The 55,241-nt window shown below is 54.2% G+C and carries 55 protein-coding genes and 1 pseudogene (2 of these 56 only partly in view); 24 read left to right on the top strand and 32 right to left on the bottom strand.

The annotated features are described in order from the left end of the window. A protein-coding gene (locus tag ACR0DU_RS06055; protein WP_480873053.1) for a hypothetical protein crosses the window boundary here: on the top strand, window positions 1-141 show its final stretch. 1,512 nt of this gene lie to the left of the window's left edge; only the last 141 of its 1,653 coding nucleotides appear in the window; its start codon lies beyond the left edge, outside the window; the stop codon is at window positions 139-141. Between the two features lie 353 nt (window positions 142-494). On the opposite strand, the gene ACR0DU_RS06060 is transcribed toward ACR0DU_RS06055, so the two are convergent. From ACR0DU_RS06060 to ACR0DU_RS06070, 3 genes and pseudogenes are all read right to left on the bottom strand, one after another. Beyond that, a complete protein-coding gene (locus ACR0DU_RS06060) occupies window positions 495-1,322 on the bottom strand; it encodes a class I SAM-dependent methyltransferase (protein ID WP_480873055.1) in 828 nt (275 codons plus the stop codon). A gap of 189 nt (window positions 1,323-1,511) precedes the next feature. After that, window positions 1,512-2,170 (bottom strand): annotated as a pseudogene (locus tag ACR0DU_RS06065) (tyrosine-type recombinase/integrase). Between the two features lie 71 nt (window positions 2,171-2,241). Beyond that, entirely contained in the window at window positions 2,242-2,490 is a 249-nt protein-coding gene (locus ACR0DU_RS06070) for a hypothetical protein (RefSeq protein WP_480873057.1), read from the bottom strand. A 360-nt stretch (window positions 2,491-2,850) separates the two neighbouring features. Here ACR0DU_RS06070 and ACR0DU_RS06075 point away from each other — a divergent pair, with 360 nt between their 5' ends. Next, window positions 2,851-3,384, top strand: coding sequence for a hypothetical protein (locus ACR0DU_RS06075; RefSeq protein WP_480873059.1), 534 nt, complete (start codon window positions 2,851-2,853; stop codon window positions 3,382-3,384). Window positions 3,385-3,627: 243 nt separating this feature from the next. Further along, a complete protein-coding gene (locus ACR0DU_RS06080; RefSeq protein ID WP_480873060.1) occupies window positions 3,628-3,870 on the top strand; it encodes a glycine zipper 2TM domain-containing protein in 243 nt (80 codons plus the stop codon). A 280-nt stretch (window positions 3,871-4,150) separates the two neighbouring features. On the opposite strand, the gene ACR0DU_RS06085 is transcribed toward ACR0DU_RS06080, so the two are convergent. The 3 genes from ACR0DU_RS06085 to ACR0DU_RS06095 form a co-directional block, all read right to left on the bottom strand. After that, entirely contained in the window at window positions 4,151-4,621 is a 471-nt protein-coding gene (locus tag ACR0DU_RS06085; RefSeq protein WP_480873062.1) for a hypothetical protein, read from the bottom strand. A 331-nt stretch (window positions 4,622-4,952) separates the two neighbouring features. Next, window positions 4,953-5,390 (bottom strand): hypothetical protein, encoded by a 438-nt coding sequence (locus ACR0DU_RS06090; RefSeq protein ID WP_480873063.1) that lies wholly within the window; start codon window positions 5,388-5,390, stop codon window positions 4,953-4,955. A 386-nt stretch (window positions 5,391-5,776) separates the two neighbouring features. Next, window positions 5,777-6,148, bottom strand: a complete 372-nt coding sequence (locus tag ACR0DU_RS06095; RefSeq protein ID WP_480873065.1) for a hypothetical protein — start codon at window positions 6,146-6,148, stop codon at window positions 5,777-5,779. Window positions 6,149-6,392: 244 nt separating this feature from the next. Between ACR0DU_RS06095 and ACR0DU_RS06100 the strand changes: the two genes are divergently transcribed. Beyond that, window positions 6,393-6,563, top strand: coding sequence for a hypothetical protein (locus tag ACR0DU_RS06100; RefSeq protein ID WP_480873067.1), 171 nt, complete (start codon window positions 6,393-6,395; stop codon window positions 6,561-6,563). Window positions 6,564-7,491: 928 nt separating this feature from the next. Here ACR0DU_RS06100 and ACR0DU_RS06105 read toward each other — a convergent pair. Continuing rightward, entirely contained in the window at window positions 7,492-7,632 is a 141-nt protein-coding gene (locus ACR0DU_RS06105) for a hypothetical protein (protein ID WP_480873069.1), read from the bottom strand. A gap of 304 nt (window positions 7,633-7,936) precedes the next feature. Between ACR0DU_RS06105 and ACR0DU_RS06110 the strand changes: the two genes are divergently transcribed. Beyond that, a complete protein-coding gene (locus ACR0DU_RS06110) occupies window positions 7,937-8,098 on the top strand; it encodes a hypothetical protein (protein ID WP_010438253.1) in 162 nt (53 codons plus the stop codon). A gap of 313 nt (window positions 8,099-8,411) precedes the next feature. Here ACR0DU_RS06110 and ACR0DU_RS06115 read toward each other — a convergent pair whose 3' ends face one another. The 3 genes from ACR0DU_RS06115 to ACR0DU_RS06125 are packed head-to-tail and all read right to left on the bottom strand — an operon-like array spanning window position 8,412 to window position 11,597. Continuing rightward, window positions 8,412-9,152: an MbnP family protein gene (locus tag ACR0DU_RS06115; RefSeq protein WP_480873070.1), complete on the bottom strand. Its 741-nt coding sequence runs from the start codon at window positions 9,150-9,152 to the stop codon at window positions 8,412-8,414. Beyond that, window positions 9,149-10,333, bottom strand: coding sequence for a cytochrome-c peroxidase (locus tag ACR0DU_RS06120; RefSeq protein WP_480873072.1), 1,185 nt, complete (start codon window positions 10,331-10,333; stop codon window positions 9,149-9,151). Before ACR0DU_RS06120 ends, ACR0DU_RS06115 begins: the two co-directional genes overlap by 4 nt. Further along, window positions 10,290-11,597, bottom strand: a complete 1,308-nt coding sequence (locus ACR0DU_RS06125) for a hypothetical protein (RefSeq protein WP_319545631.1) — start codon at window positions 11,595-11,597, stop codon at window positions 10,290-10,292. Before ACR0DU_RS06125 ends, ACR0DU_RS06120 begins: the two co-directional genes overlap by 44 nt. Window positions 11,598-12,426: 829 nt before the next feature. On the opposite strand from ACR0DU_RS06125, the gene ACR0DU_RS06130 reads away from it, so the two are divergent. Together ACR0DU_RS06130 and ACR0DU_RS06135 are read left to right on the top strand one after the other, a co-directional pair. Continuing rightward, window positions 12,427-12,858 (top strand): hypothetical protein, encoded by a 432-nt coding sequence (locus ACR0DU_RS06130; RefSeq protein WP_480873073.1) that lies wholly within the window; start codon window positions 12,427-12,429, stop codon window positions 12,856-12,858. A gap of 71 nt (window positions 12,859-12,929) precedes the next feature. Beyond that, window positions 12,930-13,304, top strand: coding sequence for a CAP domain-containing protein (locus ACR0DU_RS06135; protein WP_480873074.1), 375 nt, complete (start codon window positions 12,930-12,932; stop codon window positions 13,302-13,304). Between the two features lie 580 nt (window positions 13,305-13,884). Here the strand turns inward: ACR0DU_RS06135 and ACR0DU_RS06140 are convergent. The 4 genes from ACR0DU_RS06140 to ACR0DU_RS06155 all read right to left on the bottom strand — a co-directional run bounded on the left by ACR0DU_RS06140 (window position 13,885) and on the right by ACR0DU_RS06155 (window position 17,170). Further along, window positions 13,885-14,907: an adenylate/guanylate cyclase domain-containing protein gene (locus ACR0DU_RS06140; RefSeq protein WP_170774543.1), complete on the bottom strand. Its 1,023-nt coding sequence runs from the start codon at window positions 14,905-14,907 to the stop codon at window positions 13,885-13,887. Between the two features lie 3 nt (window positions 14,908-14,910). Next, on the bottom strand, window positions 14,911-15,270 hold the full coding sequence (locus ACR0DU_RS06145) for a group I truncated hemoglobin (protein ID WP_010438274.1): 360 nt from the start codon (window positions 15,268-15,270) through the stop codon (window positions 14,911-14,913). Window positions 15,271-15,422: 152 nt separating this feature from the next. After that, window positions 15,423-16,253, bottom strand: coding sequence for a class I SAM-dependent methyltransferase (locus ACR0DU_RS06150; RefSeq protein WP_480873076.1), 831 nt, complete (start codon window positions 16,251-16,253; stop codon window positions 15,423-15,425). Window positions 16,254-16,330: 77 nt separating this feature from the next. After that, the gene (locus ACR0DU_RS06155) at window positions 16,331-17,170 is read right to left on the bottom strand and encodes an alpha/beta fold hydrolase (protein WP_480873078.1); all 840 of its coding nucleotides are present in this window, start codon (window positions 17,168-17,170) and stop codon (window positions 16,331-16,333) included. A gap of 259 nt (window positions 17,171-17,429) precedes the next feature. Here ACR0DU_RS06155 and ACR0DU_RS06160 point away from each other — a divergent pair, with 259 nt between their 5' ends. The 4 genes from ACR0DU_RS06160 (at window position 17,430) to ACR0DU_RS06175 (ending at window position 22,655) form a co-directional block, all read left to right on the top strand. After that, window positions 17,430-19,661, top strand: a complete 2,232-nt coding sequence (locus ACR0DU_RS06160) for an ATP-binding protein (RefSeq protein ID WP_480873080.1) — start codon at window positions 17,430-17,432, stop codon at window positions 19,659-19,661. Continuing rightward, complete coding sequence (locus ACR0DU_RS06165; protein WP_480873081.1) at window positions 19,654-20,367, top strand: response regulator; 714 nt, start codon at window positions 19,654-19,656, stop codon at window positions 20,365-20,367. The genes ACR0DU_RS06160 and ACR0DU_RS06165 overlap by 8 nt, the downstream gene beginning before the upstream one ends. Window positions 20,368-20,558: 191 nt before the next feature. After that, window positions 20,559-21,758, top strand: coding sequence for a cytochrome P450 (locus tag ACR0DU_RS06170; protein WP_480873083.1), 1,200 nt, complete (start codon window positions 20,559-20,561; stop codon window positions 21,756-21,758). Window positions 21,759-21,863: 105 nt separating this feature from the next. After that, on the top strand, window positions 21,864-22,655 hold the full coding sequence (locus ACR0DU_RS06175) for an inositol monophosphatase family protein (protein WP_480717114.1): 792 nt from the start codon (window positions 21,864-21,866) through the stop codon (window positions 22,653-22,655). Between the two features lie 4 nt (window positions 22,656-22,659). Here the strand turns inward: ACR0DU_RS06175 and ACR0DU_RS06180 are convergent, their stop codons facing one another. The 4 genes from ACR0DU_RS06180 to ACR0DU_RS06195 are packed head-to-tail and all read right to left on the bottom strand — an operon-like array spanning window position 22,660 to window position 27,539. After that, on the bottom strand, window positions 22,660-23,226 hold the full coding sequence (locus ACR0DU_RS06180; RefSeq protein ID WP_480455943.1) for a histidine phosphatase family protein: 567 nt from the start codon (window positions 23,224-23,226) through the stop codon (window positions 22,660-22,662). Continuing rightward, window positions 23,227-24,288 (bottom strand): ABC transporter ATP-binding protein, encoded by a 1,062-nt coding sequence (locus ACR0DU_RS06185; RefSeq protein WP_010438291.1) that lies wholly within the window; start codon window positions 24,286-24,288, stop codon window positions 23,227-23,229. An 11-nt stretch (window positions 24,289-24,299) separates the two neighbouring features. Next, on the bottom strand, window positions 24,300-26,513 hold the full coding sequence (locus tag ACR0DU_RS06190) for an ABC transporter permease (RefSeq protein WP_480873086.1): 2,214 nt from the start codon (window positions 26,511-26,513) through the stop codon (window positions 24,300-24,302). Next, window positions 26,514-27,539, bottom strand: a complete 1,026-nt coding sequence (locus ACR0DU_RS06195; protein WP_010438296.1) for an ABC transporter substrate-binding protein — start codon at window positions 27,537-27,539, stop codon at window positions 26,514-26,516. A gap of 287 nt (window positions 27,540-27,826) precedes the next feature. On the opposite strand from ACR0DU_RS06195, the gene ACR0DU_RS06200 reads away from it, so the two are divergent. Genes ACR0DU_RS06200 through ACR0DU_RS06225 form a run of 6 tightly spaced genes read left to right on the top strand, consistent with a single transcriptional unit; the run spans window position 27,827 to window position 33,051 of the window. Continuing rightward, window positions 27,827-28,654 (top strand): DeoR/GlpR family DNA-binding transcription regulator, encoded by an 828-nt coding sequence (locus tag ACR0DU_RS06200; RefSeq protein ID WP_480873088.1) that lies wholly within the window; start codon window positions 27,827-27,829, stop codon window positions 28,652-28,654. A gap of 40 nt (window positions 28,655-28,694) precedes the next feature. Next, the gene (gene phnD / locus ACR0DU_RS06205) at window positions 28,695-29,669 is read left to right on the top strand and encodes a phosphate/phosphite/phosphonate ABC transporter substrate-binding protein (RefSeq protein WP_170471462.1); all 975 of its coding nucleotides are present in this window, start codon (window positions 28,695-28,697) and stop codon (window positions 29,667-29,669) included. Between the two features lie 58 nt (window positions 29,670-29,727). Beyond that, entirely contained in the window at window positions 29,728-30,522 is a 795-nt protein-coding gene (gene phnC / locus ACR0DU_RS06210; RefSeq protein ID WP_010438306.1) for a phosphonate ABC transporter ATP-binding protein, read from the top strand. Continuing rightward, on the top strand, window positions 30,519-31,334 hold the full coding sequence (phnE, locus tag ACR0DU_RS06215) for a phosphonate ABC transporter, permease protein PhnE (RefSeq protein WP_010438308.1): 816 nt from the start codon (window positions 30,519-30,521) through the stop codon (window positions 31,332-31,334). Before phnC ends, phnE (ACR0DU_RS06215) begins: the two co-directional genes overlap by 4 nt. Then, a complete protein-coding gene (gene phnE, locus ACR0DU_RS06220) occupies window positions 31,334-32,149 on the top strand; it encodes a phosphonate ABC transporter, permease protein PhnE (protein WP_010438311.1) in 816 nt (271 codons plus the stop codon). The genes phnE (ACR0DU_RS06215) and phnE (ACR0DU_RS06220) overlap by 1 nt, the downstream gene beginning before the upstream one ends. Next, on the top strand, window positions 32,146-33,051 hold the full coding sequence (locus ACR0DU_RS06225; protein ID WP_480873091.1) for a TIGR01459 family HAD-type hydrolase: 906 nt from the start codon (window positions 32,146-32,148) through the stop codon (window positions 33,049-33,051). The genes phnE (ACR0DU_RS06220) and ACR0DU_RS06225 overlap by 4 nt, the downstream gene beginning before the upstream one ends. Before the next feature lie 167 nt (window positions 33,052-33,218). Here ACR0DU_RS06225 and ACR0DU_RS06230 read toward each other — a convergent pair whose 3' ends face one another. The 7 genes from ACR0DU_RS06230 to iolD form a co-directional block, all read right to left on the bottom strand. Further along, window positions 33,219-34,904 carry a tryptophan halogenase family protein gene (locus tag ACR0DU_RS06230; RefSeq protein WP_480873092.1) on the bottom strand — a complete coding sequence of 562 codons (1,686 nt, stop codon included), beginning with the start codon at window positions 34,902-34,904 and terminating at the stop codon, window positions 33,219-33,221. A 1,125-nt stretch (window positions 34,905-36,029) separates the two neighbouring features. Continuing rightward, window positions 36,030-37,019: an inositol 2-dehydrogenase gene (gene iolG, locus ACR0DU_RS06235; RefSeq protein WP_480873297.1), complete on the bottom strand. Its 990-nt coding sequence runs from the start codon at window positions 37,017-37,019 to the stop codon at window positions 36,030-36,032. A gap of 1 nt (window position 37,020) precedes the next feature. Next, complete coding sequence (locus ACR0DU_RS06240) at window positions 37,021-37,851, bottom strand: class II fructose-bisphosphate aldolase (RefSeq protein ID WP_480873094.1); 831 nt, start codon at window positions 37,849-37,851, stop codon at window positions 37,021-37,023. Continuing rightward, window positions 37,848-38,705 carry a 5-deoxy-glucuronate isomerase gene (locus ACR0DU_RS06245; protein ID WP_010438328.1) on the bottom strand — a complete coding sequence of 286 codons (858 nt, stop codon included), beginning with the start codon at window positions 38,703-38,705 and terminating at the stop codon, window positions 37,848-37,850. Before ACR0DU_RS06245 ends, ACR0DU_RS06240 begins: the two co-directional genes overlap by 4 nt. Window positions 38,706-38,717: 12 nt before the next feature. Then, window positions 38,718-39,695 (bottom strand): 5-dehydro-2-deoxygluconokinase, encoded by a 978-nt coding sequence (gene iolC, locus ACR0DU_RS06250; protein ID WP_480873096.1) that lies wholly within the window; start codon window positions 39,693-39,695, stop codon window positions 38,718-38,720. After that, window positions 39,692-40,531 carry a phytanoyl-CoA dioxygenase family protein gene (locus ACR0DU_RS06255; RefSeq protein WP_319545614.1) on the bottom strand — a complete coding sequence of 280 codons (840 nt, stop codon included), beginning with the start codon at window positions 40,529-40,531 and terminating at the stop codon, window positions 39,692-39,694. Before ACR0DU_RS06255 ends, iolC begins: the two co-directional genes overlap by 4 nt. Next, window positions 40,531-42,399, bottom strand: coding sequence for a 3D-(3,5/4)-trihydroxycyclohexane-1,2-dione acylhydrolase (decyclizing) (gene iolD / locus ACR0DU_RS06260; RefSeq protein ID WP_319545613.1), 1,869 nt, complete (start codon window positions 42,397-42,399; stop codon window positions 40,531-40,533). The genes ACR0DU_RS06255 and iolD overlap by 1 nt, the downstream gene beginning before the upstream one ends. 129 nt (window positions 42,400-42,528) lie before the next feature. Between iolD and ACR0DU_RS06265 the strand changes: the two genes are divergently transcribed. Genes ACR0DU_RS06265 through ACR0DU_RS06275 form a run of 3 tightly spaced genes read left to right on the top strand, consistent with a single transcriptional unit; the run spans window position 42,529 to window position 45,692 of the window. Then, window positions 42,529-43,632: a Gfo/Idh/MocA family protein gene (locus tag ACR0DU_RS06265; RefSeq protein ID WP_319545612.1), complete on the top strand. Its 1,104-nt coding sequence runs from the start codon at window positions 42,529-42,531 to the stop codon at window positions 43,630-43,632. 19 nt (window positions 43,633-43,651) lie between these two features. Next, window positions 43,652-44,545 carry a TIM barrel protein gene (locus tag ACR0DU_RS06270; protein ID WP_170471485.1) on the top strand — a complete coding sequence of 298 codons (894 nt, stop codon included), beginning with the start codon at window positions 43,652-43,654 and terminating at the stop codon, window positions 44,543-44,545. 13 nt (window positions 44,546-44,558) lie between these two features. Next, on the top strand, window positions 44,559-45,692 hold the full coding sequence (locus ACR0DU_RS06275; protein ID WP_480873100.1) for a Gfo/Idh/MocA family protein: 1,134 nt from the start codon (window positions 44,559-44,561) through the stop codon (window positions 45,690-45,692). Between the two features lie 2 nt (window positions 45,693-45,694). On the opposite strand, the gene ACR0DU_RS06280 is transcribed toward ACR0DU_RS06275, so the two are convergent. Continuing rightward, window positions 45,695-46,693: a LacI family DNA-binding transcriptional regulator gene (locus tag ACR0DU_RS06280; protein ID WP_010438347.1), complete on the bottom strand. Its 999-nt coding sequence runs from the start codon at window positions 46,691-46,693 to the stop codon at window positions 45,695-45,697. A 188-nt stretch (window positions 46,694-46,881) separates the two neighbouring features. Between ACR0DU_RS06280 and ACR0DU_RS06285 the strand changes: the two genes are divergently transcribed. The 3 genes from ACR0DU_RS06285 (at window position 46,882) to ACR0DU_RS06295 (ending at window position 49,833) form a co-directional block, all read left to right on the top strand. Beyond that, the gene (locus tag ACR0DU_RS06285; RefSeq protein WP_029621694.1) at window positions 46,882-47,832 is read left to right on the top strand and encodes a sugar ABC transporter substrate-binding protein; all 951 of its coding nucleotides are present in this window, start codon (window positions 46,882-46,884) and stop codon (window positions 47,830-47,832) included. Window positions 47,833-47,918: 86 nt separating this feature from the next. After that, window positions 47,919-49,043, top strand: a complete 1,125-nt coding sequence (locus tag ACR0DU_RS06290) for an ABC transporter permease (RefSeq protein WP_010438354.1) — start codon at window positions 47,919-47,921, stop codon at window positions 49,041-49,043. 1 nt (window position 49,044) lies between these two features. Next, window positions 49,045-49,833, top strand: a complete 789-nt coding sequence (locus tag ACR0DU_RS06295) for an ATP-binding cassette domain-containing protein (protein ID WP_170780227.1) — start codon at window positions 49,045-49,047, stop codon at window positions 49,831-49,833. A 36-nt stretch (window positions 49,834-49,869) separates the two neighbouring features. Here ACR0DU_RS06295 and ACR0DU_RS06300 read toward each other — a convergent pair whose 3' ends face one another. Genes ACR0DU_RS06300 through ACR0DU_RS06320 form a run of 5 tightly spaced genes read right to left on the bottom strand, consistent with a single transcriptional unit; the run spans window position 49,870 to window position 54,067 of the window. Next, window positions 49,870-50,412 (bottom strand): DUF3833 domain-containing protein, encoded by a 543-nt coding sequence (locus ACR0DU_RS06300; RefSeq protein ID WP_480873104.1) that lies wholly within the window; start codon window positions 50,410-50,412, stop codon window positions 49,870-49,872. Further along, window positions 50,409-51,026, bottom strand: coding sequence for a DUF3833 domain-containing protein (locus tag ACR0DU_RS06305; protein ID WP_170780229.1), 618 nt, complete (start codon window positions 51,024-51,026; stop codon window positions 50,409-50,411). Before ACR0DU_RS06305 ends, ACR0DU_RS06300 begins: the two co-directional genes overlap by 4 nt. Next, on the bottom strand, window positions 51,023-52,246 hold the full coding sequence (locus tag ACR0DU_RS06310) for an MFS transporter (protein WP_260023447.1): 1,224 nt from the start codon (window positions 52,244-52,246) through the stop codon (window positions 51,023-51,025). Before ACR0DU_RS06310 ends, ACR0DU_RS06305 begins: the two co-directional genes overlap by 4 nt. Next, window positions 52,246-52,782 (bottom strand): hypothetical protein, encoded by a 537-nt coding sequence (locus tag ACR0DU_RS06315; RefSeq protein ID WP_480873106.1) that lies wholly within the window; start codon window positions 52,780-52,782, stop codon window positions 52,246-52,248. The genes ACR0DU_RS06310 and ACR0DU_RS06315 overlap by 1 nt, the downstream gene beginning before the upstream one ends. Further along, complete coding sequence (locus tag ACR0DU_RS06320; protein ID WP_480873108.1) at window positions 52,739-54,067, bottom strand: NAD(P)/FAD-dependent oxidoreductase; 1,329 nt, start codon at window positions 54,065-54,067, stop codon at window positions 52,739-52,741. Before ACR0DU_RS06320 ends, ACR0DU_RS06315 begins: the two co-directional genes overlap by 44 nt. Window positions 54,068-54,250: 183 nt before the next feature. Here ACR0DU_RS06320 and ACR0DU_RS06325 point away from each other — a divergent pair, with 183 nt between their 5' ends. Continuing rightward, complete coding sequence (locus tag ACR0DU_RS06325; RefSeq protein WP_480873109.1) at window positions 54,251-54,976, top strand: SDR family NAD(P)-dependent oxidoreductase; 726 nt, start codon at window positions 54,251-54,253, stop codon at window positions 54,974-54,976. A 2-nt stretch (window positions 54,977-54,978) separates the two neighbouring features. On the opposite strand, the gene ACR0DU_RS06330 is transcribed toward ACR0DU_RS06325, so the two are convergent. Next, window positions 54,979-55,241, bottom strand: partial view of an I78 family peptidase inhibitor gene (locus tag ACR0DU_RS06330; RefSeq protein WP_319545604.1) — the 3' portion only. It continues 25 nt past the right edge of the window; the window shows 263 of its 288 coding nt (coding positions 26-288); its start codon lies beyond the right edge, outside the window; its stop codon occupies window positions 54,979-54,981.

Below are 55,241 nucleotides of genomic sequence, written 5' to 3' on the forward strand. Positions count from 1 at the left end.
CGAATGCACTCCAAAGCGGAGGCTGCTGCAGAACGCGCGGAAACGCTGTCAGAAAAAGCGGATATCCTTGCCCAAAACCTTCATCTGCCTGACCCCATCAGAGAGGATATAGGGTTGCCAGGTGATCCGATCCAAGCATAGAGGCCTAGATGGGTTACGAGATCGTGGGCTGATAGCCGAACGGCAGACATCTACCCCGATCCAACCTAAAGCGTGTTACCTACATTCACCGCGGGAGATGAGTTGCGTCATTTCTCAGGGCCGCTTTGGGCTCGTTCCTGACCTCGGATGCGAAACGGTATTTGCCAAATTTGGAAGGCTTGGACTGGTATCGGCCCAATCCGGACCTTCGCTGAGTATTCAAGATGCCGCGGCCGCAGCCCGCAAAGCCGTCATTCGCTGCAGGCGCATGATCGAGTCGCTGTCAAAGGTCTAGATCGCGGACAAAGCTGCCGTTCGGAGAGCGTGCGTAATCACCAAAGGTTTGGAAAAAATCAGCGGCGAACGGCTGAAATGATGACAGACGGGGCCGGAACAAGAAAACCGCCATTGTGCATGGTGCCTAGAGTGCGAGTACGTTCTGCCAAATCAGAGCGAATTGAACCTCGCTTCATAGCTGGCTGCGATCCCAACAGTGATGCCGCGCGAACGGCACCTTGGTCAAATGCATCAAACAAATCTTCAGGTTGCTGTACATACAATTCAGACGGCACATCGAACAATTGAACCTCTGCAAATCCCGCATTGGTGACCATAGGTTCAGCAGAAGAACGGTTGGCAAGCATATGAGCATCTGGTCCAAAAGGTAGTGTTACAGAGGGGTCGCCCAGTCGTCCAACCGCATCGAACAACCAACCGAATGCACCATCTGATCCTTTCCCTTTCCAGATTGAAAACGCGATACGCCCTTCTGGTCTCAATACCCTTGCCGCTTCCGCCAAGCCGCGTTCAGGATCGGGGAAGTGCGGTACACCAAAACCAATAGTGACAGCGTCAAAGCTGTTATCGGCAAAGTCCATCGACATCGCATCCCCTCGAATGAAGGAAGCGCCTGGCACAGCAGTCTGAGCAAGGGATATCATGGCCGCAGAAAAGTCGAGCCCAGTTACAGAAGCGCCTCTTGCCGAAAGCTCTGCAGCGACAACACCATGCCCAGTGCATAGATCAAGAACTGTTAGCTTTGGTCCAGCCGACACCGCGTCCGAAAGCCTCTCCGCAACAAGGAGCGTAGCTCGGTTGAACCCATCTGCGTAACCTTTAGCGATAGCTGGATTGGCCCAGCCTTCGCGCTCCATCTTTTCAAAATCATCAAGGTTGGTCATGCATCCCCCAAATCAAGTCAGCGTAGCATCAACAATTTTCTGAAGCCAATAGAGCCCTCTTCGCACCAGATGACAGCCTCCCGACAGCCTCGCCACAGCGTCCGCAGTGGGCTCCGAGCGGAAGATGAACCGGAAAATTCGAATGTCTGCTTGGGAGTGGCGAGCGGACGATCCCACCCGCCAAAAGTGTTAAAGATCGATACGTTCGGCAATACTCAGGGCGTCTTCAAGCTCGACGCAGAGATAACGGATTGTACTGTCCACCTTGCTGTGACCGAGCAGAAGTTGAACGGCACGTAAGTTTCCAGTCTTTCTGCATATCAAAGCAGCTTTGGTCCGCCTAAGCGAATGCGTGCCGTAGCTGGACGGATCGAGACCAATCGATAACACCCAATCCCGGACAAGCCTAGCGTATTGCCGGGTCGAAAGATGTGGCCAAACACGCAAACGACTTGGAAGCAGATACTGTTGTCCACGCATGTCCGCCGAAGAGACCCATTGTGAACCGACTTCACGTGTATTCTCCGTCACTTCAAATTGCACTGGCTTCGCAGTTTTGCTTTGAACAACGGATACCCGATCGTGAACAGAATTGCCGACGGCGAGATCGTTAACTCTCAGGCAGACGAGATCGCACCCGTGCAACTTGCTATCGATGGCAAGATTGAACAATGCTAGGTCTCTCAGCTTGTTTGCAAGTTCGAGCCGAGCGCGAATGGCCCAGACTCGATTTGGCTGCAATGGCCGCTTTTGTCCAACTAGTCTGCCTTTGTTCCAGGGCGACGACGCGTTGTGACAATGGGAAGTAGAGATTTGGACTTCTTAGATCTCCGTCCATTCCCTTCCATCCCAAACATCGACACCATTCCGACAGTTGCAGTCTAATTGCCCCTCGCGTGTCTTCGGCACAGTAAAGTTCTCAGGTTTTCTCAGGCGGTTCAAAGCCGGGTTGCATGTCAAGGATTTCGGAGGCAAGTTGCCCAATCACTTCGAGAAGTTCGCCGTATCCCCTCATTGAAAGGTCGATGTTCATTGTGGCGTCGGAGTCAGCAACACCCATCCTAGCCAATATCTTGAGTGCTTTGTCGTAGGTGTCGGGCGATGTAGGAACGTCGAAGATTGGCCCAGAAACACTTTCCCGGTTCGCGCTGGCGCGTTGTTCAGTCATTGCTGTTTCTACCTAGTAGCGGAAAATTGGTTTACAATTTTGCATACCCTGTATTAAAAATATGTACATTGTTTAGATAAAACAATACTTTGTACTTAATAATGCATACGAGGTTACAATATTGACTCCCGAGCAGCTTAGAATGGCGCGTAGTGCGCTAAGGTTAGGAACTCGCGAACTAGCTGAAATGGCAGGGGTTTCCTTCACCACTATCAATCGCTTCGAGACGGAAAAAGGAGGTCTACAGCATTCAAATGCAGAGACGATTCGAAAGTCTCTTGAAGCCCTAGGCATCCAGTTCCTTGACGAAGGAGACACGGCCGATGGAGTCGGGGTAGTGCTTTCAAAGAAAGGTTCGGAATGAAGCTATCAAGCGCCCTCACCCGAACTGCAGTACTTTGTGCCTTTTTGCTGCCAAGCGCAACGGTGGCTTCACCTGATTGGACTTGCATAGAGCCAGCGCTGAGAGACGAGCTGGAGCTTAAGTTCAAGTTTCAGGACGACTTTGCCAAATTGGTATCCACCGAGCGTCCCGAGTTTGGTGAGCTTGCCCAACTAGTGGCAAAAGCTACGAAAATAAACTTCACAATGCGGCTTTCCCGAATAGCCTGGCTTTGGGAATATGATCCAAGCCGCTTAGCTTCACCCAATGACTTTTGGGTGCTCGATTGGCGCGACGACGATATGTCTCAATGGCTCGAAGCCGACCCGGCAAACGCTGTTTCTCAGACGCAAGTTGAGGCTCTGCAAGGCTCAATAAATGAACATCCCAACTTGCCCGATTTCCGAGTTTACGTTTCGGACAATAGGGTCATCAGCCCATATCTGGAATTATACACTTCATTTGGAGAAGACACTCAAGTCGCTCGCGAAATTGTAGCGAGTTGCTACTGACGCCAAACCCGTAATGCAAGAATGAGCCATTGGTGGGTAACGGCGGCCTGCGCTTCGGGAGACTGGCGAACTGAGACTTAGAAAACTCAAGGAGATTGGGTTACGGGCGAGGGGCTGGACCCAGAGTTCCCTTTATTAAGATTTAGTTAAGCTCATAACGCACAGACGCTGATACCTTGTACTATAGACGACCAAGAGCCACCTACTCAGACAACTAATTCGGTAATTTGAGAGGCAATCGAGATGAACAAAGTACTGTTAACCTGTGCACTTGGCATTTCACTGCTCGTGGCTGCATGTGGAGCACCGACGACGCCCACTCAGGCACAGGTACAGCATGACGCACGCTGCGCTGCAGGTATCTTGGGTGGTGCTGCCCTTGGGGGAGTGGTTGGAAACCGGTTCGGTGGCGGAACAGGCAAGGCTCTGGCGACCGCAGCGGGTGCAGGCGTTGGTATGTATGCAGGGCAATCAGCCTGCAACTAACAAACTTTGGTCGAAGACTCTGAGCTCCACTTAATATCTAACCTGTGTAACCCGCATCACTGACCGCCCACTCAGAATCGGACACACTGCCTGCATTAACGAGTAAGCGTTGGTGTATTTGAGAACGCTAGGATTTGGTAATTCATTTGGTGGGGCGCGCTTGTGGTGGGTGCGCCCCTTTTCTTACCTCGATTTGACCGAGCTTAACGATACCCTTGAGAAGGAAAAACAAACTTCCTGTGCTAAGCAACATAAACGCCAAAGAGGGCTTTCACTGTAACTAGGTAACGCTCTTGATTTGGCAGTCTTCGCCTACGTCAAGCTGACGCCCGGTTTCCGTATAAATGATTGCCGCCAGTGCTTCGCAAACAACAACTGCGCGATCGACCAATCTGTTCCCTCTGGAATCTGGCAACACCGTAGTGAACCCGTCAAAGAGCACTTCGTCACGCTGTTCGGAAATTCCATGCGCTCTGATGGACGCAATTCTCAGCGCTTGTGACATGTCAATGATTTCCAATAAATAGCAGTCCTGCCTTCTAAGAGCCAAGCGCTCGGCTGCTTCAGCTTGTGCAACAACACTCAGATAATCACCTTTGAGAGCATAAACATAAGCCCAGAGTGCCCTGAATATCGGTTCATTAATTAGCTGAGAATTCTCCCGTAAGTGGCTTTCAATTGTTTTTTGGTGATCTTCACCAAGATTGCGAACCTCATTGAGAAAGAACGTCTCGAAAATCTCGACCACCATGTCTCTATTCGCGCTTCCCACCCACGTGCTGCAACTATCTGATGACTGTGCGGTTGAGGCCGAAAACGTCAGGAATACAGTAGCTATCGATTTCCATCTATGAGCACTCAATTGATTTTTCCTAAATAAATTCGGTCGCTTTCTGGTGCGTAGATAGCATTGCCACAGGGGCCTGCAATGCGCCTCACCCTCGATTCTGCAATTGACACCGTCAACCGATAACAGACTAGGCGCGCGTATTGCGCAGAAAACCCTGTTTCGACGCCAACCCCTGCAAAAACCGCTAAACCTGCTAAACGGTGCCGTTTGAACGGTTCTGTCCGGCCAGGAATTAGCGTGCTCGACATTCAATCATCAGCGCTTGGATTGATTGCTTTAGCTCCTTAGCGTCACGCCCAACAAGCTTATAGGCGCTTGTGAACGGCCCTACACTCAGTCCGGCGGGACAATACTCAGTCGTCCCTAGTGAATGAAAGTCACTGGTGTCGTACGACTGAGAAAGGTTTTCGCTGGCCGCAATCGCAGCCGCCTGTCCGCGCCCATACTTCGTCCTGGCAGCCTGAAGGTGTGCTTCAGCGTCTTTCTTAATTTCTTCCGTCTGAGTTTCCCACTCGCCAACCGGCTTCCAGTTCACAAAAATTGACCACGTATCGCCATCGGATTTGCTGATGTCGCCAATTTCCGCTTCGTGATGGCGAAGGTCTATGTATGTGCTGAATTCCTGTAGTGTTGAACCGTTTTCACATGCTTTGGTATCTTTGCGGTACATTCTGATTTCGCATTGCTCCACAGAGACCTCGAATTGGTCGAACCTCGATCCCGCTTAGCTCAACTCAAGTGCGTTAGCCACTTTTGCGTCGGCGTCCTGCACCCAAACCGGTTGCACGTAGTGACGCAAAGCAAACGAAAAAATCGCAAGAAACAAGAGCGCGAGCCACACCTCGCCCTTTCCAATCTGACCCAAGAACCGCCTCCGCTTATACTGGAATTATTCTTGCACCCACAGGTTGAGCGTATCAACCCGATTGCGAATAACCGCCAGAAGGCAGGCCTTTCCTCAATTTCTTTGAAGCGGTCCAGAGCGGGGTGCTTCCAGATTAGATGACACCCAATTGAAAGCCCCACACCGGACGCAATCGGTGCAGGGCCAGTGCACTAACGAGTAAGGCTAAATGCAGTCGCTCGCGACAAGTCAACTATGGTGTTCCCGTAAGTCGTCATTAGCACTCGCAATATTTGATTATGTTGGTTCAGTTCTTCAGTCGTAGGGCTAAGCGCGCCACTCTCCATCAGTTCTTGCATGTCGCGCAAATCTTGCGGGTCTTGGTACTCGTTGAGAAAATCAGATGTCCATTCCGCATTTGGTGTATGATCCGACGAGTCTGCCCATTCTTCAAATTCGAGATCCAAATCATTGGCATCCAAGTTCGAACTCAAATCATTGGTGTTAATCGCATAATTCTGTGATCTTGCTTCAAGCACATATGAATTTTCCATGTCAAATGTGACGTCACTAAAGTCAAACATTGCCGCACTCCATGAACTTTAAGAACTCGGGAAGTGTTATAGATGAAGTCGCGTTATGGTTTGAAAAAGCCAAAGTTAATTTTGCTTAATGTGCGTTAATCCTTTGTAGCGCAATTGTATGCTATCCAGTCCGACGGGTCTTACAACATTGAGCGGAACCGTATCGAGGCCAAAACAGCCGCCTATCAGAATCACGCACTTTCAGGTATGCACGTCGTATTGATTAAAGCTTTGAGGTGTTTCCATGACCACTGTGCGCACCCCGACTGAATACCGCGCCGCCTTGCGAGAGATTGAGTATCTATGGGGATCGGAACCAGATACCGAGGAAGGCAAGCAGCTTGCGGAGTACTTGTCAGCGGTAGAGCAATACGAGCGGCTGAACACCACAGAACCAGTGTTGCAGAGATTGTGACGCTCAGACGCGAAATGGTGGCGTGTGGGCGAGAGAAAGGGCTCAAGCGATAGAAGCGGTGCAGTGGTGCAACAGGTCAAGCTTCAAGTACCGTTCATGCCCTCAACCATAAGTAATATGCATAGATAGTTGAGCGGATTGACGCCTTGAACAAGGCAGGCTTCCGCCACGTAAATCATGACGTTCTTTTCGGTCATCGACGGTTGCCCTAAGTCCAATGTGAGAGTTGCTTGGGGGCAAAACATGAAACTAAGTGCGATTGAAGTCGTCTGCATACTATTGGCGAGTGCAGCGGCAGTAGCGGGTTTTTTAGGAGCGGCAAACGCCCTGATTACAGCTATCTGAGCAGATGCCCCGATGCTGTGTAGCTAATATATTGAACAGGATGCGGTATCCAACCTTGTTAGGAGTGGAAGAAGAGTTGACGCTTATCCAGATTGTGGCGTTTTCTCGGTCAGTCATTTGTGTGCACTTTAAGCGTGAATAGGCGCTGATATCATTGGATAATCCGGCTTAACTCCCCCCCTACGGATTTTACAGGCCGGGTGCTGGTGTCCATGTTGTGGGGCATGACTGTTGCAGACCTGACTATCCTAGAGCTCTATTGCGTGATTGCTGCGTCTGGGTTGCTATTTACCTCTATTTGCTGGGCGTTATGGGGTGTGGCAACAGATACCGATAGACAGCTTTCTCCGCTTGGCTGAGGCGCTCTTGGTCTCGCCTCTTTGGGCGGTGTAATGGGCCCCTCGCTATACGGAGCCTATATCCTTTATTCCGCGTTTATTGAGGCCCAGTTATGTTCGTCATCAGGGCGCGGATAATCATCTGTTTTACCTTGTCGGGGGCCTTTTGAACCGCTCCTTGAAGATTGGCAGGCACACCCGCCCGCATCAGCATTTCGGCAATGACAGGGCCAACCTTGGTCTCTTTACATGCCGACATATGCCGCAGAGCCGCCTTTCCGAGCAATCAGCGCAGCAGCTACGCCACCACCGGCCCCGGTCAGGTCACCTGTAGGGGCAAATCCTGCATCACCACCAGCGCCGCCAACTATGCCCTGCTCAATCAACTGGCGCGCAGTCGTGGAATTTCCTGTAAGCGCCCTTTGTGTGTCTGCAAAGGTGCGTTCGTTAGCAATCTGGTTGCAAACGTATTTGCTCCCTCAGGCCCCAGAGCGTCTTGCTGGCGTCGTGGGCCGCAACCGCGCCGGGTGTGTCTCTGCAGTTCTGTAGGGCGTCGATCTTGCCGCTGGCATAGCCCTGCGCGACTTCGTCGGGGTGGGCTACAGCGGCTTTATCTGCGCCGCGGGCATAATCTACTGATACGTGGGGCTTTGCGTCCTTAGCACCGAGGTTGACGGCATTCATGAGCCGATGCCGGAGTATGAACTACTGGAGTTGCTGTTGTTCAACGCAATCCCAAGGATCGACGTAAAGCCATTAGCAAAGCATCTTCTGGCCGAGTTTGGTGACCTGAATGGGGTCATTGCAGCCTCAAAGCACCGAATTCTCAAGGTAGATGGTGCTAACGACTAGGTTTTCTATCATCTGCGCGTTGTTGAAGCCTTCGGTCATAGAATGCGCAGGCACAGATAATGAGGCGGGATGTTGTGTCGTCATGGGAGGATTTGGTGACCTATTATCGTACCGCAATGGCACACCGCGAAGTTGAACGATACCGGGTTGGGGAGCTTTTAAAGGGTTGGCGACGAGACTAACGGCAGTTGTGCGGACAAAGCAGACATCATAGGGCATGTCGTTTTACAGGATGGACCCGCTACTTCTGAATAAATGAGTCACCTAGCCACTCGACGGACGCCTGTTGGTGAGTTTTCCTCAAAGTTCACCATTAATCACCCCAGATGGGATTAATCATCTGGGCGTAATTCGTTGCCAAGAGTGCCGCGTCGGACCTGTCCATCTTTACGGTTTGTAGCTCGGTCATGTCGATGACCTCCTCTCCGGAAAAGAGTTTCATGACGTCCACGGAAAATGTCAGCGGTCTGTTTTCATCCCGTTCAACGGAAGTTGACGCCACAAAGTCGAGATCCCGGCGATTTTCGTTAAAGCCGACATGGTAGACCAATGGCATTACAGCCCCGTCCATTTGGATAGCCCCCTCGACCAGAACAAATTTGTAGCCGATGTTCCAGTTCCAAGCCATGCGGTTATTGGGATCAAGGTCGCCACGTACTTCGATAGACCCGTTTGCGGCTTCATCAATCCCAATGGACATCGAGATCCTTGATATCTGTCGCAAAGGCACTTTCGGTAGTACCACATTGAATTGCGGCGTGCTGCGGTCAAACCTCAACAAATGGTAGCTGTTTTCTACGACATGTACCTTGTCACCGTCAGCCAGTTTGATGTTGGAGATGTAGACACGGAAATCACGAAGGCGGAACATCTCTGTTCCGCCGGGATTGGTGTAAGCGAAGGTGTCGAATTCAATCGGCTCGCCATTTGCTTCGGCTACAAAAATCAGTTTCAGCGGCCTGGGTTTCGTTCGAAAATCAAAGGCAAAAACTATTATGGCTGCTAGGACCAAAGTGGAAACGGCGACGATGCTGAGTCTGTTTAGGCGTTTCATTGTGTCTCTTCCTCAAATGGGCTTGAAAACTTTGGCTCCGTCAGAAATGCCTCATCCGTCAAAGTGTGGAGAAACGCGATAATTGCATCGACTTCTTTGGGCGCGAGGCCGAGGCCGTGTGCAGCAATGGGATCTACGGCGGTATTATCCGCTTCAAGGATCAAAGGGCTAAGTGTATCGCTAAACCGAATGCCGGAATTGTAATGCGTGAGCACTTCGCTAAGGGTCGCGAACCGGCCATCGTGCATGTAAGGCCCTGTAACCGCTATGTTTCGAAGTGTCGGCGTCTTGAACTTTCCCCGGTCCAAGATGTCACCGGTCACCGCCTCAAGTCCGCGGCCCAGGTTCTGTTCGGCATCAAGGCCGTTGTTGATAAAGCCATCCCAGCCATCCGAAAATCCAGCTGTCACGAACTGACTGTGACAGTCGATGCAGTTTCCGCCACGCAAAGAGACCTTAACGTCTGGATGCGCCATGAACAGTTTGCGCCCGTGCTCTTCTTGCGGTGAAAGACGCAGTTCGCCACGCAAATATCGATCGTATTTGGAATTCGCGGAAATCAACATTCGCATAAAGGTTGCCAGCGCGCGGGCGACGTTCTCTTCCGACACCTCGCCGTAGGCTTTCCAGAACATCTCGGGATATTCAGGCGCGCTTTTTAGCTCGCGGACAAGTTCGTCCAGCGGTTGCTGCATTTCATCCTGATTTATCAATGGCTGCAGTGCTTGGTGTTCCAGCGTCGGACTTCGACCGTCCCAGAAAAACCGGCGCGGTCCCCAAAGAAGATTGGCAAGGCTCATGCTGTTGAAGGCAAGCTCCTTTCCGCCATGCCCCAAGGCGACTGGTTGGCCATCCGTAAAGGCGCGCTCCTGTTGATGGCATGTTGCACAAGACATGCTGTTGTCGCCGGATAACATGGGATCATAAAACAACCGCCTGCCAAGCTGAAAAGCTTCTTCTGTCAGAGGGTTATCTTCCGGGATCGAAAAACGGCCAAACACAAATGGTGCTTTGAAATCTGCGATGGCTGTGGGCACAGGAGGAGATCGTGAGATCCAAAACGCAGACAGTAATGCAATAAAGATCGCCAGGCAAAGCCCGGCGATCCCGAGTTCCATTTTGATGTTTCGGCGCTTTTCAGTGGTGGTGAACGAACCCTGCGCCAAAAAGCCCTTCGACATTGTCGACACCTTTTTTGTAGCGCTCACGGAAATTCACCGTGGCTAGCCGTTCGCCGGTGGCAAGGTCGTGGACGGTTATCGTGTGTGCGTTGAGTCCGGCGATAAAGTCCACATCTGTCGGGTCGTTTGCTTTCGCGTCGCCAAGATTGAGAAGATTGTTCTGGATGGCGATCACCTCACGTCCTGACTTTGTGGTGAAAAAGATCATGTGGTGCGCACCTGCATCGGCGACGATGTCTGGTCCTGACGAAACCAGCTTGGGCAGCTTTGAAAGATCATATCGTTTCACCACGCCCGGAAGCGCGTGACTGATAAACAACTCAGTGTCGTTGCCGTAGAATTCGAGTGGCACCGCAGTTCCGTTTTGGACACCGCTGTAGACCACTTCAGCTGGCCCGAAAGTTTTAGCTTCGGCGTCATACGGAATTGACCATGTTTCAAAGCCGAACATGGTATTTACAAGCACTGCCGGTTCGATGTCTTCGTGGATCGACGGTCGGGCAAACAACACTTCGACGGGCGAAGACGGGAAGCCGACTGGCATCTCACCTTGCACCTCAATCGTCTGGACCGGTTCGAGCGCGTTGAGGTCGATGATCGTTACCGTATTGCCAACACCGGTGGCGAGATCTGGGTGAACAGTGGAAGTTACAACCATCCTGTCGTCAAAGGCCGAGATGCCATGTGGATACAGGATGTAAGGCGCGTTTTCCCCAACTTCACTTTTCCGCGCCTCTATCACCTTGATGACCTCATTGGTCTGCGCGTCGAACACGCCAACCGTACCGCCATCGGCTTGGCCAAGGCCGCCCATGAAAGTGACAAACATGTACTCAGTTCCGTTTGACCGGGTCCACATGATGTCTTCGCCCACCATCTGGCCGGCAGTGTCGAGGCACTGAATGCCGGTCACTTCGGGCGCGCCGGTTGAGTCACGCGCCAATCCGATCTCCGCAAGACTACATTTGGGATCTAGACCAGTGGAATAAAGCCGTCCGTTCGGGCTGTAGTAAAGATGGTGAAGCGGATGCTCGAGTTCCGGCTGCTCTACTTCACTGATAATTTTGCCAAAATCTTCGGACTCTGGATCCAACTCGACTATAGCTACGCTGTGGCTTGCGCTGAGCGTCGGTAGTGAGCGCAACAACACCATTGCGCGACTTTCTTCACGGACCTGAGCCTGAGAACTCGCCGTCAACACACCAACAATAAGCGCAGTGTTGCTTGCTGTCAGGGCGGCGAATTTTAACGAAAAATCAAACATAATTCCCCCCTCTGCAAAACATAAGCAGTACGAGCATCATTGCAGATCAGACGGTTCCCGTCGAGAATATCGTATTTGAGCGAGACGCGAGCATGTGTTGGCCATAAAATTGAGGGCAGAGTTCTCAGCGATTCCCGCCGCCCAAATTTCCATTTTTTTGAATAGTCCTTAAAACCATTGGAACCTGATGCCGAAGTTGCGCAACAGGTGTTTGTAACGAAATGGCTATGACCACTTTGGGCTCAGAGCCAACATCCGACTAAACCGGAGTGATGACTTAGAACTCGTCAGCTTCTGACAGTTGGCCTGCCAACCCCCCATTTATAGTGGGCTGAATATGGCGGGCCACATGTGGTATACTGCGCTGGCCTCCCAAATTGGGAGTAGGGGAAGAACCCACCGTCTCACAAATGATTGAGAGTGAAGGTGGTGAGGGGCTGGATGAGGGGGTCTTAGCCAGCCCCTCTCTCTTGAGGGGGTATACGGAGTGGTAGTATTGTTCCGTTGAATTCAATCTACCCTGCTAGTGCCTTGTCCGAAATTGGGGGATTCCCGTAGACCCCTTATTTTCTTATCCCAGACACAATTCAAACACGCTGTACCGATACCAAGCAGGAGCGGCGTGCCTTGATGGAGATTGGCGATTTCTATGAGGGGGTACGCGTTCGGCGCGCCGTACCTTTTGAAACGAAGATAAAACTGTTTGTGCAAACCAGCCATCGACACGAATTTAGTCAAAAAAGCTGGTCCGAAACGTGCAATTTAGCTTAGCCTTACAGGTACGGATACCTGACAACGCATACCATGCCAATTTCGAGGAAGCGGCCCAATGTTTAACAGAACTCTCTGCATGGGGATCACCTTTGCCTTGTTCGCTACGACCGGTCTAAAGCCAACAACCGCGAATGCCAGTGATGCTGGAGACGTTATCGCAGGTGTCGCACTCGGGGTTTTAGGGGCATCCATTGCGCGGCATCACCACCATCATGGGTCGCATTATCAGAAGCACCCAAGTCTTTCACCAGAGGAAAACGCAGTCGGGCTTTGTATGCACCGAACGCATGCCGCAATGACTAATCAGGGCTACTACGCCGTGGATTTCCAACGCACACTCTCGTACACGACAAATGCAGACGGGATTGATTTAATTGATTTGGAAGTCGCGAGATCCAGCGATCGTACCGATGCCCGCTCCTACATAAAAGCTCACTGCGCAATTCAAAACGATGCCGTGGTCAATTTCAGGTACTCAAATTACTGAGTAAAGTTACGGGCAAACATAAGATGCTACGCCTGTTGTTATCCATGGCACTCCTGCTCCCCTCGGCTCTCATGGCCGACAAATTGGCTACAAACGAGCTGAATGCGTTTCGCGGCGGTCAAGGTGTTCCAGCACTAGGTTATAACCCAAAGTTGGAGCAAGCCGCCAAGTCGCATGCCGATGACATGGTGAAGAGGGGGTTCTTTTCGCATACCGGCTCTAACGGGTCAGACGTGGGCGAACGGGTGCGCAAAACAGGCTACAATTGGTGTTTCGTGGCTGAAAACATTGCCAAGGGACAAAACGGTTTGGACGCTGTGATGGCAGTATGGTCGAAATCACCGGGACATCGAGCAAACCTGCTTTCTCGCAAAGCCAAGGAGTTCGCGCTTTATGAAGCGGCGGATCGTACTTGGGTTATGGTTTTAGCCGCACCCTGCAGGTAGATTTGCGCCATTCTCGACGCCGCAAAACGCCACCAGCTTCAATCCTCTGATGACTTCCAATGAAACGCAATAACTTTGGGATCATCCGACAATCCATTTTCATGCCGAACCTCTTCGACATGGGCATCCAGTTGCTCCTCCGTCTATCCCGGCTCCACCCAGGTGTCGTGTACCTTCGGTTCTGCTAAGATGATGAGAGAAAACCGTTGCGACGGTGTTTATGTTTACTGCTAGGCTCTGCGACATTGACTAGCTCTGGACCATCGAAGCGGGACTTTTGCGCCGCCACTACCATTCTTTGGAATCAATAAATCGACGTTGATTGCGACAAACCAATCCGTTGGAAAAATCGCACAGGAGTGACGATTTTTATTGCGATTTGTGGCGATCAAACTTCAAAGCTCACGCCGACTGTAAACGATGCGTTCTCCCATTTGATCGTACTTGCCAAGCAACGCTGCGATATGATGAACTTCATGTAGTTCGAGTGACCAAAACGCGCGTTGAAATACCGTTTCTTACTTTGTGAAGGTGCAACTCAGTTGATCTACCGTTAGCCAAGATGGCAAGGGTGCTGCACTCAGCTGCTGTCCGAAAGTCGCCAGACTTCCTGTTCACCAAATCCTCGGATCGTTCTGACCCCAATATTTTCGAGATCGAATTGGTCCTTCAGGACATGTGCGACTTCGCCCTGAACACTGATTTCCATCGGCTCGGAGAATTCCTGCAACCGTGAAGCGAGGTTTACGGCAGGTCCAAATATGTCGTAAACATACTTCTGAATTCCGACGACCGAGCCCACAACCGAACCCGAAGACAGACCAACTCGGCAATGCCATTGATGCGGATGGCTCAGATTGCGTCGGTTCAGATAGCGCACAAATCGGATGGCTGTGTTGGCGATTGCCTTGGCGTGATCCGGTGTCGGATCAGGCAATCCCGCCACAGTGATATACGCGTCTCCGATCGTTTTGATGCGCTCGCAACCGAATTGCTCACCTATACGATCAAACGCGCTGTATATGTCGTTCAGTTCTGTGACGGTCACGCTGGGGTCCTGTGAGGCGACCATTTCCGTGAAGCCCACAAAATCCAGCATCAGAACAGAGACAGGGTTGTACAGCTGTGGCGTCACCACACCAAAGGTTTTGTATTCTTCATAGACCGAACGAGGCATGATGTTGAGAAGCAGTTTCTCCACCTGCTCTTTTTCGCGTTTGATCTCTCTTGTGTTGCGCTCGACCATCATCGAATAGGAATCGATCATAGATTCCAACTCCTTGATCCGCGTGATGTTCTGACAGACAAGAACCAGGACGTCGTCTTTGGTGGAAGTGAAATCGAGTGCGATGATCAGCGTCCTGCGTTTCTTTTTGAACTTGATCTCCGATGCGTATCGCCCGTTATCCTCAAGGGCAGTCTGCATGGCCTCGGCATCCAGATCAGGAAAAAGCTCCTGCAACTGATTTGGCTCTGCTTCGTTGCTGAACCAGTCGTCAAACGTGTCATTGCGAAAATTGAAACGCAATGATTTACGATCCAGTAGCGCGACCCCTACGCCGATTGCGCGCAGGAGCTGTTCATTAATGGCTTCTATCTTCATGGGTCACCCGACAATCAATGGGCGGCGTTTGGCGAACTCTGCGACAACTGCCTCGACATCCTCGTCGGCCACACCGTGATCAATCAAGGTCGCACGCAGCACCACCTCAAGCTCATCAAAATGAGCGTCGTTGATATCGAGATGTGAGTGCAGCTGTTTTAGCTGTTTGTCCGTATAAGACGCTGGTCCGCCAAGCAGGGAAGCAATGAATTTAGTCTGGTGATCAACCATCCGGGACATATCGACCTCGTCGAAGAATGGCCCGATGTCGTCGTTATCAAGAAGGGTATCGTAGAAGGAGAGGACGATCTTGCTAACCTGCGAGAATCCCCCGTACTTCTCATAGAGCGTGCGTTCAGCCATACCAAAACCCTTTCAAAATAGTACGAATAGGGAAGCGCTCCCATTGTCAAAGACTACAAATTCTACCCAGTCCAATTCAAGTCTGCCGCCGTCGCTGCATTCTGACGCCATTCGGGGCTCTGCCGAAGGGCGCCATGATTCTAAAATCTATGTCAGCGGCGTTCGACGATAATCTCGGCATACTCGGAAGAAATGCACAGTGAATCGTTGGTCGAGATGTCGAACCTTTTGATCAGCGCCATCATGTTATTGCGCAATGATGCCTGACCTTCGGCATCCAACGCTTCGAATGCTTTTTGCATCGGGCCGTAGAACGTGCGGAAATATTCCATGAAATGCTCGGCTGACCGGTAGCGGAACATGAAGTTCTTGCGCCGAAACGATTTTACCGCGCACCGAGTGCCGAAATTCTGATCGATCCAATCCCGGCTTCCCCACATCGCCGGAGAGTTCACGCCCGCAGGTGGCGGCACATGCTTGCCAATCGTTTTAAACAGTTGCCCGATAAAGCTTTCTGGGGTCCAATTGGCCATGCCGATTTTTCCACCCGCCTTAACGACCCGCTGAAGTTCGGCAGCGGATTGTTTTTGATTAGGTGTAAACATTACCCCGAATGTGGACACTACCGCGTCGAATGACTGATCATCAAAGGGCAGGTTCTCGGCGTCTGCGACCTTGTAGTTTACGAACAGACCCTCGGCTTGGGCACGCTTGCCGCTGGCTTCCAGCAGGCTTTCGACATAATCGGTTGAGGTTACGTCGCAAAAGCGTCTGGCAAAGGCCAGTGTTGCGTTGCCGTTGCCCGCTGCCACATCAAGGATCGTTGAGTCGGCGCGCATGTCCATAGCTTCGGCAAGCTCTTCACCGGTTATCTGCAGCGTGACCCCGACCTTGCTGTAATCTCCGGCACCCCACGCTGCGTTCTGTTTGGCTTTGATTGCCGTGTAATCTGCTGTGGGTGCGATGGTTGATTGAATACCCATGATTGATGTCCTCCGGGTGTTGTGCTGACCCTAGATCAGCGGTTTCAAAATAGCCGCATCTTCTGAATGCGTTTGAGTTATGCAGCTTCGAGATCAGGCCAGCTGAAATCGGCGATCGGCCGCTCGGCATTGGCAACATGCTCGAAGATTCTTGAATTGACCCATTCCGGCTGGAAGATTGGCGCCATGTGTCCAAGTTCGGGCAACAATGCGATACGTGCATTGGGCAACGTCTTGGCGATGGCCACGGCGACATTCTGAGCGATCTCAGGGGATTCCAGACCGGTCATCACCAGGGCTGGCATCTCGAGATTGGCCAGATCCTTTAACGTCCAGCTCTCGGCAAACCCGTTGGCAAAATCCGTCATGACTGAGGAAATCAGGCCCGCAAATTTCTTTTTGGCCTTGTCGGGCAGGTTGTCCCAAAAACCGTCTCCGTTCCAGAAATCAAGGAAATGCTGCATTCCTGCGGCCGGATCACCTTCGGCAGCAGCGCCAGATACCAACCCAGACAAAAGCTTGATCTGTTGAAACAAGCGACGTCCTTTGTTGTTCCCATGAGCCAGAAAATGAAATGCGGCCGGTTCATAGACAGTCAGGCTTTTGACCAGATCAGGGCGCATCAGGGCGATTTTGATTGCGATGCCGCCACCGTTCGAGTGACCGACCAAATGAACCGCGCTGCCCAGCTTTTCAATTTCTCTGATTACGGAGACCGCCGAAATTGCCGCCCCCTTTTGGCTGTGATCGCTCGCCAATGGTGCACGACCATAGCCGGGCAGATCAAAGGCATGAACATCAAAGCGACCGTCAAGATCGGCTTCCAGTTGGCTCCACTGAGCGCTGCTGGATGCGGAGGAATGCAATGCGACAATCGGTGCATTGCTTGCTTCGGTAGACCTAAATGAAATCGTCATCGTACTTACTCACTTGCGTTTGAGATGAGCAATAACTGACGGTTCATTGTTTCATTGAAATTTCCGAAATAGGCGCAAAGTGTTTCAGTTGTTGCTCTGTGAAGCAGGTCACACAACGCGCTATCTGTCTCTGAGACATGGGAAATTACGGCCGGAATTTGCACCACCCCGACCGGTTTGAAACAATTGAAACATTAGATGCTGATTTTGAAATGGCGCTGAAACAATGATACCGTAGAAAAATAGGATGACGATGGACATGGCGAACGATTTTCAGGAAATCGAGAAGGCAAGGGACCTTCTGCGCGATGCAATCGAGTCTCTTAAGGAAGGGTTCGCCCTTTATGATGACGACCGTCGCCTGCTCATGTTCAACCAGCGCTATGCCGAGATGAACAAGGGTGTCGCGGACCTGTTAAAGCCCGGACTGGACTGGGAAATCCTGATGCGCGAAACAGCGCGGCGCGGGATTTATGCTGACGCCATCGGCAATGAAGAACAGTGGGTCTCGGACCGATTGGCCAACGGGATCGAGTTCATTCAGGATTATGAACTGGCCGAAACGGACGGTCGAACTTATCTGGTGTCGGTCCATCCCACCAATCTTGGCGGCTTTGTTGTTACGCGCGAGGATATTACAGATCGCAAGCAGGCCGAGGCTGAAGAACGCGACGGAGACCTTCTGATCAGGAAGGTCCTGGATGCCAGTTCTGCAGTCGTGACGATGGCGCGCATTGGCGATGGCCAGATCCTGTATCGCACACCCGCCGCCCTTCAGATGTTTGGCGCCTCCAAGTTCGCGCGGGAGCATTACGCCAAGCCTGAGGAGCGCGCGGATTTTGTGACCTTGCTGTTGGCGGATGGTCATGTCGAAAACTTCAAGCTCGATTTGTGCAATGCCAATGGAAAGATTTTTCCGGCCTCAATTTCTTCGCAACTGATCGATTACAAAGGCGAAGAAGTAATCGTTACCAGCATTATTGATCTTACGGTTCAGCAGGAAGCCGATGCTTTGATCAGGCAGGTGATGGAAGCGTATCCCGCCGCGATCAACATGACGCATGCAGAGACAGGTGAGGTCCTGTTTGCAACGCCGGAAATAAAGGCTCTGTTTGGTCCTGCCCGCAGTTCCAAATCTTACTATGCTGATCCGACAGAACGTCAGCGATACCTGAAAGACCTTCGCGAAGCGGGATCTCTCAAAGATCGGCGGATGGAGTTTGTTGATGCAAATGGAAGAAAGTTTTGGGCTGCAGATTCTTCCCGCCTGATCGAATTCAATGGCGAAGAAGTCATCGTCTCGAACACACGAGATCTGACAGATGAACTGGCGATTGAAGAAGAACTCGCAAAGCAACGCGAGATGCTTTTCCAGAATGAGAAGATGTCAGCGCTTGGCGAACTTCTTGCTGGCGTGGCCCATGAGCTAAACAATCCGCTTTCCGTGGTTGTTGGGCATTCTCTCATGCTCAAGGACGAAATTACCGACCCCGATCTGACCGCCAGAATCGAGAAGATCAGCAATGCGGCCGAGCGCTGCGCGAAAATCGTTAAAACATTCCTGGCAATGGCGCGCCAGCAACCCAGCAATATCGAGGATGTCGATGTTGCCGGGCTGATCGCGACTGCGGCGGATGTCGTTGGGTATGGTACGCCTTCAGATGGAATCCGCGTTGTGCAGAAAATTCCTGCTGATTTGCCACCGGTTGCCGCGGATGCCGATCAGATCACCCAAGTTATCATCAATCTGATCATTAATGCGGAACAGGCCATGAGGTCATCTGAGCGCGGTGACCTGATCGAGCTTTCAGCGCGGCCGAGGTTTGATTCAGGCATGGTCGAGTTGACGGTAAAGGACAATGGCCCGGGAATCCCCAAGGCCATTCGCGCCCGAATCTTTGAACCGTTCTTCACCACCAAGGAAGTTGGGGAAGGCACCGGTATTGGTCTCGCGTTTTGCCACAGGATCATACTGTCTCATGGCGGTCAGATCCGGCTTGATCAGAGCGACAGTACTGGCACCTGTATGCGGATCTTGCTGCCTATCGGGGCACAGAACGAGTTTATGGAAGATGAGCCGAAAGATTCAATTTCTTCTTCACTGTCTTTGAAGGCGCTGGTGGTAGATGATGAAGTTGAAGTTGGTGAGCTGCACGCAGAGATTCTGAGAAGAGAAGGTTTTGACGTCGATTTCGTCTCATCCGGTGAGGAAGCATTGCGCAATCTTCGCTCAGAAAACTATGACGTATTCCTGAGTGACTTGAATATGCCAGGTGTTGATGGACGAAAGATCTATCAGGCTCTGGTTGCCGAATTTCCGCACATGCTGAACAGAACGGCCTATGTGACCGGGGATACGATGGGGCAGGCTTCGCAAGCATTGCTTGGTGAATCCGGCTTGCCTCATCTCGAGAAACCCGTTTCGCCTTTGGAACTCAGAACCCTCGTTGGTAATTTGCTTGCCGAAGGGAAGGAAGTAACCGATGGATGAAAACAGAACGCATATCCTGGTGTGCGATGACGAAGTCGATGTGCGTGAAATGCTTCAGGAATATCTGGGCAAGCGTGGATATGAGGTTTCGGCAGCATCCGGCGGAGATGAGCTGAGGCAGATACTGTCTACGAACGGGGTCGACGTCATTGTCATGGATATCAACATGCCAAAGGAAGATGGCCTTTCAATACTTCGATCCTTGCGCCCCGAGAACACAACACCGGTTATCATGTTGACTGCAGCAGGCGACGTTATCGATCGCATCGTCGGATTGGAGATGGGGGCAGATGATTATCTGGGCAAACCTGTTGACCTTCGGGAACTCGAAGCCCGGATCAAGGCGATACTCCGGCGCGAAGCAATACATGAAACGGCGACCAAGGAAGCCCCTGACATCAACGGAGCACCATTTGGCGATTTTACATTGGATAAAGACGCGGCCAAACTTCTGGCCGCTGATGGTTCCGAGGTTCAGCTGACCGCTATGGAATACAACCTGATCAAGGTATTCGCCGAAAACAAGGGACGCGTTCTGAACCGCGACCAGCTGCTTGAACAGGCCCATGATCGATCCTGGGATCCATTTGATCGCAGTATCGACATCAGGATTTCCCGGCTTCGCCGAAAACTTGAATCCAACCCGGAAAAGCCCGAGATCATCAGAACCGTGCGTGGCATCGGATATCTGTATGACCCAAAGTGAAGGCACGATTTTGACGAGTTGATTGCGAGCTTTAACGGGGATAATCGCCAAAGAAACGAATTGGCTGCGTGCAGAACCCTTCCGTAATCGTTACGAAGTTTGCCCAAGAGCCGTTCTGTGGTCCATTGTAGCGATACGCCAGTTTTAGAAAGGACACGCACTGGTAAGTCGACCACTCTGGGGCAATCGATATGCTATCAATCTCCGAACTACCCGAGATAGACTTTTCATCGGAAGCGTATCAGAAGCGACCGTTTCAAACCCTTGCTGAGCACGCACAGAAATGGCGCATCGCCCGTAGTAAACGCGGCGTGGAAATTCTGGACTATGACCTTTGCAGGAACATGATCCTGGATCGTAGATTTGGCACAGGACATCCAAAGTTGATGCATCTGTTGGGCCTGCCGGAAGGACGTGCGCTAAATTACAAACGTGAGTCCATATCCTTCTACAACCGCGGTGATAAACGGCGCAAATTACGACAGCCGATAGCGCGCCTGATGAGCCCGCACGCCTCTGAGGCGTTCCGGCAAGACATTAAGGATGTTGTCGCTGACATCATTTCTGACATCCCGACGCATACCAGAGTCGACCTGATCGAGGCACTTTGTGATCCTACGCCATCTCGGGTTTATTGTTATTGGGTCGGCGCCGACAAAGACGACGCGCCTTATATCGCCAAGACGTCACACACAGTTCAGCAAGTTCATACGCGAGATTCGGAAAAGACGCCGGAAATTGTCGAGGCGTTTGAAAGCCTGCTTGATTATGCGGAGGCACGGATTGCTGCCGCGCGCGAAGCCCCTTCTGACAATCTGATTTCGGATTTGGTCCGGGCAGCGAACAATGGTGAGTTTACGGATGACGATCTTCGGAATTGGGTTATCAAACTGGCAGAGGCGAATACCGACAACTCCTCTCATCAAATCGCAAGCACCATTATCGAACTGGCCTCACGCCCCGCTATCTGGCAAAGGCTGCGCGAAGATCCTGACGCAATTCCGATTGCCGTGAACGAAGTTATGCGTATCCACCCACGGTCAATCTCAACCTCTCGCGAAGCACTGGAGGACGCAGAAATCGATGGCGTGCATATCGCCAAGGGCACACCGGTCTTTGCAAATATCGGGGCTGCCCATTGGGATGAGCGCTATTACCCGGAGCCTGAAAAATTTTCTCTCGAACGTGCTGGGCAGCCAGTTCATCTGAATTTCGGGGGTGGTGTATTCTCTTGCCTGGGGCGCTACGCGATCACAATCGAGGTTGAAGAAGTTGTCCGATATATGACCCAAACCTTTCTGCGCATTCGGTTGGATAAGGCAGAATTCAGTCATTCACCGATGTTCACAAATGTGACCGATCTACATGCGACACTTGCTCCTCTGAGCTGATCAATGCGCATTTCAAAGAATTGAAAAACATACTCCCAAGGTTGTTGTCAGCCGATACCACATCCGCCAAGGTGCACATTCTACTCATCAAATGCAGGGGCACCCATGTTGCAACTTTCTGAGCGAAAAGAATTTGCGGTTATGACTTGCCAGGAAGCGGGAAAAGTCGCGGCCGAGTATTTTGCAAATCGGGATGCGCTGCTGGTCGACCAAAAGGGCGCTCAGGACTGGGTGAGCGAGGCAGATCGGAACGTTGAAACCTTTATTCGCGACAAGATCAGGGATGCTTGGCCCGAAGATGGAGTTTTTGGTGAGGAGCATGGTGCAAGCAAAGGGACAAGCGGGTTTGATTGGGTGATCGACCCAATCGACGGGACGACAAATTTTGTTAACGGGATTCCAGCCTGGACCATCGTTCTGGCCGGTGTGTCAAATGCGCAGACCCAGATTGGGGTCATCCGTGATCCAAATGTCGACGAAAGCTATGTCGCCGTCCGGGGTGGAGGCGCAACGCTGAATAACGCCCCGATGCGGGTCGCTTCAGGCGTCGCGCTGGAGGAAGGAACCGTAGCTGTCGGATATTCGAACCGCATCGAAGCCCGCCAAGTTGTTCCGATTATCGCAGATCTGATCGAACATGGAGCGATGTTTCACCGAAACGCCAGCGGCGCTCTGTCATTGGCCTATGTGGCTGCGGGTCGGCTGCTGGGCTATGTCGAAGAGCATATGAACGCATGGGACTGCCTGGCCGGTCAGTTGATGATCGCGGAAGCTGGCGGCAGGATCGAAGATCAGGATGCCGATGCCATGATCCGCAATGGCGGCCGGGTGATTGCAGGTACACCGGATGTGTTCGACACCTTGCGCGAGATAGCCGAGCGTGCATGGAAGACCTGAGCGACTAGTCGAGCGAGCACCACCCGCTCAACGGTTCAAGCGTCTTTAGATCGGCCTGCCAATAGTGGCCTTGCGCGGGTTGATCGTATCTCCGGTCAATGGGACGGCCCGATAAGATGCACCATAGCAGAGTACCGACAGCCCCGTGCGTAACAATGGCAAGGTCGTTGCCATCTTGTTTTTCAACAATCGAAATCGTTGCCCGATGAATGCGTTGTTGAGCCTCTATTGCCGTTTCCCAACCGTGAAAACTGGTAGCCGGGTGGTCAAAGAAAGCATCAGCAGCGGCTTCAAAAGCATCGCGCGGCAGAAAACCGGTGGTGCTGCGGTCATTTTCGCCAAGGTCAGCATTTAGATTTACCGGCAGGTCTCGGGGCGTCGCTAGAATCACAGCCGTATCGCGGGCCTTTTGCTCGGTGCTGGTCCAGATTTGAGAGACCTCCGAGAAGATCTCGGCATTCGCAAACGCGGAAGCGCGGTGACGCCCTGTTTTACTAAGCCCCCAATCCGTTACAGGAATGTTGGGGTCGATTACGACCTCGGGATGCGTGATGATCAGAAGCTTGGGCATTTATTCGGGCAAAAGCACGGGTCCTTTCTCGGCAAAACCCATCCGAATTTCTGCACCGGGTTCAAGCGGTGCATCCACATCGTCGTGCACCGCGAAGACCTGACCGAACGCTCCGGTCAGAGTGTACTCCATGCGAACTCCAACATAGGTTGCCTTGGCGACGGTGGCGGCGATGCCCTGCTCGGCGCCGATCACCAGACGCGAGGGTCGGATGGCGACAGTTGCGGGCCCCTGAGGCATATCGCGAGATGACAGCGTGTGGCGGTAGCCCTCGATCTCTATCGTGGCCATATCCCCTTCGACAGAGATGATCTGACAAGCCAGCAAGTTGGCTTCGCCAATAAAATCCGCAACGAAGCGATCATTGGGTGCATCGTAGAGCTGGCGTGGCGTACCGATCTGCGCGATGGCGGCATTCCGCATCACGACAATTTCGTCTGATACCGCCAAGGCCTCTTCCTGATCATGTGTCACATAGACGACCGTCAGGCCAAGATCCTGTTGGATGGCCCTGATATCCTCGCGCACCTGGCGGCGCAGTTTCGCGTCGAGATTAGACAGAGGTTCGTCAAATAGCAGCACCTGTGGCTCCAATACCAAAGCCCGCGCAACGGCGACGCGCTGCTGCTGTCCGCCAGACAACTCTGATGGCAAACGGCCATCAAAACCTTTCAGGCCAACCAGCTCCAAACCGTCCAGAGCGCGGCTGCGGGCCTCGTCTTTAGCAAATCCCGAGAACGTGAGGCCATACATCACGTTCTCAAGCACGCTCATATGAGGAAACAGCGCGTAGGACTGGAACACCATGGATACGTCGCGGTCCGTCGCGGGCAGTTTGGTCACATCGCGATCCCCGATGGTGATCTTTCCTGAGGTGGCCATTTCGAGCCCCGCGATCATCCTCAACGTCGTTGTCTTGCCGCAGCCCGACGGGCCCAACAGCGTGACCAGCTTTCCGGCTTCGACATGCAGGTTAATGTTGTCAACGGCAACGACATCCTTGCCAAACATCTTTGTCACGGACTCGAACCGAACCGGCGCGGCTTTGGACTGCAGGCTCATGTCAAACTCTCCTAAACATTGGTCCGCGACTGCGTCATTCGTCGCCCGATCTTGGTCCGGCCCACGATCAGCTGCATCATGGCAACCACTGACAGCATCACAAAGATCAGTGTGGTGGAATAGGCAATGGCGAGACCATAGTCGTTATTTTCGACCCGCCCGATGATGTAGCTTGTCGCCATGTCATATTCCGCGCTGACCAGAAAGATTACAGCGGATATCGCCGTCATGGCTCGCACGAAACTGTAGACCAGTGCTGCAAGGATCGCCGGTCGAAGTAGTGGCAGGATGATCCGGCGGAAAGTCTGCCAGGAATTTGCACCAAGGGTCAGCGACGACTCATCCAGACTGCGATCCAATTGCGACATGCTGGCGATACCGGCTCGGACACCGACCGGCATGTTGCGGAAGATGAAGCTGACAACAAGGATAACACCCGTGCCCGTGATCTCGATCGGTGGTACGTTGAAGGCCAGAATGTAGCTGACGCCAATCACGGTGCCGGGGATGGCAAAGGATAGCATGGTGCCGAACTCAAAGGCGTCTTTACCTGCGAAACTCTGTCGGGTCAGAAGATAAGCTGTCACCAGGCCCACAGCAGCGGTTAACGGCGCAGCGATTGCGGCGATCGTTATGGTGGTCCAGAAACTATCCCACGCAGCCCCCGTCCAGCGAATACCCTCTGCTTCAATCCGAACCGAGAACGCAGTGACGTAGTGTTTGAACGTGAGGGAATTATTGACCCCCCACAGCTCGACCACGCTGCCGTATACGATCATGGCATAAACGACGATGGTGAATACCGCCCAGCCAAGGGCGACCGTCAGCACCGGGATGGAAAGGCCGGTTGGCATCAATGGATGTACGCCAGCGTCCCCTTTGCCAGTAACAGTGGTGTAGCTCTTTTTACCCAGCCAAGCACGCTGCGCGTAAAATGCAGAAAGCGTGAAGAACAACAACACCATAGCCAGAACCGCGGCGCGGCCCTGATCGTATTGTGCACCAACAATGGCAAAGAAAATCTCAGTCGACAGCACATCAAAATTGCCGCCTAGCACAAGTGGGTTGCCAAAATCAGCCATGCTTTCGATGAAGCCCAAAAGGAATGCATTGGCGAGGCCGGGGCGCATCAGCGGCAGGGACACAGTTTTGAACGTCTGCCATCTGTTCGCGCGCAATGTCTGGGCCGCTTCTTCCATGGATGGCGAAACGCCTTCGACCACTCCGATCAGAACCAGAAATGCGATAGGCGTAAAGGCTAGCGTCTGCGCGATCAGAACACCCGGCATACCATAGAGCCAGCGCGTAGGTTGAGTGCCAAACAGCTCGGCAAAAAACTGTGTGACGGAACCGGATAGTCCAAATAGCAAGATAAGCGCCAGACCGATCACAAAGGGTGGTGTGATGATCGGCAGAACAGTCAGTGCGCGCAATGCGCGTTTGTAGCGGAAGCCCGAGCGGGTCACGACAAGTGCAAAGCACAAACCCAGCGCCGTGGTGATGAAACCGACCAAAATGGCGAGGAATAGTGAATTCCAGGCCGCCCCGCATCGCGCACCCCAGAAACATCCCAGCCCCCAAAGCCGGTCGTCAAAGAACTTCGAGAAAAAAACCGCGATGGAGTACGCGCCATCCTCCGTCACAAAGGCCGCGAACAACATCTTGGCGATGGGAAAGAATACAAACGCGGTGACGATGGCGATCACACCACCGATGGCGCTGACCACGAAGACGTCTCCGTTAATCGCCCCACGTGCGGCGACACCCTGGGTCAGAAGGAACAGAAAACTCGACGCGCAGATCATCGCGCCATAGCCCATGCCGAATTGCCGATCCCCGAGTTCTCCGAACACGGACTCCAGCCAATCGAAATTGTAGCCTCGGATTCCGATGCTAAAACCTTGTGCGATCAGCCAGCCGAAGCCCAGCGCCCCTGACAGGATCAGAATGCGCGCATAGAGCGGATCTGATTTGGCGCGTCTTAGTACCGAAAGCGGCAACAGTAGAGCGATAAGAAGCGGCGCAAGCCACAGCTTTTCACCCTGCCCGATCAGAAAGGCCGCAGGCGCATAATCTTCGTCGAAAGGGTAGCCGTCCAGAAGCCACTCGAACGACCACAGGCCACCGTCAACCATGTACCACGGCAGCAGGCAGAATCCGACCCACCCGGCGATGACCCAGAAGATCAGAACCGGATGGGTCGTTTTTGTCGTGTCGTCAGTCATTTACTGCGGCAGTACCGAAACCTCTTCGTCCCATTTCTGCAGCAAGCGCTTGCGCTCATCCGACGAGCCGTATTTCTTGAAGTCATAGTCGATCAGCTTGATCTGGCTCATGTCCGGAGCGCTTTCGGAAGTCTCGGCGCCTTTGTTTGACGGCACCTGAAATGCGTTGACCTGAAGGGCAAGGTTCTGTGCTTCGGGCGACAATGCCCAGTCATAGAACTTCTTGGCCTCTTCTTCGTTGCGAGCTCCGTCGATGATCGACATCGAACCAATCTCATAGCCAGTTCCCTCGCACGGCGCGACGACCTTGATCGGGAAACCCGACACGGCCTGCTTTACCGCGTCATGCATAAAGACAATACCGATGGTATTTTCGCCGCGTCCCGCAGCCTTGATCGGGGCCGAGCCCGATTTGGTGTATTGGTTGATATTGGAATGCAGGCCTTTCATGAAGTCAAAGCCTTCGTCCTCACCAAAAATCTGTACCATTGAGGCAAGTGTCGTGTAGGCCGTACCTGACGAATTTGGGTTCGCCATCTGAACATGGCCCTTGTATTCGGGCTTCAGAAGGTCCTTCCAGCACGCCGGTTCGGGCAGGTTGTTTGCGGCGACAAGATCGGCATTGTAGCCGTAACCAAGCGCACCGGAATAGATACCGATGGTTCTGTTACCGGCACTTTCAGCCTGAGAAATCGCCCAGTCATGAAGCTGATCGCGCATGGGCGAGACGTATTCCATTGTAAGGCCCTCTTCAGCGGCCTGAAGATGCGGATCACCGGTGCCACCCCACCAGACATCGCCCTTAGGGTTGGAGCTTTCTGCCCGGATTTGAGCAAACGTTTCACCCGAGGACTTGCGGGTCATGTTGACGTCAATGCCAGTAGCGTCCTCGAAGCTGCGCGCCATCAGCTGACACCAATCCTCCTGAGCAGAGCAATAAAGAGTCAGCTTGTCTGCTTGGGCTGCTGACATTGAAGCTGCAAGGGCGATTAGCGAGCCCAATGCGGTAGACGTAAATCTCTTCATTATTTTCTCTCCCTGTTTGGTTCATTGCGTCCGGTTTTCCCGGTGTATTATGTGCTTTTTCCTTCAGACTTTCGTTATTCCTCGAACGTGGCCATCGCGCATTCTGTATGTCCGTTCAATTACCATTCTCCGCGATGCCAACCAGCCTATCCATACATTGATCCGGGACTTCGAAAGAGGCAATGTTTTCCGAAGTCTCACAACAACATGAGGGTTTTGCAACAGAAATAGTTGCAAAACGCCCGAAACACCACAAAAGTGAATATGAAGCCGAGTCGGGTTGCCGGATGTCCAAAACAGAAACACGCGGGATGAGGTCTGAAAAAAATCAGGCTCGGGTTAAAAAATCCGATCGCCGTCGAGAGATCCTGCTTGAACTGAAGTTGCGCCCGCATGTCCGGATCAGTGAGTTGGCGCAGCGGTTCAATGTGTCGGCAGAAACCGTGCGCCGGGATTTCGATGCCTTGTCAGAAGACGGGCTGATCGCACGCGCACACGGCGGGGCATCTGCGCCCACACAGGGACGATATCCAAGTCTTGATGAACGGACCAATGCGCGTACGGAGGAGCGTGAACGAATTGGAAGATGTGCGGCCGCGCTGATTCAAGATGGCGATACGGTGATGATTGATTCCGGTTCGACCACGGTAGAAATGGCGCGCGCGCTTTCTTATCAGGGAACTGAGTGCACGGTGATAACAAACTCGATCCCCGTTGCGATGACGCTTGGCCATTCGCCCACCCAGGTTCTCTTGTGCCCAGGCGAGTATCTTGCCGAGGAATCGGCCATTATCGGCACTGATACGCTCGAATACCTGTCCCGTTTCAATGTCGATCAATGCATGATCGGCGCATCCGGAATTTCGGCCGAGGGCCCGTCTGAGACAGTGCAGGGGTTTGCTGCGGTCAAACAAAAGATGTTGGCGCGATCAGCAAAACGGCATTTGCTGATTGATTCAGAAAAATTCGGGCGCAAAGGCCTGTCGCAGGTAGGTGATCTTGATGGGCTGGATTCCATCATCACCGACACAAAGCCGAAAGGTGATTTGCTGGGCTCTATCAATGCAGCTGGCGTTGCCATTCTTATCGGAGAATCCATTTCAAAGAACGACTAACTGTGGACAGTGACGGCCACGCATAACTGGGAGGAATAATATGAATATTGACGTCAAATTACTGATCGGAGCATCAGCATTTGCACTTTTGTCGTTGGGCGGGGCTGCGTCGGCTCAGGATTGTCCGCGCGGTGATCTGGATGAACGGTTCTGCGATGCCGACGGTGATCTGATCGCGGACATCCCCACCGATCCTTCCGAACAGATCGATCCCGACACATTGATCTTCGCCTACACTCCGGTCGAGGACCCAGCCGTTTACAAAACCGCGTGGTCGGACTTTCTTGACCATTTGAAAGCTGAAACCGGTAAAGATGTTGTCTTTTTCCCGGTTCAGAACAACGCCGCCCAGATCGAGGCGATGCGATCTGGACGCCTGCATATCGCGGGTTTCAACACTGGTTCGAACCCGCTGGCGGTGAACTGCGCCGGGTTCCGTCCTTTCACGATCATGGCCTCAAAAGATGGTAACTTCGGGTATGAGATGGAGATCATTACCTATCCAGGCTCTGGCATCGAAAAGGTCGAGGACATCAAGGGCAAGCAACTGGCCTTCACCTCACCCACTTCGAACTCGGGATTCAAGGCACCGTCGGCCATTCTGAAAAGCGACTTTGATCTGTTGCCCGAACGTGATTTCGAACCAGTCTATTCCGGCAAACATGACAACTCGATCCTCGGTGTGGCCAACAAGGATTATCTGGCTGCTTCGATCGCAAACTCAGTCAAATCGCGGATGATCTCGCGAGATGTGATCAACGAAGACGACGTCATCACGATCTACAAGTCGCAGACTTTCCCGACGACCGGCTTTGGCACCGTGTACAACCTGACTCCGGAACTGCAGGAGAAAATCCGCAACGCTTTCTTCAGTTTCGAATGGGACGGCACGACACTTGAGGCTGAGTTCTCAAAATCGAACGAAGGCCAGTTCCTCGAAATGACCTACCAGGAATTCTGGGACGTGATCCGCAAGATTGATGCGGCAAACGGCGTTTCCTACGCCTGCCAATAATCCGATATTATAATGACGGGCCCCTCCGGGCCCGTCTCAACCCTTACAGGGGTATTAAATGCTGCGGCTTCAAGAGCTTACTAAAACTTATAAAACCGGAGATCAGGCCCTAAAAGCAATCAATCTTGATGTGCCCAAGGGACAGGTGCTTGCTTTGATCGGCCCATCCGGCGCAGGCAAATCCACGATGATCCGCTGCATCAATCGACTGGTTGAGCCGACAAGTGGCGCTGTCATGCTAGATGATACCGACCTGACCAAACTTGGCTCAGGTGGGTTGCGCAAAGCGCGACGCGAAATGGGTATGATCTTTCAAGAATATGCGCTCGTTGAACGCCTGACGGTTATGGAAAACGTCCTGTCAGGGCGGTTGGGATATGTCGGCTTTTGGCGTAGCTTCCTGCGGCGATACCCTCAATCTGATGTCGATGAAGCCTTTCGTCTGCTGGATCGGGTCGGACTGCTGCATATGGCAGACAAACGCGCCGATGAACTGTCGGGCGGTCAGCGTCAGAGGGTCGGCATCTGCCGCGCTCTGATTCAGAACCCCAAACTTTTGCTGGTGGACGAGCCAACTGCCTCGTTGGACCCCAAAACCAGCCGTCAGATCATGCGGTTGATTACCGAGCTTTGTCAGGAACGCGGATTGGCAGCGATCATCAACATTCACGACGTGGCGCTTGCGCAGATGTTCGTGCCGCGCGTCGTGGGCCTTCGGTTTGGCGAGATCGTATATGACGGCCTCCCCACCGGTCTTACCCCCGACAAACTAACCGAAATCTACGGTGAAGAAGACTGGGAAGCCACGATTGAAAAAGTGGACGAAGACGAAGAGATCGAGGCCGCAGAATGAGCCACACCGAACTTGATGACGTTCTTGGCAAGGGGTGGCGCAAACCGCCGTTTGTTAAGAACGCGATGCTCCGCTGGGCTCTGATTGTAGGTTTTGTTGCCTATCTGATTGCCGCCTTTCTGACCATCGAGGTCGATTGGGGTCGGGTTTATGAAGGGCTGGATCGCGGCTGGGCCTTTGTGCTCGCCTTTACCAGCCCCGATTTTATATCGCGCTGGAGCGATATCTGGAGCGGTTTGCTGGAAAGCATTGTCATGACTGTTGCGGCGTCTGTTGTGGGCATCCTGATTTCGATCCCGATCGGGCTGGGCGCTGCACGCAACATCGCTCCTCTGCCCATCTACGTCATCTGCCGCGGCATTGTCGCAATCAGCCGTGCCTTGCAAGAGATCATTGTAGCGATCCTGTTGGTTGCGATCTTTGGCTTTGGTCCTTTGGCAGGTTTCCTAACACTCTCATTCGCCACCATCGGGTTTCTGTCGAAACTTCTGGCTGAAGATATCGAGGCCATGGACAAAGTGCAGGCTGAAGCCATCAAAGCCTCGGGCGCACGCTGGATGCAGTGGATCAATTACGGCGTGCAGCCTCAGGTCATGCCGCGACTGGTTGGTCTTTCAATGTACCGGATCGATATCAATTTCCGCGAAAGCGCCATCTTGGGGCTTGTGGGTGCGGGTGGCATCGGAGCGACGCTGAACACAGCCTTCGATCGCTACGAATACGACACCGCAGCCGCCATACTGATCTTGATTATCGGGATCGTCATGGCGCTCGAATACCTCTCGGGTATCATTCGCGCGAGGGTACAGTAATGCCGGTTCTGGAACAGGAAGGTACGCAGATTTGGCGCAGACGAACGACCGGACAAAGCCTTGTTCGCTGGTTTGGCTGGCTTTTGGGCGTCGCAGTTTTTGTCTATTGCTGGCAGATCATTTCGGCGTCGACGACATGGTTCTTTGTCTGGGATGCACCGCGCATCGCAAATGACATCTGGACCCGTGCGACACCCCCAAAATGGGACTATATCACGCAATTGGGGCGTCCGATCTGGGACACGCTGAATATTGCCACGCTCGGCACGATCATCGCCTTGTTTCTTGCCGTACCAGTCGCTTTTCTGGCTGCGCGCAATACCACGCCCTCGGCCGTTTTCATCCGGCCTGTTGCTCTTCTGATCATCGTTTCAACCCGTTCGATCAACTCGTTGATCTGGGCCCTCCTGCTGATCGCAATCATCGGTCCCGGGGTTTTCGCAGGTGTTATAGCAATCGCGATCCGGTCTATCGGGTTTTGCGCCAAGCTGCTTTATGAAGCCATAGAAGAAATCGACCACACTCAGGTCGAGGCCATAACGGCCACCGGCGCATCGCGCTGGCAGATCATGGCTTATGGCATCGTCCCACAAATTCTGCCCGCCTTTGCAGGCATCGCCGTTTTTCGCTGGGATATCAACATCCGCGAATCCACGGTTCTTGGCCTGGTCGGAGCGGGGGGTATCGGACTGCAACTATCGGCTTCGCTCAATGTCCTGGCATGGCCGCAGGTCAGCCTGATCCTGATTGTCATCCTGATTGCCGTGATGATCAGCGAATGGGTCTCTGCCAAAGTGCGGGGGGCGATCATTTGAGCCAAATCTCGATTGAAGAGGCGTTCGATGCATACGAAGCTGCGCGGCATCGTCTGCCCTCTGCTGACGCTACTGGCCAGTCCTTTCGTCGGGTGGAAACACTTGAAGATGTAGCCGATGAGTTTGACGTCTTCCTTTTGGATGCGTTCGGAGTTCTTAACATTGGTGAAACCGCTATCCCCGGTACGCCTGAACGGGTCACAAATCTAAAGGCCATGGGAAAGCGCATTCTTGTGGTTTCGAATGCTGCCGGGTTCCCTCATGCGGCATTGATCGAGAAATACACTCGGCTTGGCTATGATTTTGCTTCGCAGGATGTCATCACCAGCCGCGCAACGCTGCTTGCAAATCTTCATTTGCAACGCGAGCTGCACTGGGGGTTGATGGCAACACCAAGCACGGGCCTTCGCGATCTGGAAGGTTTGAACCTGACCTATCTGGAAGAAGATCCAACACCCTATGATGCGGTCGACGGATTTTTGATGATTGGGTCTGCGGCCTGGACCGAAGCGCGGCAGGCTTTGTTGGAGTCTGCTTTGTCAAAGCGGCAGCGACCTGTATTGGTCGGCAACCCGGATATTGTTGCCCCCCGAGAAAGTGGCTTTTCAATTGAACCTGGCCTGTTCGCACATCGTCTCGCCGACCGAACTGGTGTGGTCCCGGAATTCTTCGGAAAGCCGTTCGGTAACATTTTCGATCTGGCATTCAAACGGCTGGGATCCATCGACAAGTCCCGCGTTCTTATGGTCGGCGACAGCTTGCATACAGATATTTTGGGTGCAAACGCAGCAGGGATCGCGTCGGCTTTGGTCTCAGGTTACGGTTTTTTTGCCGGACACGATATTGAAACAGCAATCGACAAGGCCGGTATCGTTCCGGACATCATCGTAAGCCGTCCTTGAAACTGGCCGAAACCCCATCGAATGCTATCCATAGGACCGCTAAGACATGCCAAACCAAGAGCTGGTCAGAGGCCTATTCGCAAAAATAGAACCTGACCAGCAATTGGTGGGTTATGCGTGCCGCTACAACGTATTGGAAGACGCTCTGTTGCGTTTTCAATACTGCCCTAGAATAGCTGCAAGTCCTTCGCGCCACTTTGAATTTCGGCGAAGTTCGGCATGTTCTGCACAACCACAGGAGCCGGAGCGGTGCCCGGCATCGCGACTGTTGGTTTCGCAACAGCCGCTTTACCAAAGGCGGGTTTCTCCAGCTCTCCTCGGATATCGCGCAGCAACGTTTTGTGATCTGGCATTGATTTGAGGATCTGCGCGAGGTCCATTTTCGCACCTTTCCACCACTGGAACCAAATCGGTTTCTTCAACGGCCGAATGCGATCGCGTATGCCCGTGCCATAGCCGGTATCATAAACCTGCTTGCCCAAAAGGACGGTCTGATAAACGCGGAAGTTGAACAGCGTTGCAAACTCAATATCGTGTTCCATCGGCAGACGGTGCTGCCACAGCTCTAGGTTCTCAGCCAACCGATCCGGGATTTTCATCTCGGTGCGGGCGTCGATCCAGTATTGATCATCGGTGCGGTTGCCCAATCGGTAGTGCAGACAGATGAAATCCAGAACTTCATCGTAGAGCTTGTTCATCTGACGGTTATACCGACTGCGCAGAGATGGCTCGATATCGCGTGTTGGCAAATGTTCAGCGAACCAGCGTATTGCATGATCGATCATATGGATTGCGGTACTTTCAAGCGGTTCGATGAACCCACCGGACAGACCGATCGCAAGGCAGTTCTTGACCCACGCATTGCGTACGCGGCCGACGCGCATCGGGATCACGCGGGGTGTCAGACCCTTGCCGCTGTCACCCAACCACTCCAGATATTCATCCGCTGCTTGGTCATCCGTACGATGCGCCGACGAATACACATAGCCCGTGCCCACGCGATTGTAGAGTGGCACCCGCCACGTCCAACCTGCACCAAGAGCTGTCGACCGAGTGACGCTTTCGATCTTCTCCGGATCGGGATGTTCGATCTGCAATGCCATGGCGCGATCGTTGGGCAAGTATTCGGAATAATCCATAAATGGCTCGCCCAGCGCCTGATTGATGATCAACCCCCGGAAGCCGGTGCAATCAATGACCATCTCGATGTCATGGCGGCCCTTGCGCTCTAACATCAAATGACTGACGTTACCGTGCTCATCCAGCTCGACCGATTGAACTTCATCCTGAATATGTTCAACGCCACGCTTAGTGCAGACTTTGGTCAACATACCCGCAAATTTCACGGCATCCAGATGATAGGCATAACCAAACCGCTGCTCGAATTCGGGCGCACCCAAGGGCCGCGCCCCTTTGCACAGGCGAGCAAGATCATCATGCGGTGAGATCGATTGCGTAAAGTCCCGATCGCCATTGCCAAATCGTAGGAAATACTCGGCGGCTTCCAACCCTTCCAGCAATTGACCATGCGCAAACGGGTTTACATAATCAATACGATTGCCCTTTGCGTCGTTGTTCCAGTTGCAGAACTTCACACCCAGCTTGAATGACGCGTTGGTTTCGCGGAAAAAATCCCTCTCGGCAATACCCGCCTGGCGGAGCGTGACCGGCATACGCGGTACAGTTGCTTCCCCAACGCCCACGGTTGAGATATTGGGGCTCTCGATCAGGCAAATACGAGGACGATCCTTAGGCGCCGAAGTGCGTGAAAACACCATGTCCAAGATCAGCGCGGTCATCCAACCGGCTGTACCACCCCCAACGATGGTGATTTTGCGCAAACGATTATTCATGTTTATTTGTCCCTGTTGGCTCGAGGGGAAATTGCAGCTGCTTCTTGTTTTGTACTGATGTATATTTGGCAGCGTTCCCCGTTGGCTTGGGGGAAACATAACAGCTTTCCTGCGTACAGCCAGAGTCTATGGCAATTCGTTCGACCTGCACATCCACTGATCTGGTGCCAGATCCCTAAAATGCCTAAAAATATTTTTGTGAAGAGACGTTCATTTTTGTTTGATTGCACTTAGGAAATTCAAGCGTAGTCGCCCAAAGTTTTGCGAGATAATTGCAAACATGGATTATTCTGCTGTTAGCCCGATTAGATTTGCAAGCTCCACTGGTGAGGCTTGCCATGTCTCCCAGTTGATATTTCGGAATTACAGCACTGAATTAATAGCTTGTAACACGAGAAGGGCCGCCCAACGAACCCGTTTATTTGAATCTATTGGAACCAAAGTGGCCAACCCTTCAAGGTCTTGTATGCAGTTCGAGATCAGCTTTGGTTCCGCGCCGGATCTCCCATGGCGTGATCCAGCACGTTGATCCGGGCCGTCTGGATGTAGCATCAATCCTCATTTCTTTCTGCAGATTAGAGGGCCGGTCGAGGCTTGCTGAATGGAGCCCTTGAGCAGCTCAGGCGAAACAGTCTGGGTGGCACGGTTGAGATTGGCGAAGACGGCAGAATGTCCAGAAGAGGCTTTACGGTGATTTCAGGCGATTACCTACTGACAAATGGATAGCCGGACTGGCGAAGTTCATTCTCCAATTCCCGCCATTGCTCGCGATGGACTTCATTACCCCGTTATCTAGCATGACAGCCGCCAACATCCGTCACAGACAGTTGTTCTCGTTCCGCTGCGCTCGCAGCTCCTTCGCACCCGAATGTTCATCCCGCCAAACTTGGCTCTGCATCTGCTAAAGATCACAACACGGGCTCCAAGGCGTGCCGCGTGCTTGAAGCGAGTAACCAAGTATATCGGTTTTCCCAACGTCCCAAAAATTTAATCTTTCAGACACATTCCGGACATCTCATGCAGATACCAAACAGTTACGGCGCGCTTGGAGGATGTCTGATGATTTCTTGAGGGGGTACGAGTGCAGCGCGTCGTACCTTATCCCTCATTTCAGTTTGTGAGGCATTACGCGAGCTTCACAACCGATCCCTGCTTCAAGGAAGTGTCTGCCGCATCTGCTAGTTCCTGCGCCCGTAACCCGTCAACAATACCCGGAGAGGGAGCGGATGCGCGAGACACCGCATCAACGAAGTGTCCCATTTCTGCCCGATAGGCGCTTTCATATCGCTCAAGGAAGAAATGTCGCGCGGGGGCTTTCTGAAACCCGGTAGGTGTCGCAATCTCGACCGCATTTTCCAGCATGTTTTCAGCCCGCAACATGCCCTTCTCACCATGAACTTCAATGCGTTGGTCATAGCCATAGCTCGCTCGGCGCGAGTTTGAAATCTGGCAAATCTTGCCGCTCGCCGTGGTCAGGGTGACAGCAGCGGTATCTACATCTCCGGCCTTGCCGATCTCGGGGTCGACCAGTGATGAGCCAACCGCGTAGACGCTGATTGGTTCTTCACCCAGGAGGAAGCGCGCCATATCCAGATCGTGGATCATCATATCGCGGAACAGCCCACCCGAGCTTTCGATATAGCTGATTGGTGGCGGCGAGGGGTCGCGGGACAGGATGGTGACAATCTCGACGTTTCCGATTTCGCCGTTGGCAATGCGGGACTGGATATTGGCAAAGCTGGGATCAAAGCGGCGGTTGAAGGCCGTCATGAAGGGCACGCCGGTGGCTTCGACAACTTTGATGCAGTCGCGGATGCGGTTTGCGGACATATCAACTGGCTTTTCGCAGAAGATCGCTTTGCCAGCATTCGCGGCTTTGTGGATCAGATCGTAGTGGGTATCGGTCGGGGTGCCGATGACAACAGCGTCAACATCCGCACTTCCAATCAGGTCTTCCGCCGACAGGGCCTGTGCGCCGGTTTTGTCGGCCAGCATCTGAGCAGGATCCGCAAATGCATCTGCTACCGCGCTGACCCGTGCGCCATCAATCTGCCCGATCGAGTGCGCATGAACCTGCCCGATACGCCCGCAACCCAGTAAGCCGATATTCAACATCTCATGCCCCTTTGAAGGCTTGTAGAACCCGGCGTGTCGCCTCGACCACCGGTTCATGTGTTTCTTTCAAGATTTGAACGCGGTCGAACCTGTCCGGGTCGGCATTCACGGCAGTACGCAAGGCATTACCAAATGCCATCCGCAATTCGGTCCCGATGTTGAATTTGCAGATCTTCGACCCGCGTGCCAGAGCAGAGCGCTGTGCGACCGGTACCCCTGAACCGCCATGGATCACCAGCGGTACTTCGGTCACGGCTTCGATAGCGCGGATGCGGGCCTCGTCCAAGCCACCTTCTTTATTCTGCTGCAGATGGACGTTGCCGACCGAGATGGCCATCGCGTCCACACCGGTCTCGCGGGCGAATTGCGCGGCCTCCTCCGGATCGGTGCCGTCCGAGCCCTCGCCACCGGAATAGCCAACAAAACCGATTTCTCCTTCGCAGGAAACACCGGCGGCATGCGCCATCTCGGCAATGGCGGCTGTCTCCGCGATGTTCTGCACCAATGGTTTGCGCGAACCGTCGAACATGACCGAGGTGAAACCGCTGTCGATGGCGATGCGGCAGTCTTCATGGGTGTAGCCGTGATCCAGATGGGCCACGACAGGTACGCCTGCCCCCTCGGCCAAATGGCGGAACATCTTGCCCAGAACCGGCAGCGGCGTGTGTTCGCGGCAGGATGGACCGGCTTGTAGGATGATCGGCACATCTTCGGCCTCTGCGGCGGCCACATAGGCGCGCATATCCTCCCAGCCCAAAGTCACCAGCCCGGCCACGGCATAGCCGTCACGCAGCGCGGGTTGCAGCGCGTCCGATAATGTCACAAGGCTCATTTGAACTTGGCCACCATGTCCATGATTCCGGGGATGGTGTGCAGCTGGGCTGCATGGGTCGGTTGGAAGTACTGTTTTAGCGAGCGCTGGCTGAGGCCGCCGAGGATGGTGAAATAGTACATTTCGTACCCCGGCAGAACCGCGCAAGGGTGATAGCCTTTGTCGATCATGATCGTTGAACCATCCATGATGTGATAGGCATCGCCCGGCTTGTTGTCCTCACGCTGGAGCATCTGGATGCCCGAGCCATAGTCGGGCCGGAAGCGGAAATTGTAGGTCTCGTCATGGCGGGTTTCGATCATCTCGCCATCGTCACCTTTGCGGTCGGTGTCGTGTTTGTGGCTAGGAAAACCAGACCAACCGCCTTGACCCACGGTGAAAAGTTCAGACACCAGCAGGCGGCCCACCTTGTCGTGGTGGTTTGCGCCAAGAATGTGTTTGATCTTGCGGTGCGTTTTGGTGTCGTCAGAACCGTATTGAACCAGATCCAGCTCGGGCACGCGGACATCAAAAGGCTCAAGCACGCGGTCGAACTTAGCGCCCGCTATGAAGGTCTCGGTCTCGTCCGTCACGCAAGTAATGCGAACCTTAGCGCCGACGGGTACATAGACACCTTCGGGGTCGCCATCCCAGACGTCGATGGTGCGGTTGCCGAGGTTGGTATAAATCGCTCCGTCCACATCCACATCTACAGTGCCAGTGGCAGGCACAATGCAAGTCTCATAGCCAGGTACCGCGTATTCGAACACTTCGCCCTTTTTTAGCTTGACGATGTTGAAATAGTTCAGCGGCACCAGATCATTGTCGGCATCGACAATAGGTTTGTTCTGGTTGTCATGGGGCGCGATATGCATCTGCGTCTCCTTTCAGGTATCCGTGGGGCCCGGGTGTCGGGCCAGAAATTCGTCCAGTTCGGTGGTTGTCGGCATGGCCCCGGCACAACCGGGTTTCGACACGACAATGGACGCGCAGGCCGAGCCGCGCAGCACCGCGTCACGCAAGTCATGCCCTGCGGCGATCGAGGCGAGAAAACCGGCCAAGAAGCTATCGCCTGCGCCATTGGGTTTCACGGCGGTGACCGGGTAAATGCCGGTGCGGATCTCTTGCCTGTCGGTCAGAGTGATGGCCCCTTCATGGCCCATCTTGTAAACCACCATCTTGCCGTTGGCAGCCAGTTCACGGGCTTTGTCCAGGCCCTTTTCAATGCCGCCCGCCATAAAGCCGAATTCTTCGTCGTTGCCGACGATTAGATCACTTTCGTTCCCAGCGCGGGTCAGAACATCTGAGGCCACCTGCGCCGAGGGCCAACTATAGGGACGATAATCAATGTCGAAGATCACTGGTAAACCAGCGGCGCGCGCGTTTTCAAACGCGCGAAACGTAGCCGAGCGTGAAGGCTCTGCCGCAAACACCGTGCCTGCCGTGATCAGGGCAGAAAACGAGGTATAATCCACCGCATCCATATCAGCTTCGGTCACCTCAAAATCGGCGGCGCCGTTGCGGTAGATGACATTCTGAAAGTCTTCGATGCAGCTTTCGTAGACAGCCAAAGAGGTACGCGCTTCGCCCCCCACAGCACGGACATATCGCGTTTCAACGCCATAATCCTGCAGCCGGTTCACACAGAACCGGCCGACTGCATCATCTGATACGGATGTAACCAGCGCGGCTTGACCGCCAAGCTTGACCAGCCCCGCGCAGATATTGGCGCTTGAGCCGCCCAGATCGGCATGGAACGTATCCGCATCAACGCTTTTAGTGCCGATGGGACCAGCAAACAAATCCATACCCGCGCGTCCAAACACGGCAAAGCGGTTGCCTTTTATGCCTTTGATTAGTGTCACTTGCGCCCCTCGGTATTGCCTGCCCGCGCAGCATCAAGCACCTCGGGGTAGGGATAGTCCAGACCCAGCAATTGCCGCATGTCGGGGCTTGCTTGATTGAGGAAATCTTGCGGTAGCGCAGCAGGCATATCTTCCATCGGTTTGACCCATTTGGGCAGGTATTGGATCAGAATGGCGCTGCGGTCGTGATCCGCTTTGTTCGGCATCGCGCAATGCCACGTCACGCCATAGAACAGCGCAACATCGCCGGGCTCACCGGTCATCTGCTCGCATTTGTCATAGAACTTGTCTTCGGGCGTGGGATACCGCAGCTCTTTCTGCGATCCGGGTACATAGCCGGTCGCGCCGCTTTCCTTAGTGAACGGGTCCAGCAAAACCGAGACCTGCGCGTTCATCGGAAATGACCCATTCAGACCCATGGGATGCGTTTCGGGACTGTGAAAATCCCAATAGGGATAGTCGACATGCGGCTCTTGCCCCGGACCGCCCGGTAGGATGCGGTTGGCAGCGATCGAGCCCATGATGAACTCGGTCCCCAGAAACTTGCGGAGGATCTTCATCAAAACCGGGTGAGCGGCCATGCGAGAAAACACGTCACCCTTCGCCAAAAGGTTCCACACACGGCGTTGCAGGTTCAGCTTGCCATCTTCTTCTGCGGCCCCCTGAAAATGCGTCACTTTCTCGGCCGCCGCCTCGGAATGCTCCATGACGATCGCGCGGGCCTCGGCGATTTCCTCGGGTGTGAACAGGCCTGAGATGGCAACCGCTCCGCCGCCATTCAGCAACTCATCAACGATGACGTCAGGATCGGCTGTCTCTGCTGTAAACCGTTTCATCAGATACCCTTACGCTGCTTTTCACGAGTGGTTTCCCATTCAACATGGGCATTGCGCACGTTTTCATCGGCCGAAGTATGAGGGGTTCCAACCTCCCACCAGGCATGTCCTTCGGTCGTCCAACCTTCGTAGGCATCCACATCCATCACAATTACGTAAGTTTTGTCGCTGGCCTTCGCGCGCTTGAACGCTTCGGTCAGTTCTGCCGGGTTCGCGACCTTCTCGCTTGTGGCTCCCATCGAAGCCGCGTGGGCCGCGAAATCAACGCCGAAGGCTTCGGGAATGGTCGGGCAATCTTCCAGCAGGTTGTTGAAGCTTTCGTTGCCGGTGTTGTTCTGCAGTTTGTTGATGACCGCAAAGCCACCATTGTCCAGCACCAGCACTATCATCTTCTTGCGGCTCAAGACCGAGGAATAGATGTCTGAATTCAACATCATGTACGAGCCGTCACCGCAGAAGGTGATGGTGTCTTTCTCAGGCTCGCGCTCGGATTGGGCAATGCGCGCACCCCAGGCGCCTGCGATCTCATAGCCCATGCAGGAAAAGCCGAACTCGACATCGACGGTACCGATATCCAGAGTGCGCCAGTTGGCTGTAACCTCGGCGGGCAATCCCCCAGCAGCGGCAACCACACGGTCGCGCGTGTCGCACAGTTCATTCACGACGCCGATGGCTTGAGCGTAGGAATTCGGACGGTTTCCGTAGGAGACATTCTCGGCCACATAGGCATCCCACTTGTGCCGCTCTTCCTGCGCCAACGAGACCCACTCAGCAGGAGCGGTATAGTCAACTGCCTGTGTTAGAGACTTCAAAGATAACTTTGCATCCCCCACAACCGGCAAGGACATGTGCTTGCCCGCATCATGCCGCGCTGCGTTGATCGAGATGAACTGAGCGTCCTTGTCAAAGGCGGTCCACGATCCGGTTGTGAAATCCTGTAGCCGCGTGCCGACTGCGACGATCACATCGGCCTTTTCTGCAATCGCATTGGCACTGTCTGAACCCGTCACGCCAATCGGGCCGATATTCAGCGGATGGGTTGCCAGCATGTTGGCGCGGCCTGCGATGGTTTCGACGACCGGGATCTGGTGCTTCTCGGCAAACTCAGTCAGTTCGGTGACAGCTTTGGAATACTGAACGCCGCCGCCTGCGATGATCATCGGGCGTTTCGCGCCTGCCAGCGCGGCAACCGCATCAGCGATCTCATCCGCATCAGGCGATTGGCGACGAATGCGGTGGACTTTCTTTTCAAAGAACTTCACCGGGTAGTCATAAGTCCAACCCTGCACGTCTTGCGGCAACCCGAGGAAAGCAGGCCCGCAATCGCCCGGGTCCAGCATCGTCGCAATGGCGGCGGGCAGAGATTGAATGACCTGTGCCGGATGCGTGATGCGATCCCAATAGCGGCTGACCGGCTTGAAGGCGTCGTTCACGCCGAAGGTCGGGTCATAGTAGTTCTCCATCTGCTGCAGAACCGGGTCAGGCAAGCGGGTGATGAATGTATCCCCGCACAGCATCAGCATCGGCAAGCGATTGGCATGGGCAAGCCCGGCGGCAGTCAGCAGATTCGCGGTACCGGGTCCCGCGCTGGCGGTGCAGAACATGAATCGCTGACGCAGCCACTGCTTGGCATATCCTGTGGCCGCGAATCCCATGCTCTGTTCATTCTGCCCACGATAGAGTGGCAACTCATCCCGCACGGTATTCAGGGCCTCTCCCAGGCAGGTCACGTTGCCATGGCCGAAAATCCCGAAACCCCCACCACATAAACGATATTCCTGTCCGTCGATCTCGATAAATTGGTTCGACAGCCAGCGAATGATCGCCTGCGCCGTTGTCAGGTAAACAGTGTCATGTTGCGCGGACATGTCTGCGGGCTCCTTTAGGAAAATTGAGGTGCAATGCCGAATGCAGCTTGCGAGAGTCCTATTCTCACGATACAAGTTTTGCAACCGGTTGCAAATGGTTTTCAAGAAAAAGCGGAGGAGGGCGTCGGAATGGCAGATATCGGCATTGGCATTCTGGGCGGCGGGTATATGGGTAAGGCCCATGCGGTCGCCATGTCTTCGGTCGGGGCAGTTTTCAACACCGCTTTGCGCCCGCGACTTGAGATGGTGTGCGCATCATCTAAAGAAAGTGCTGAGCGTTATCGTCAGTCTTATGGATTCGCGCGTTCGACAGATAGCTGGCGCGAGCTTGTGAGCGATCCAAAGGTCGAGGCGGTCGTGATCGCTACCCCTCAGGAAACGCATCGTGAGATTGCTCTGGCAGCCTTTGCGCTGGGTAAGCCGGTTTTATGCGAGAAACCCCTGGGTGCATCGATGGAAGATGGCGATGCCATGGTGGCTGCGGCTGAGGCCTCAGGTCTGACCAACATGGTCGGGTTCAACTATATACGCACACCCGCCAGCCAACATGCCCGTCAGTTGATCGCCAATGGTGAGATCGGTGACGTCACATGGTTTCGCGGTGAGCATACCGAAGATTTTTATGCCGACCCGCAGGCACCGGCGACCTGGCGCACATCTGGAACGTCCAACGGGACGATGGGCGATCTGGCGCCACACATGATAAACGCGGCGCTAGCCCTAATTGGGCCAATCGAGCGCGTGATGGCCGTGGTCGAAACGGTTCATAAAACCCGCCCGGGTGGTGAAGTGGATAACGACGATCACGCCCAGATGATGGTACGCTTCGCGAACGGAGCGATGGGATCGATGTATTTCAGCCGCATCGCGACCGGGCGCAAGATGGGATACGCCTACGAGATCAGCGGCACCAAGGGTGCGATCCGGTTTGATCAGGAGGATCAGAACGCATTGTGGCTCTACCGCATGGAAGGCCCCGAGTCCGAACGCGGCTTCCGCAAAATCCTGACCGGCCCCGCCCATCCGGACTATGAGCCGTTCTGTCAGGGCCCTGGCCATGGCACGGGCTATCAGGATCAGATCATCATCGAAGCGCGTGATTTCCTGCGCGCGATCGAGACAGGCAAGCCGGTTTGGCCGACCTTCCGTGACGGGCATGAGGTCAACCGGATCGTTGCTGCGGCGCTGGCGTCGTCAGCGGATGAAAACTGGAAAAACATCGAAGATTTCTGAGCATCGGAGACAAGACAAGATGAGCATCAGAATTGGTAATGCGCCCTGTTCCTGGGGCGTGGAATTCGCGCAGGACCCGCGCAATCCGCATTGGAAAACCGTTCTCAGCGACTGTGCCGAGGCTGGGTACAAGGGCATCGAACTGGGCCCAGTGGGCTTTATGCCTGAAGACCCAGCAGTTCTGGCCGATGCGCTTGCCGAGCATGATCTGGAATTGATCGGGGGCGTGGTGTTCCGCAACTATCATGACCCCAACGCGTGGGAGGATGTGCTGGATGCCACTCATCGTACCGCCCGCGCGTTGAAGGCGCATGGGGCGCAGCATCTGGTGTTGATCGATGCGATCTCACCCCGTCGCGCACCAACCGCAGGTCGCGCCGATGAAGCCGAGCAGATGGATAAGGCCGAGTGGACGGCATATCGCGACCGGATCGCCGAAAGCGCACGCATTGGCGCGGAAGAATACGGGCTGACGGTGGGCATGCACGCCCATGCGGCAGGTTTCATGGACTTTGAGCCGGAACTCATTCGATTGCTGGATGAAGTCGATGAAAACCTTCTGAAAATCTGCTTCGACACCGGGCATCATTCTTATGCCGGGTTTGATCCGGTTGGTTTCATGCAGCGCTACGTTGATCGGATCTCGTATATGCACTTCAAGGATATTTCGCCAACCGTGAAGGCGGATGTCATTGCCAACCGGACGGGCTTCTACGATGCCTGCGGGCAGGGGATTTTCTGCAATCTGGGTGAAGGCGACGTAGACTTCCCGTCGGTCCGTCAGGTGCTGCTGGATGCAGGCTTCACCGGGTGGTGTACGGTCGAACAGGACTGCGATCCTACACTCGATCCTGATCCAGTCGGCGACGCGCGGAAGAACCGCGAATACCTCGAATCCATTGGTTTCAATTGAGGAGGCCAAGACCATGACCAAGCTGAAATGGGGCATGATTGGCGGCGGCGAAGGCAGCCAGATCGGACCGGCGCACCGCTTGGGCGCGCTGGCGGACGGGCATTTCGAATTCGCTGCTGGGGCGCTGGATCACCGGCCTGATGTTGGTCGCGAATACGCGCAAAGGCTGGGCATCGCGGCAGATCGTGCCTATGGCGATTGGACCGAGATGTTGGCAGGTGAGCGCGGACGCGAAGACCGGATCGATCTGGTCACCGTGGCCACGCCCAATGCCACGCATTTTGAGATCACCAAGGCATTCCTTGAGGCCGGGTTCAATGTGCTTTGCGAAAAACCCATGACCATGACCGTGGAGGAGGGCGAAGAGATCGTCAAAGTTGCCGAGAAATCCGGCAAGATTTGCGCGGTAAACTATTGCTATTCGGCCTATCCGATGGTGCGTCAGGCCCGTGCGATGGTGCGCGCCGGTGAGATCGGCAAGGTCCGTCTTGTCGTCACCAATTTCAGCCATGGCCATCATGGGGATGCCACTGATGCCGACAATCCGCGCGTCCGCTGGCGCTATGATCCGGCGATGGCGGGCGTGTCCGGACAGTTCGCTGATTGTGGAATCCATGCCATGCATATGGCTGGGTTCATAGCAGATGACGAGGTCGAAACCCTATCCGCGGATTTCGCTTCAACCATCGGTAGCCGCGAGCTGGAAGATGACGCCATGGTCAACTTCCGGACACAGAAAGGCGCAGTTGGAAGGTTGTGGACTTCGTCTGTCGCCATCGGTCGGCAGCACGGGTTCGACATTCAGGTGTTTGGGGAATCAGGCGGCTTGCGCTGGGCGTCCGAGCAGCCAAACCAGTTGATCTATACGCCTGTTGGCGGTCGCATGCAGATCATCGAAAAAGGTGAGGGCGGCTTGCACGAAGAGGCTCAGCGCCTAAGCCGCGTGGCGATTGCGCATCCCGAAGGGTTCCCTTTGGCTGTTGCGAATATCTATTGCGATCTGGCGGATGCCATATCCGGAGAAACCCGTGACGGTCTGCCGAATGCTGCAGACGGCGTGCGGTCGATGGCAGCGGTGCATACTGCGGTCGAGTCGGCAAAACAGGGCAGCGTGTGGATGGATGCGCGCCCACCGATGTTCCGATAACTTTAAGGGACGGGGCGTAACGTGCCCCGTTCCACCACCGAGCAGGGAAAGATGCGCGCTTCAGGGTATCGGTCAGGCTCGTTCAGGGTCGCAACCATCAACTCGATCGAGGAACTGACGATCTGGCGGATTGGCTGATGGATCGTGGTGAGGTCGATATTCTCCCACCGCGCCATTTCCATGTCGTTCAGGCCAATGATGCCAATATCCTCGGGCACGTTTAGGCCACTATCCAAAATCGCGGACAACACTCCGATGGACAATACGTCATCACCGCAGAAATAGGCATCAGCCCGTTCAGACTTCAAAAGGCTCAGCATTTCCTGACGACCTGCGTCGAATGAGTAGGCCTCGGCAAATGAGCAGGTCACAGTGATCTGAGGGTGCAGCGCCATTTCTGACATGAAGCCCGCATGGCGATCTTGTGTAGAAGTTGCGGCTTCGGGTCCGCCAAGGAAGGCCACCTTTCCATATCCGCGTGCAACAAGTTCGCGCGCCGCCATGCGCCCGCATTCCACGTTGTCGATGCCCACAACATGAACCTGGGGTGACGAAGAGGACCTGCCGAAACTGTGAACCACCGGTACACCTGCATCGCGAAACGCTTTGGCAAAACCAGGTGGCAACGTCGAGGATGCCACCACCACGCCATCAACCGAATACTGCCGTAGCATACGAACCGAGTTTGCCGGATCTACCTCATCGGTTAGGTTCACCAGCAACGGACGCAGGCCGCGGTCCTGTAGACCGCGGGTAAAAAGGTCGAAGACTTCAAGAAAAATAGGGTTGTGAAAGTTGTTCGAGACCAGTCCGATCAGTTTTGTACGTCCGGTTGTCAGCGAGGATGCCAGGGCGTTTGGGCTGTATCCCAGCTCACGCGCGGCCTTCTCAACCTTGCGACGCATTTTGTCGGAAACCGAGGCTCCATCGGTGAAAGTGCGCGACACAGCGGACCGGGAAACCCCCGCGCGTTCTGCAACCTCTTTCAATGTGACAGCCATATTCCGCCTGACCTTTCTAAGTTTTTAGCAGCCCTTTTACCCGTATTCTCTGGCAGATACAGTATGAAACACTTCCAATATGTTTTGCAACCGGTTGCAAAAAGATATCAGATATGTTCTAAATCGAGTCGGAGAGGTTCGGAGAAAAAACCTCATTCCGGGAAAACGATATGTTTTGGGAGGACATTATGACTTCACTGACGAAGAAGCTGGCACTGGCCGCTGTCGTCGCAGCGACGCCTTTGATCGCAGCCACGAGCGCTGCGGCTGAGGGTGAGAAATACATTCTGGTTAGCCACGCCCCTGACAGCGACAGCTGGTGGAATACCATCAAGAATGGTATCGCGCTTGCGGGCGACCAGATGGGTGTTGAGGTTGAATATCGCAACCCACCTACCGGCGACCTTGCCGATATGGCGCGGATCATCGATCAGGCCGCGGCCTCGGGACCGAATGGGATCATTACCACGCTGGCAGACTATGACGTGTTGAGCGGTCCAATCAAATCGGCCGTGGATTCGGGTGTAGACGTGATCATCATGAATACCGGCACCCCGGATCAAGCCCGCGAAGTTGGCGCTCTGATGTATGTTGGTCAGCCCGAATATGACGCCGGATTCGCCGCAGGCCAGCGGGCCAAAGGCGACGGAATCGGCTCGTTCCTGTGCGTGAACCACTATATCGTGCAACCCTCCAGCCAGGAACGCTGCCAGGGTTTTGCAGACGGTCTGGGGATCGAACTGGGCGATCAGATGATTGACGCCGGTCAGGACCCTGCCGAAATCAAGAACCGCGTGCTGGCCTATCTGTCGGCGAATCCGGATACGGACGCCGTGCTGACGCTTGGCCCGACCTCGGCTGATCCGACTATCCTGGCCCTGGAAGAAAACGGCATGGCTGGTGACATCTATTTCGGCACCTTCGATTTGGGTGGTGAAATCGTCAAAGGCATCAAGTCCGGCGTGATCCAGTGGGGTATCGACCAGCAACCCTTCCTACAGGCATATCTGCCGGTTGTTGTTATGGCAAACTACCACCGCTACGGCGTTCTGCCAGGCAACAACATCAACTCGGGCCCCGGTTTCGTAACTGCAGACGGTCTGAGCAAAATCGAAGAATTCGCTGGCGAGTACCGCTAATTCTTTAAACGCGGGCACCCTGAGCATGGGGTGCCCGTTTTGACTTTCAGACGCAAAATCACTGCATAACTCGGAGGGGCGTTCTTATGAGCGAGTCTGCTCAAAATACGGCTGTAACCGACGAACGGATCAAAGAGATTTCTCCGCTGCGCAAGGCGCTGATCCGGCCGGAACTTGGCGGAATGGTCGGCACGGTCGCTGTGTTCACCTTTTTCCTGCTCTTTGCTTTCGACAGCGGGATGTTTAACGCACAGGGCATGATGAACTGGTCGGTTGTATCAGCGCAGTTCATGATCATTGCCGTGGGTGCTTGTCTTCTGATGATCGCCGGTGAGTTTGACCTGTCAGTCGGTTCGATGATCGGCTTTTCAGGGATGATGATCGCAATCTTTTCGGTCACACTGGCCTGGCCGGTCTGGATGGCCATCATCGTTACCTTCGCCATGGCATTGGCAATTGGGGCGCTGAATGGTTGGATCGTGATCCGTACTGGGCTTCCCAGCTTCATTGTCACCCTGGCCTTCTTGTTTATCCTGCGTGGTTTCACAATCTTCCTGCCGCAGGTGATCGAACGCAAAACCATCATTGGTGGTGTAAAGGACGCGGCCGAGGGTGATTGGCTGGCGCCAATCTTTGGCGGCAAAATCCTGCAAGGTTTCTTTCAGTGGATGGGGGACGCCGGGATCATCGCCGTGTTCGAACGCGGCACGCGTCAAGGTCAGCCCGTCGTGGATGGGGTTCCGATGCTGATTGTCTGGGCGATCGTGTTGATCATCTTTGGCCATGTGTTGCTGACCAAGACCAAATTCGGAAACTGGATTTTTGCGTCGGGTGGTGATGCTGAGGCGGCCCGTAACTCGGGTGTTCCCGTGAACCGGGTCAAAATTCTGATGTTCATGTTTACCGCCTTCTGCGCCACGATCTTCGCCGTCTGTCAGGTGATGGAGTTTGGATCCGCAGGTGCCGATCGGGGTCTGCTGAAAGAGTTCGAAGCGATCATTGCCGTTGTCATCGGTGGCGCGCTTCTGACCGGAGGCTACGGCTCGGTTCTGGGTGCTGCGCTTGGCGCGTTGATCTTTGGGGTCGTGCAGCAGGGCTTGTTCTTTGCCGGGGTCGAAAGCTCACTGTTCCGGGTGTTCCTGGGTGTGATCCTTCTGGGGGCCGTGATCCTTAACACCTATATTCGCCGCATCATCACAGGGGAGCGTTGATATGAATCCCGAACATGCACCCATCATCCAGATGAAGAACATCGAAAAGCACTTCGGCAGCGTGATCGCACTGGCAGGTGTCTCGGTGGATGTGTTCCCCGGTGAATGTCATTGTCTTCTTGGCGATAACGGCGCGGGTAAGTCGACCTTCATCAAGACTATGTCCGGGGTACACCAGCCCACGCATGGCGAGATTCTGTTCGAAGGCAAACCAATGCATTTCGCGGACCCGCGCGATGCAATCGAAGCCGGGATCGCGACAGTGCACCAGCATCTGGCGATGATCCCTCTGATGTCGGTTTCTCGCAACTTCTTCATGGGCAACGAGCCGGTCAAGAAGGTCGGTCCTATCCAGCTTTTCGATCATGACTATGCCAACAAGGTCACGATGGAAGAAATGAAGAAGATGGGCATCAACCTGCGTGGACCCGATCAAGCGGTTGGCACGTTATCGGGTGGTGAACGCCAAACTGTTGCCATTGCGCGTGCTGTGCATTTCGGGGCTAAGGTGTTGATCTTGGACGAACCGACTTCGGCCCTTGGTGTGCGCCAAACGGCCAACGTGCTGGCGACGATCGACAAAGTGCGCAAGCAGGGCATTGCCGTTGTCTTCATCACCCATAACGTTCGTCATGCATTGGCAGTGGGTGACCGATTCACGGTTCTAAACCGTGGCCAGACGCTAGGTACGGCGCAGCGTGGCCAGATCACCCCGGAAGAGCTGCAGGACCTGATGGCCGGTGGTCAGGAAATGGTCGAGCTGGAAGGCAGCTTGGGCGGAACTGTTTGAGCTTATTACACCCCGCTGGCTGTGCTGGCGGGGTGGCTACTTTTTCTCAAAGAACAAAATGACCTCACCCAACCTCACGCCATATCGTGAGACATAGGCTCGGTTCAGTAGCCGGTCATCGGACAAGAGCCACATCCAGTCATCGAAATTGACCCGCATGGTGCCGTCTTTAACCGGCAGATCGATTTTGTATTTCCAGTTAAACGTATCGCCTCGCTCAACTCCGTTGGCAGTGCCCAGCACACCGGGCGCGGTGCCGGTCCAAGTGTCTTCGCCGGTTTTGGTCAGAGTCCAAATCCGTTGCTCGGTGGCGCCATCGTCGTAGACGAAATCCTCAACAAGCGTCAGGGTCTCACCGTCCCACTTGCCGTCGATATCGACCGTGAAGCGACGAGGGACGTTGCCAAGCAAATCCTGAAACTGGCCGTAGGCGACGGTCTTACCTTCAAAGAATTCCTCAAGGTTCAACTGACGGTCTGACAGGAACGTGTTAGGGACGCGGGGTTTACCTGAGCAGGCGGCAAGCGTTGCCAGCCCCGCGAGGGCGACGACCGCAACAAGCGTGCGGCGGGAGATCACTGCAAAACTCGCAGATCAGAGTCTGAATCATGCCCATTTGCACCATGCAGATGGGTCGACTTGACCTCGGGAGCCGGGCGCATCGTGGCGACCAACTCGGCAACCTTGACCCCGAACTTGCGCATCTCGGAACGATTCATGATCACCCCATTTTCGGTGAGGTACATCCAGTCCGTCACATCCAGCGTGTGCCCGCCCGCATCGTCGGGCAGGATGATGCGATAGGTCAGCTTGACGGTTGCGCCCGAGATCACCCCTTTACCCTCGCCCACAATATCATCGGCCGTTGCGGTGAAGGTGTTTCCGGTGCCCAGCGTCAGATGCCATTTGCGGGTCATATGTTTGCCATTGGAATAGGTGAAATACTCGGACAACGTGCCGGTGTTGCCCTCCCATTCGCCGACCATTCGCGCGACAAAACTGTTCGACATCTTGCCGTTTGGGCCATAGATCAGCCCTTCCGACAGGATCTCTCCTTTCAGGTTCTTCTTCAGCGAAAACTCAGGCCCGGTCCCGCTGTAGTCGGACGGTGATTGCGACCGGAAGCTGAGGAAACGGTTCTTCACAGCGAACACCGCAAATATGGCGAGAAGACAGAACAGGAGCGTTTTCATTTGGCAGAGACCTCTGTCGGGAGCGTCAGGACCAAGCCAAACGCTCCAAGTTTAAGAATGCAGGGCAGGACAGCATAGGCGAGGGTGAGTGTGTTCAAAGCCTCAGCCGAATTTGCCTGTCCGGGGGTGAAGCCGCTGCGTTCAAGCAGCGGCAGAGTGAAAAAGGCAGCCAGAGCGAGCCCAAGCTTGCCTGCGAAGGACCAGATGCCGAATGCAGCAGAGGCGTTCAACCCGGCCCGGGTTAAAACGACCGAGAACATGGCGGGCAGAACCACCATATCCGCGCCCAAAGCGGCCCCGGATGCAAGGCAGATGATCGCGAATCCGGCCAGATTGCCAGGGGCCAGAAGCGCGGCCCCGACAAAACCAACAATGGCCAGCGGCATGGCAATCATCAGAGTCTGTTTCGGGCCAATCCTGTTGCTGAGCTTTGCCCAGAACGGCACGCTGAGCCCCGCGCTGAGGAAGAACAAGATCAGCAAAGGCCCCGCTTTGCCAGGCAGTTGCAGCCGGTCTTCGACAAAGAACAGGAACAGGGTTGAGGTGATCGCGACGGGCAGGCTATTCACCAACGCAAGAGCGAGTAGACGCGAAGCACCGGACCGCCCAAGGTCCGCGAAAGACAGCCCGTGCCCAGTGATTGGCGTGCGACGCCACATTGGCAATGTCACGGCCAATGTCACGACCGCCAGAATTCCCAGGAACAGACCAAAGGCCGGATATCCTTGTGCACCAGCACCAACGGCTACGAACAGGGCGGGTGCAGCGGCGGCGATTATCACGCCGGTCAGTTGCCCACCCTCTCGGAAGGCAGCCAGCGTCATTAACTCTTTCGGGTTGGCCTGTTTTGCAAGCGTCGCGCTGCGTCCGTAGAGCAGGATGGTTCCGAGGCTGTAGGCTGAAAACAAAAGGATCAAAATAGATACTAATACGGGGATACTGGCCCCTTCCGGCAGTCCGAAAAGCAACGGAAATCCGACCGCCAGGCCCAGCGCTGCGGCGGTGGCGAACAGGATCTGCCTGCTTGGCCAGTGATCAATCGCCCAGCCGATTAGTGGATCCTGCACCAGATCAACTAGCCGGATGACCAGCAGAACAGTGCCGATCACTCCTAGCCCGATACCAAGGTTCACGGCCGCAAACCGAGGCAAATGGATGTATAGCGGGATACCCGCCGCAGCCAACATCAACGCATAGAGACTGACCCGGGGATACAGCATCAGTTGCCTCGCAATGTCCGGGTGAATGATGCCGACCGGGTGTTATCGCCCAAAAAGATCGACATGAAGCTGCGTTTGATGCCCGGATAGGACATGGTGCAAACTTTGCGCCCGTTCAGCCAGAACCCAACCTTGTTTGGCCCTTGCGAAATTGCAAGATAGCGGTCGCCTTTGCTGACGGCGTCGAAACAGACCTCAAGTTGGCTGCGCACGGGGGCGGCACGTCCGATCCGCTTCATCTCGTCCAATGTGGAGTTCACCAGAGCCTTTTTGGACAGGTTTCGGCGATAGCGCAGTTCAAGCCCGAATTCCTGGCTCCAGTTCAGAGGGCTGCCGCCTGGGGTGAACAGCTGTGCATCGTATATCGGGAAACCCAAATAGCGGAACGTCGCTGAGCCGCGTAACTCAGCATCGTTTAGGGCACCAAAAACGGGTGACGCTGCCAATCCTCCGGGGGCTAGCAGCATCAGCGACACCAACGTCGCAGTTAGATTAGGCCGAGGCAGGAACGGCGAGTTCTTTTTCAGAAATACCATTGTCAGCTCCGATTATCTGCGGGGTGCCAGTTATGCGCTCAACCACGTGCATCGCACTGGCGATCCCGTCTTCGTGAAAGCCATGCCGGTTATAGGCACCAGCAAACCAGGTTCGGTTCTGTCCCTGAATCTGACGAATCTGCCCTTGAGCGCGCAAGGCGGCTTTGTCGAATACCGGGTGGGCGAATTCGACCTCGTCATAGATTTTGTCGGCAGGAATGTCTGATGCGGCGTTCAGGGTCACGAACAGCGGATCACTGTCGGGGATGTTCTGTAGCCGGTTCATCCAATATGTGACCCCAACATTGCCTTTTTGCGACCGGTAGGTCCAACTGGACCAGCAGGCACGCCGCCGTGGCATCTGGCGGGGATCACAGTGAAGAATGGCTTTGTTCGGCTGATACTTGATCGCACCGAGAGCATGTTTTTCCGCCTTTGTCGCCGCATCACCTAAAATGGCGAGGGACTGGTCTGAATGGGTGGCCATAATGATCTCATCAAACAAATCAGTCTCGCCGCCTGCATGTACGGTGACGCCCAGATCATGCCGTTCAATCCCTTGTACGGGTGAAGCTAGACGAATATCGCTGCCTCGCTTGCGCAAAGCTGCCTCGATCCGACGGACATATTCGATGCTGCCGCCTTTCACGGTGTACCACTGATGCTGATTGGCGCGGCCGGAAGCCAGCAGAGCATGGTTGCGGAAGAACTGGACCAAAGAGCGGGCGGGGAATTGATCGACAAACTCAACCGGTGTTGACCAGATCGCGCCGCACATCGGCATCAGGTAATTGTGCCGGAACCAGTGGCCGAGGCGCAACTGATCCACCAGCTCTCCGATAGTGGTGTCATCGTCCTGCGCGGCTTCGGGAGCTTCTTTTCCAAAGCGCAGGATGTCGGCGATCATCTTGTAATAGGCTGGACGCGCAAGATTGCGTTTCTGCGCCGTCAGTGTGCGCAGGTTGTTCAGCCCGTATTCGATGCGGCCATTGTCGATGGTGGCGCCAAAGCTCATTTCGCTTTTTGTGACGGGCACGTTCAATTCATCGAATAATCGCGTCAGAAAAGGGTAGGTGACGTAGTTAAAGACGATAAAACCGGTATCGACCGGCTGATCACCATTCTTACCGGCCATTACCGTACGGGCATGGCCACCAAGTCGAGGTTCAGCCTCGAACACGGTGACATCGTGATTTTCAGAAAGGTAATAGGCTGCGGAGAGACCTGAAATGCCTGCACCAATAACTGCTATTTTCTTGCGTACGCACCGGGTTTCGTCGAACATTCCATCCTCGTTATTCGGCTTTTACAATAGGATACGCAGGGAATGGTGCACTGGATCAACCGGAGTAGAAGTTTTTTTCCATCGCACTACGTAATGATGACTGCCCTATGCTCAGAACATTACGCGTGATCCAAAGTAATCATCGCGCCGTATTGAACTTAGCGGTGCGAAAAAGGCCCTTAAATGAGCAAATTTGACGGAAAGACCTATTGGATCATCGGTGCCAGCGAAGGGCTAGGCAAAGCGCTGGCCGAGGCGCTTAGCCGTCAAGGGGCGCACCTTATCTTGTCCGCGCGCAATGTATCACGACTGGCCGAGATTTGTGAGAAGTTGCCCAATACAAGTGCTGTCCCATTTGATGTGACCGATCTTGATGCTGTCTGCCGTGCTGTGGTTGAGGTCGGCGCATTTGATGGGCTTGTCTACAATGCGGGCACCTATGATCCGATCAATACCGCCGATTGGAACACCGAAGCCGCCTTGGCGATCAGTGACGTTAATTATTTCGGCGCATTGCGTGTTCTGGGCGAAACGGTGCCTGACTTAATTCAGAAGGGAAATGGAGACATCACCCTGATCGGATCGCTAGCCGGGTATCATGGGCTTCCCAATGCGATCTCTTACGGCTCCAGCAAAGCTGCCCTGATCTCGCTGGCCGAGACGATGCGCCATGATTTGGCAGGTACAGGCGTCACTGTCCGGATCGTCAATCCGGGATTCATCAAAACCCGTCTGACCAACAAGAACAGTTTCAACATGCCCATGCTAATGACGCCCGAAGATGCTGCTGATCGGGTCGTCCGGGCGATGTCTCACCGCCGATTCCGTACCGATTTTCCGGCCCCATTTTCTTGGATTATTCGCCTGATCGACTACGTGCCTGACATTCTGGTCTATCGGGGCAAGTGATTTCATCCGCAGGTAAGTCTTTGAATGGTGCCTGAGCCATTCACATAGACGTTTAGCCGATCGATGCGATAATCCTGAGTGGCGATATCATCCGGGCCCAGGACGCGTGACCGATCGGGAAGTTGCGCCTGTATGGTTGAGACCGGCTGGCCGATTGCATCAGCAAAAGGTTCACCCTTACAGAAGGCCAAATCGACAGCCACATCTTCCGCTGCAAGCGTATCATTTTGCGGGACAGAGCCTTCGGTACATGCGGCTAATAGGA

The sequence above is a fragment of the Ruegeria sp. G2 genome, from assembly GCF_056533505.1.

What these genes read in the sequence shown, in the direction of transcription:
- ACR0DU_RS06060 (WP_480873055.1), bottom strand. Translation starts at nt 1,322, where the DNA reads ATGACCAACCTTGATGATTTTGAAAAGATGGAGCGCGAAGGCTGGGCC.
- ACR0DU_RS06070 (WP_480873057.1), bottom strand. Translation starts at nt 2,490, where the DNA reads ATGACTGAACAACGCGCCAGCGCGAACCGGGAAAGTGTTTCTGGGCCA.
- ACR0DU_RS06075 (WP_480873059.1), top strand. Translation starts at nt 2,851, where the DNA reads ATGAAGCTATCAAGCGCCCTCACCCGAACTGCAGTACTTTGTGCCTTT.
- ACR0DU_RS06080 (WP_480873060.1), top strand. Translation starts at nt 3,628, where the DNA reads ATGAACAAAGTACTGTTAACCTGTGCACTTGGCATTTCACTGCTCGTG.
- ACR0DU_RS06085 (WP_480873062.1), bottom strand. Translation starts at nt 4,621, where the DNA reads ATGGTGGTCGAGATTTTCGAGACGTTCTTTCTCAATGAGGTTCGCAAT.
- ACR0DU_RS06090 (WP_480873063.1), bottom strand. Translation starts at nt 5,390, where the DNA reads ATGTACCGCAAAGATACCAAAGCATGTGAAAACGGTTCAACACTACAG.
- ACR0DU_RS06095 (WP_480873065.1), bottom strand. Translation starts at nt 6,148, where the DNA reads ATGTTTGACTTTAGTGACGTCACATTTGACATGGAAAATTCATATGTG.
- ACR0DU_RS06100 (WP_480873067.1), top strand. Translation starts at nt 6,393, where the DNA reads ATGACCACTGTGCGCACCCCGACTGAATACCGCGCCGCCTTGCGAGAG.
- ACR0DU_RS06110 (WP_010438253.1), top strand. Translation starts at nt 7,937, where the DNA reads ATGCCGGAGTATGAACTACTGGAGTTGCTGTTGTTCAACGCAATCCCA.
- ACR0DU_RS06115 (WP_480873070.1), bottom strand. Translation starts at nt 9,152, where the DNA reads ATGAAACGCCTAAACAGACTCAGCATCGTCGCCGTTTCCACTTTGGTC.
- ACR0DU_RS06120 (WP_480873072.1), bottom strand. Translation starts at nt 10,333, where the DNA reads ATGTCGAAGGGCTTTTTGGCGCAGGGTTCGTTCACCACCACTGAAAAG.
- ACR0DU_RS06125 (WP_319545631.1), bottom strand. Translation starts at nt 11,597, where the DNA reads ATGTTTGATTTTTCGTTAAAATTCGCCGCCCTGACAGCAAGCAACACT.
- ACR0DU_RS06130 (WP_480873073.1), top strand. Translation starts at nt 12,427, where the DNA reads ATGTTTAACAGAACTCTCTGCATGGGGATCACCTTTGCCTTGTTCGCT.
- ACR0DU_RS06135 (WP_480873074.1), top strand. Translation starts at nt 12,930, where the DNA reads ATGGCCGACAAATTGGCTACAAACGAGCTGAATGCGTTTCGCGGCGGT.
- ACR0DU_RS06140 (WP_170774543.1), bottom strand. Translation starts at nt 14,907, where the DNA reads ATGAAGATAGAAGCCATTAATGAACAGCTCCTGCGCGCAATCGGCGTA.
- ACR0DU_RS06145 (WP_010438274.1), bottom strand. Translation starts at nt 15,270, where the DNA reads ATGGCTGAACGCACGCTCTATGAGAAGTACGGGGGATTCTCGCAGGTT.
- ACR0DU_RS06150 (WP_480873076.1), bottom strand. Translation starts at nt 16,253, where the DNA reads ATGGGTATTCAATCAACCATCGCACCCACAGCAGATTACACGGCAATC.
- ACR0DU_RS06155 (WP_480873078.1), bottom strand. Translation starts at nt 17,170, where the DNA reads ATGACGATTTCATTTAGGTCTACCGAAGCAAGCAATGCACCGATTGTC.
- ACR0DU_RS06160 (WP_480873080.1), top strand. Translation starts at nt 17,430, where the DNA reads ATGGCGAACGATTTTCAGGAAATCGAGAAGGCAAGGGACCTTCTGCGC.
- ACR0DU_RS06165 (WP_480873081.1), top strand. Translation starts at nt 19,654, where the DNA reads ATGGATGAAAACAGAACGCATATCCTGGTGTGCGATGACGAAGTCGAT.
- ACR0DU_RS06170 (WP_480873083.1), top strand. Translation starts at nt 20,559, where the DNA reads ATGCTATCAATCTCCGAACTACCCGAGATAGACTTTTCATCGGAAGCG.
- ACR0DU_RS06175 (WP_480717114.1), top strand. Translation starts at nt 21,864, where the DNA reads ATGTTGCAACTTTCTGAGCGAAAAGAATTTGCGGTTATGACTTGCCAG.
- ACR0DU_RS06180 (WP_480455943.1), bottom strand. Translation starts at nt 23,226, where the DNA reads ATGCCCAAGCTTCTGATCATCACGCATCCCGAGGTCGTAATCGACCCC.
- ACR0DU_RS06185 (WP_010438291.1), bottom strand. Translation starts at nt 24,288, where the DNA reads ATGAGCCTGCAGTCCAAAGCCGCGCCGGTTCGGTTCGAGTCCGTGACA.
- ACR0DU_RS06190 (WP_480873086.1), bottom strand. Translation starts at nt 26,513, where the DNA reads ATGACTGACGACACGACAAAAACGACCCATCCGGTTCTGATCTTCTGG.
- ACR0DU_RS06195 (WP_010438296.1), bottom strand. Translation starts at nt 27,539, where the DNA reads ATGAAGAGATTTACGTCTACCGCATTGGGCTCGCTAATCGCCCTTGCA.
- ACR0DU_RS06200 (WP_480873088.1), top strand. Translation starts at nt 27,827, where the DNA reads ATGTCCAAAACAGAAACACGCGGGATGAGGTCTGAAAAAAATCAGGCT.
- phnD (WP_170471462.1), top strand. Translation starts at nt 28,695, where the DNA reads ATGAATATTGACGTCAAATTACTGATCGGAGCATCAGCATTTGCACTT.
- phnC (WP_010438306.1), top strand. Translation starts at nt 29,728, where the DNA reads ATGCTGCGGCTTCAAGAGCTTACTAAAACTTATAAAACCGGAGATCAG.
- phnE (WP_010438308.1), top strand. Translation starts at nt 30,519, where the DNA reads ATGAGCCACACCGAACTTGATGACGTTCTTGGCAAGGGGTGGCGCAAA.
- phnE (WP_010438311.1), top strand. Translation starts at nt 31,334, where the DNA reads ATGCCGGTTCTGGAACAGGAAGGTACGCAGATTTGGCGCAGACGAACG.
- ACR0DU_RS06230 (WP_480873092.1), bottom strand. Translation starts at nt 34,904, where the DNA reads ATGAATAATCGTTTGCGCAAAATCACCATCGTTGGGGGTGGTACAGCC.
- iolG (WP_480873297.1), bottom strand. Translation starts at nt 37,019, where the DNA reads ATGTTGAATATCGGCTTACTGGGTTGCGGGCGTATCGGGCAGGTTCAT.
- ACR0DU_RS06240 (WP_480873094.1), bottom strand. Translation starts at nt 37,851, where the DNA reads ATGAGCCTTGTGACATTATCGGACGCGCTGCAACCCGCGCTGCGTGAC.
- ACR0DU_RS06245 (WP_010438328.1), bottom strand. Translation starts at nt 38,705, where the DNA reads ATGCATATCGCGCCCCATGACAACCAGAACAAACCTATTGTCGATGCC.
- ACR0DU_RS06255 (WP_319545614.1), bottom strand. Translation starts at nt 40,531, where the DNA reads ATGAAACGGTTTACAGCAGAGACAGCCGATCCTGACGTCATCGTTGAT.
- iolD (WP_319545613.1), bottom strand. Translation starts at nt 42,399, where the DNA reads ATGTCCGCGCAACATGACACTGTTTACCTGACAACGGCGCAGGCGATC.
- ACR0DU_RS06265 (WP_319545612.1), top strand. Translation starts at nt 42,529, where the DNA reads ATGGCAGATATCGGCATTGGCATTCTGGGCGGCGGGTATATGGGTAAG.
- ACR0DU_RS06270 (WP_170471485.1), top strand. Translation starts at nt 43,652, where the DNA reads ATGAGCATCAGAATTGGTAATGCGCCCTGTTCCTGGGGCGTGGAATTC.
- ACR0DU_RS06275 (WP_480873100.1), top strand. Translation starts at nt 44,559, where the DNA reads ATGACCAAGCTGAAATGGGGCATGATTGGCGGCGGCGAAGGCAGCCAG.
- ACR0DU_RS06280 (WP_010438347.1), bottom strand. Translation starts at nt 46,693, where the DNA reads ATGGCTGTCACATTGAAAGAGGTTGCAGAACGCGCGGGGGTTTCCCGG.
- ACR0DU_RS06285 (WP_029621694.1), top strand. Translation starts at nt 46,882, where the DNA reads ATGACTTCACTGACGAAGAAGCTGGCACTGGCCGCTGTCGTCGCAGCG.
- ACR0DU_RS06290 (WP_010438354.1), top strand. Translation starts at nt 47,919, where the DNA reads ATGAGCGAGTCTGCTCAAAATACGGCTGTAACCGACGAACGGATCAAA.
- ACR0DU_RS06295 (WP_170780227.1), top strand. Translation starts at nt 49,045, where the DNA reads ATGAATCCCGAACATGCACCCATCATCCAGATGAAGAACATCGAAAAG.
- ACR0DU_RS06305 (WP_170780229.1), bottom strand. Translation starts at nt 51,026, where the DNA reads ATGAAAACGCTCCTGTTCTGTCTTCTCGCCATATTTGCGGTGTTCGCT.
- ACR0DU_RS06310 (WP_260023447.1), bottom strand. Translation starts at nt 52,246, where the DNA reads ATGCTGTATCCCCGGGTCAGTCTCTATGCGTTGATGTTGGCTGCGGCG.
- ACR0DU_RS06315 (WP_480873106.1), bottom strand. Translation starts at nt 52,782, where the DNA reads ATGGTATTTCTGAAAAAGAACTCGCCGTTCCTGCCTCGGCCTAATCTA.
- ACR0DU_RS06320 (WP_480873108.1), bottom strand. Translation starts at nt 54,067, where the DNA reads ATGTTCGACGAAACCCGGTGCGTACGCAAGAAAATAGCAGTTATTGGT.
- ACR0DU_RS06325 (WP_480873109.1), top strand. Translation starts at nt 54,251, where the DNA reads ATGAGCAAATTTGACGGAAAGACCTATTGGATCATCGGTGCCAGCGAA.